Source organism: Kitasatospora sp. NPDC048239, from assembly GCF_043202015.1.
GTDB lineage: Bacteria > Actinomycetota > Actinomycetes > Streptomycetales > Streptomycetaceae > Kitasatospora.
Genome location: NZ_JBICZP010000004.1, coordinates 384,473 through 438,744 on the forward strand (window position 1 = coordinate 384,473; position 54,272 = coordinate 438,744).

General features: G+C 73.1%; 56 protein-coding genes (2 of these 56 running past the window's edge). 18 read left to right on the top strand and 38 right to left on the bottom strand.

Going from position 1 to position 54,272, the window contains the following annotated elements; translation table 11 throughout:
• The 7 genes in view from ACGFZP_RS13315 to ACGFZP_RS13345 are tightly spaced (at most 52 nt apart) and all read right to left on the bottom strand, a layout consistent with a single transcriptional unit that may run on beyond the window.
• A protein-coding gene (locus ACGFZP_RS13315) for a glycosyltransferase family 2 protein (RefSeq protein WP_392931698.1) crosses the window boundary here: on the bottom strand, window positions 1-255 show its 5' portion. 285 nt of this gene lie to the left of the window's left edge; the window shows 255 of its 540 coding nt (coding positions 1-255); its start codon is at window positions 253-255; its stop codon lies beyond the left edge, outside the window.
• 52 nt (window positions 256-307) lie between these two features.
• Complete coding sequence (locus ACGFZP_RS13320; RefSeq protein WP_392931700.1) at window positions 308-1,180, bottom strand: NAD-dependent epimerase/dehydratase family protein; 873 nt, start codon at window positions 1,178-1,180, stop codon at window positions 308-310.
• Entirely contained in the window at window positions 1,180-2,268 is a 1,089-nt protein-coding gene (locus ACGFZP_RS13325; RefSeq protein ID WP_392931702.1) for a hypothetical protein, read from the bottom strand. Before ACGFZP_RS13325 ends, ACGFZP_RS13320 begins: the two co-directional genes overlap by 1 nt.
• A complete protein-coding gene (locus ACGFZP_RS13330; protein ID WP_392931704.1) occupies window positions 2,265-2,900 on the bottom strand; it encodes a methyltransferase domain-containing protein in 636 nt (211 codons plus the stop codon). The genes ACGFZP_RS13325 and ACGFZP_RS13330 overlap by 4 nt, the downstream gene beginning before the upstream one ends.
• 12 nt (window positions 2,901-2,912) lie before the next feature.
• A complete protein-coding gene (locus ACGFZP_RS13335) occupies window positions 2,913-3,116 on the bottom strand; it encodes a hypothetical protein (RefSeq protein WP_392931706.1) in 204 nt (67 codons plus the stop codon).
• The gene (locus ACGFZP_RS13340; RefSeq protein ID WP_392931707.1) at window positions 3,113-3,862 is read right to left on the bottom strand and encodes a hypothetical protein; all 750 of its coding nucleotides are present in this window, start codon (window positions 3,860-3,862) and stop codon (window positions 3,113-3,115) included. The genes ACGFZP_RS13335 and ACGFZP_RS13340 overlap by 4 nt, the downstream gene beginning before the upstream one ends.
• The gene (locus tag ACGFZP_RS13345; RefSeq protein WP_392931709.1) at window positions 3,859-4,614 is read right to left on the bottom strand and encodes a glycosyltransferase; all 756 of its coding nucleotides are present in this window, start codon (window positions 4,612-4,614) and stop codon (window positions 3,859-3,861) included. The genes ACGFZP_RS13340 and ACGFZP_RS13345 overlap by 4 nt, the downstream gene beginning before the upstream one ends.
• A 638-nt stretch (window positions 4,615-5,252) precedes the next feature.
• Here ACGFZP_RS13345 and ACGFZP_RS13350 point away from each other — a divergent pair.
• The 3 genes from ACGFZP_RS13350 (at window position 5,253) to ACGFZP_RS13360 (ending at window position 7,140) form a co-directional block, all read left to right on the top strand.
• Complete coding sequence (locus tag ACGFZP_RS13350; protein WP_392931711.1) at window positions 5,253-6,113, top strand: N-acetylmuramoyl-L-alanine amidase; 861 nt, start codon at window positions 5,253-5,255, stop codon at window positions 6,111-6,113.
• A 1-nt stretch (window position 6,114) separates the two neighbouring features.
• The gene (locus ACGFZP_RS13355) at window positions 6,115-6,363 is read left to right on the top strand and encodes a holin (RefSeq protein ID WP_392931713.1); all 249 of its coding nucleotides are present in this window, start codon (window positions 6,115-6,117) and stop codon (window positions 6,361-6,363) included.
• A 414-nt stretch (window positions 6,364-6,777) separates the two neighbouring features.
• Window positions 6,778-7,140, top strand: coding sequence for a hypothetical protein (locus ACGFZP_RS13360; protein ID WP_392931714.1), 363 nt, complete (start codon window positions 6,778-6,780; stop codon window positions 7,138-7,140).
• A 52-nt stretch (window positions 7,141-7,192) separates the two neighbouring features.
• On the opposite strand, the gene ACGFZP_RS13365 is transcribed toward ACGFZP_RS13360, so the two are convergent.
• The 7 genes from ACGFZP_RS13365 to ACGFZP_RS13395 all read right to left on the bottom strand — a co-directional run bounded on the left by ACGFZP_RS13365 (window position 7,193) and on the right by ACGFZP_RS13395 (window position 11,661).
• Window positions 7,193-8,212, bottom strand: coding sequence for a hypothetical protein (locus tag ACGFZP_RS13365; RefSeq protein ID WP_392931716.1), 1,020 nt, complete (start codon window positions 8,210-8,212; stop codon window positions 7,193-7,195).
• Window positions 8,209-8,763, bottom strand: coding sequence for a hypothetical protein (locus ACGFZP_RS13370; RefSeq protein ID WP_392931718.1), 555 nt, complete (start codon window positions 8,761-8,763; stop codon window positions 8,209-8,211). The genes ACGFZP_RS13365 and ACGFZP_RS13370 overlap by 4 nt, the downstream gene beginning before the upstream one ends.
• Before the next feature lie 19 nt (window positions 8,764-8,782).
• The gene (locus ACGFZP_RS13375) at window positions 8,783-9,301 is read right to left on the bottom strand and encodes a hypothetical protein (RefSeq protein ID WP_392931720.1); all 519 of its coding nucleotides are present in this window, start codon (window positions 9,299-9,301) and stop codon (window positions 8,783-8,785) included.
• A 451-nt stretch (window positions 9,302-9,752) separates the two neighbouring features.
• On the bottom strand, window positions 9,753-10,052 hold the full coding sequence (locus tag ACGFZP_RS13380) for a hypothetical protein (RefSeq protein ID WP_392931722.1): 300 nt from the start codon (window positions 10,050-10,052) through the stop codon (window positions 9,753-9,755).
• A 91-nt stretch (window positions 10,053-10,143) separates the two neighbouring features.
• Window positions 10,144-10,401, bottom strand: a complete 258-nt coding sequence (locus ACGFZP_RS13385) for a hypothetical protein (protein WP_392931723.1) — start codon at window positions 10,399-10,401, stop codon at window positions 10,144-10,146.
• Window positions 10,402-10,436: 35 nt separating this feature from the next.
• A complete protein-coding gene (locus ACGFZP_RS13390) occupies window positions 10,437-10,904 on the bottom strand; it encodes an NUDIX hydrolase (RefSeq protein ID WP_392931724.1) in 468 nt (155 codons plus the stop codon).
• Window positions 10,891-11,661: an XRE family transcriptional regulator gene (locus ACGFZP_RS13395; protein ID WP_392931726.1), complete on the bottom strand. Its 771-nt coding sequence runs from the start codon at window positions 11,659-11,661 to the stop codon at window positions 10,891-10,893. The genes ACGFZP_RS13390 and ACGFZP_RS13395 overlap by 14 nt, the downstream gene beginning before the upstream one ends.
• A gap of 110 nt (window positions 11,662-11,771) precedes the next feature.
• Between ACGFZP_RS13395 and ACGFZP_RS13400 the strand changes: the two genes are divergently transcribed.
• On the top strand, window positions 11,772-12,491 hold the full coding sequence (locus tag ACGFZP_RS13400; protein WP_392931727.1) for a hypothetical protein: 720 nt from the start codon (window positions 11,772-11,774) through the stop codon (window positions 12,489-12,491).
• Window positions 12,492-12,728: 237 nt separating this feature from the next.
• Here the strand turns inward: ACGFZP_RS13400 and ACGFZP_RS13405 are convergent, their stop codons facing one another.
• Window positions 12,729-12,974, bottom strand: a complete 246-nt coding sequence (locus tag ACGFZP_RS13405; RefSeq protein ID WP_392931729.1) for a helix-turn-helix transcriptional regulator — start codon at window positions 12,972-12,974, stop codon at window positions 12,729-12,731.
• Between the two features lie 256 nt (window positions 12,975-13,230).
• On the opposite strand from ACGFZP_RS13405, the gene ACGFZP_RS13410 reads away from it, so the two are divergent.
• Both ACGFZP_RS13410 and ACGFZP_RS13415 read left to right on the top strand, forming a co-directional pair.
• Window positions 13,231-13,428, top strand: a complete 198-nt coding sequence (locus tag ACGFZP_RS13410; RefSeq protein WP_392931731.1) for a hypothetical protein — start codon at window positions 13,231-13,233, stop codon at window positions 13,426-13,428.
• Window positions 13,429-13,821: 393 nt separating this feature from the next.
• Window positions 13,822-14,622, top strand: a complete 801-nt coding sequence (locus ACGFZP_RS13415; RefSeq protein WP_392932240.1) for an inositol monophosphatase family protein — start codon at window positions 13,822-13,824, stop codon at window positions 14,620-14,622.
• Window positions 14,623-14,661: 39 nt separating this feature from the next.
• Here the strand turns inward: ACGFZP_RS13415 and ACGFZP_RS13420 are convergent, their stop codons facing one another.
• The 6 genes from ACGFZP_RS13420 to ACGFZP_RS13445 form a co-directional block, all read right to left on the bottom strand.
• The gene (locus ACGFZP_RS13420; RefSeq protein ID WP_392931732.1) at window positions 14,662-15,849 is read right to left on the bottom strand and encodes a cytochrome P450; all 1,188 of its coding nucleotides are present in this window, start codon (window positions 15,847-15,849) and stop codon (window positions 14,662-14,664) included.
• Between the two features lie 44 nt (window positions 15,850-15,893).
• On the bottom strand, window positions 15,894-16,664 hold the full coding sequence (locus tag ACGFZP_RS13425; RefSeq protein ID WP_392931734.1) for a tRNA-dependent cyclodipeptide synthase: 771 nt from the start codon (window positions 16,662-16,664) through the stop codon (window positions 15,894-15,896).
• Window positions 16,665-17,141: 477 nt separating this feature from the next.
• Window positions 17,142-18,620, bottom strand: coding sequence for a pyridoxal phosphate-dependent decarboxylase family protein (locus ACGFZP_RS13430; protein WP_392931736.1), 1,479 nt, complete (start codon window positions 18,618-18,620; stop codon window positions 17,142-17,144).
• Between the two features lie 32 nt (window positions 18,621-18,652).
• On the bottom strand, window positions 18,653-20,155 hold the full coding sequence (locus ACGFZP_RS13435) for a diaminobutyrate--2-oxoglutarate transaminase family protein (RefSeq protein ID WP_392931738.1): 1,503 nt from the start codon (window positions 20,153-20,155) through the stop codon (window positions 18,653-18,655).
• A 214-nt stretch (window positions 20,156-20,369) separates the two neighbouring features.
• Complete coding sequence (locus ACGFZP_RS13440) at window positions 20,370-21,062, bottom strand: response regulator (protein WP_392931740.1); 693 nt, start codon at window positions 21,060-21,062, stop codon at window positions 20,370-20,372.
• Window positions 21,059-22,684 carry an ATP-binding protein gene (locus ACGFZP_RS13445; protein ID WP_392931742.1) on the bottom strand — a complete coding sequence of 542 codons (1,626 nt, stop codon included), beginning with the start codon at window positions 22,682-22,684 and terminating at the stop codon, window positions 21,059-21,061. The genes ACGFZP_RS13440 and ACGFZP_RS13445 overlap by 4 nt, the downstream gene beginning before the upstream one ends.
• 196 nt (window positions 22,685-22,880) lie before the next feature.
• Between ACGFZP_RS13445 and ACGFZP_RS13450 the strand changes: the two genes are divergently transcribed.
• Complete coding sequence (locus tag ACGFZP_RS13450) at window positions 22,881-24,296, top strand: cation:dicarboxylate symporter family transporter (RefSeq protein WP_392931743.1); 1,416 nt, start codon at window positions 22,881-22,883, stop codon at window positions 24,294-24,296.
• A gap of 144 nt (window positions 24,297-24,440) precedes the next feature.
• Here ACGFZP_RS13450 and ACGFZP_RS13455 read toward each other — a convergent pair whose 3' ends face one another.
• Window positions 24,441-25,397: a hypothetical protein gene (locus ACGFZP_RS13455; protein WP_392931745.1), complete on the bottom strand. Its 957-nt coding sequence runs from the start codon at window positions 25,395-25,397 to the stop codon at window positions 24,441-24,443.
• Window positions 25,398-25,442: 45 nt separating this feature from the next.
• A complete protein-coding gene (locus ACGFZP_RS13460; RefSeq protein ID WP_392931747.1) occupies window positions 25,443-26,087 on the bottom strand; it encodes an RNA polymerase sigma factor in 645 nt (214 codons plus the stop codon).
• A 169-nt stretch (window positions 26,088-26,256) separates the two neighbouring features.
• Between ACGFZP_RS13460 and ACGFZP_RS13465 the strand changes: the two genes are divergently transcribed.
• Window positions 26,257-26,628, top strand: coding sequence for a hypothetical protein (locus ACGFZP_RS13465; RefSeq protein ID WP_392931749.1), 372 nt, complete (start codon window positions 26,257-26,259; stop codon window positions 26,626-26,628).
• A gap of 172 nt (window positions 26,629-26,800) precedes the next feature.
• Here ACGFZP_RS13465 and ACGFZP_RS13470 read toward each other — a convergent pair whose 3' ends face one another.
• The 6 genes from ACGFZP_RS13470 to ACGFZP_RS13495 form a co-directional block, all read right to left on the bottom strand.
• Window positions 26,801-27,445, bottom strand: a complete 645-nt coding sequence (locus ACGFZP_RS13470; RefSeq protein WP_392931751.1) for an ATP/GTP-binding protein — start codon at window positions 27,443-27,445, stop codon at window positions 26,801-26,803.
• Window positions 27,426-27,899, bottom strand: a complete 474-nt coding sequence (locus ACGFZP_RS13475) for a DUF742 domain-containing protein (RefSeq protein WP_392932242.1) — start codon at window positions 27,897-27,899, stop codon at window positions 27,426-27,428. The genes ACGFZP_RS13470 and ACGFZP_RS13475 overlap by 20 nt, the downstream gene beginning before the upstream one ends.
• A 5-nt stretch (window positions 27,900-27,904) precedes the next feature.
• Window positions 27,905-28,315: a roadblock/LC7 domain-containing protein gene (locus ACGFZP_RS13480; RefSeq protein ID WP_392931753.1), complete on the bottom strand. Its 411-nt coding sequence runs from the start codon at window positions 28,313-28,315 to the stop codon at window positions 27,905-27,907.
• A complete protein-coding gene (locus ACGFZP_RS13485; RefSeq protein WP_392931754.1) occupies window positions 28,312-30,813 on the bottom strand; it encodes a nitrate- and nitrite sensing domain-containing protein in 2,502 nt (833 codons plus the stop codon). Before ACGFZP_RS13485 ends, ACGFZP_RS13480 begins: the two co-directional genes overlap by 4 nt.
• Before the next feature lie 279 nt (window positions 30,814-31,092).
• Window positions 31,093-31,926: an MHYT domain-containing protein gene (locus ACGFZP_RS13490; protein WP_392931756.1), complete on the bottom strand. Its 834-nt coding sequence runs from the start codon at window positions 31,924-31,926 to the stop codon at window positions 31,093-31,095.
• 326 nt (window positions 31,927-32,252) lie between these two features.
• A complete protein-coding gene (locus tag ACGFZP_RS13495) occupies window positions 32,253-33,320 on the bottom strand; it encodes an RNA ligase (ATP) (RefSeq protein WP_392931758.1) in 1,068 nt (355 codons plus the stop codon).
• Window positions 33,321-33,681: 361 nt separating this feature from the next.
• On the opposite strand from ACGFZP_RS13495, the gene modA reads away from it, so the two are divergent.
• From modA to ACGFZP_RS13510, 3 genes are all read left to right on the top strand, one after another.
• Window positions 33,682-34,527 carry a molybdate ABC transporter substrate-binding protein gene (gene modA, locus ACGFZP_RS13500; protein WP_392931760.1) on the top strand — a complete coding sequence of 282 codons (846 nt, stop codon included), beginning with the start codon at window positions 33,682-33,684 and terminating at the stop codon, window positions 34,525-34,527.
• Window positions 34,524-35,375: an ABC transporter permease gene (locus ACGFZP_RS13505; RefSeq protein ID WP_392931762.1), complete on the top strand. Its 852-nt coding sequence runs from the start codon at window positions 34,524-34,526 to the stop codon at window positions 35,373-35,375. Before modA ends, ACGFZP_RS13505 begins: the two co-directional genes overlap by 4 nt.
• Before the next feature lie 96 nt (window positions 35,376-35,471).
• Complete coding sequence (locus ACGFZP_RS13510; protein ID WP_392931764.1) at window positions 35,472-36,539, top strand: ABC transporter ATP-binding protein; 1,068 nt, start codon at window positions 35,472-35,474, stop codon at window positions 36,537-36,539.
• Window positions 36,540-36,580: 41 nt separating this feature from the next.
• On the opposite strand, the gene ACGFZP_RS13515 is transcribed toward ACGFZP_RS13510, so the two are convergent.
• Together ACGFZP_RS13515 and ACGFZP_RS13520 are read right to left on the bottom strand one after the other, a co-directional pair.
• Window positions 36,581-37,294 carry a response regulator gene (locus ACGFZP_RS13515; protein ID WP_392932243.1) on the bottom strand — a complete coding sequence of 238 codons (714 nt, stop codon included), beginning with the start codon at window positions 37,292-37,294 and terminating at the stop codon, window positions 36,581-36,583.
• Window positions 37,294-38,538: a sensor histidine kinase gene (locus ACGFZP_RS13520; RefSeq protein ID WP_392931766.1), complete on the bottom strand. Its 1,245-nt coding sequence runs from the start codon at window positions 38,536-38,538 to the stop codon at window positions 37,294-37,296. Before ACGFZP_RS13520 ends, ACGFZP_RS13515 begins: the two co-directional genes overlap by 1 nt.
• A 132-nt stretch (window positions 38,539-38,670) precedes the next feature.
• On the opposite strand from ACGFZP_RS13520, the gene ACGFZP_RS13525 reads away from it, so the two are divergent.
• Together ACGFZP_RS13525 and ACGFZP_RS13530 are read left to right on the top strand one after the other, a co-directional pair.
• Window positions 38,671-39,606, top strand: a complete 936-nt coding sequence (locus ACGFZP_RS13525; protein WP_392931768.1) for an ATP-binding cassette domain-containing protein — start codon at window positions 38,671-38,673, stop codon at window positions 39,604-39,606.
• Window positions 39,603-40,355 carry an ABC transporter permease gene (locus tag ACGFZP_RS13530; RefSeq protein ID WP_392931770.1) on the top strand — a complete coding sequence of 251 codons (753 nt, stop codon included), beginning with the start codon at window positions 39,603-39,605 and terminating at the stop codon, window positions 40,353-40,355. Before ACGFZP_RS13525 ends, ACGFZP_RS13530 begins: the two co-directional genes overlap by 4 nt.
• 168 nt (window positions 40,356-40,523) lie before the next feature.
• Here ACGFZP_RS13530 and ACGFZP_RS13535 read toward each other — a convergent pair whose 3' ends face one another.
• A complete protein-coding gene (locus ACGFZP_RS13535) occupies window positions 40,524-41,702 on the bottom strand; it encodes a PucR family transcriptional regulator (protein ID WP_392931772.1) in 1,179 nt (392 codons plus the stop codon).
• Window positions 41,703-41,789: 87 nt separating this feature from the next.
• On the opposite strand from ACGFZP_RS13535, the gene ACGFZP_RS13540 reads away from it, so the two are divergent.
• Window positions 41,790-42,845: a ferredoxin reductase gene (locus tag ACGFZP_RS13540; RefSeq protein WP_392931774.1), complete on the top strand. Its 1,056-nt coding sequence runs from the start codon at window positions 41,790-41,792 to the stop codon at window positions 42,843-42,845.
• Between the two features lie 7 nt (window positions 42,846-42,852).
• Window positions 42,853-43,971 (top strand): fatty acid desaturase family protein, encoded by a 1,119-nt coding sequence (locus ACGFZP_RS13545; RefSeq protein ID WP_392931776.1) that lies wholly within the window; start codon window positions 42,853-42,855, stop codon window positions 43,969-43,971.
• A 141-nt stretch (window positions 43,972-44,112) separates the two neighbouring features.
• Here the strand turns inward: ACGFZP_RS13545 and ACGFZP_RS13550 are convergent, their stop codons facing one another.
• The 3 genes from ACGFZP_RS13550 to ACGFZP_RS13560 all read right to left on the bottom strand — a co-directional run bounded on the left by ACGFZP_RS13550 (window position 44,113) and on the right by ACGFZP_RS13560 (window position 48,329).
• Window positions 44,113-44,847, bottom strand: coding sequence for a peptidyl-tRNA hydrolase (locus tag ACGFZP_RS13550; RefSeq protein ID WP_392931777.1), 735 nt, complete (start codon window positions 44,845-44,847; stop codon window positions 44,113-44,115).
• 147 nt (window positions 44,848-44,994) lie between these two features.
• Window positions 44,995-46,068, bottom strand: coding sequence for an inosamine-phosphate amidinotransferase 1 (locus tag ACGFZP_RS13555; protein WP_392931779.1), 1,074 nt, complete (start codon window positions 46,066-46,068; stop codon window positions 44,995-44,997).
• A gap of 485 nt (window positions 46,069-46,553) precedes the next feature.
• On the bottom strand, window positions 46,554-48,329 hold the full coding sequence (locus ACGFZP_RS13560; protein WP_392931781.1) for a hypothetical protein: 1,776 nt from the start codon (window positions 48,327-48,329) through the stop codon (window positions 46,554-46,556).
• A gap of 239 nt (window positions 48,330-48,568) precedes the next feature.
• Here ACGFZP_RS13560 and ACGFZP_RS13565 point away from each other — a divergent pair, with 239 nt between their 5' ends.
• From ACGFZP_RS13565 to ACGFZP_RS13575, 3 genes are all read left to right on the top strand, one after another.
• On the top strand, window positions 48,569-49,540 hold the full coding sequence (locus ACGFZP_RS13565; RefSeq protein WP_392931783.1) for an HpcH/HpaI aldolase/citrate lyase family protein: 972 nt from the start codon (window positions 48,569-48,571) through the stop codon (window positions 49,538-49,540).
• 2 nt (window positions 49,541-49,542) lie between these two features.
• Window positions 49,543-50,781, top strand: coding sequence for an aminotransferase class I/II-fold pyridoxal phosphate-dependent enzyme (locus ACGFZP_RS13570; protein ID WP_392932245.1), 1,239 nt, complete (start codon window positions 49,543-49,545; stop codon window positions 50,779-50,781).
• Between the two features lie 191 nt (window positions 50,782-50,972).
• Window positions 50,973-51,470 (top strand): MaoC family dehydratase, encoded by a 498-nt coding sequence (locus tag ACGFZP_RS13575; RefSeq protein WP_392932247.1) that lies wholly within the window; start codon window positions 50,973-50,975, stop codon window positions 51,468-51,470.
• Window positions 51,471-51,573: 103 nt separating this feature from the next.
• Here the strand turns inward: ACGFZP_RS13575 and ACGFZP_RS13580 are convergent, their stop codons facing one another.
• The 3 genes from ACGFZP_RS13580 to ACGFZP_RS13590 all read right to left on the bottom strand — a co-directional run.
• Complete coding sequence (locus ACGFZP_RS13580; protein ID WP_392931785.1) at window positions 51,574-52,536, bottom strand: zinc-binding alcohol dehydrogenase family protein; 963 nt, start codon at window positions 52,534-52,536, stop codon at window positions 51,574-51,576.
• 29 nt (window positions 52,537-52,565) lie between these two features.
• Window positions 52,566-53,891 carry a peptide ligase PGM1-related protein gene (locus ACGFZP_RS13585; protein ID WP_392931787.1) on the bottom strand — a complete coding sequence of 442 codons (1,326 nt, stop codon included), beginning with the start codon at window positions 53,889-53,891 and terminating at the stop codon, window positions 52,566-52,568.
• A gap of 174 nt (window positions 53,892-54,065) precedes the next feature.
• Window positions 54,066-54,272 carry the 3' end of a hypothetical protein gene (locus tag ACGFZP_RS13590; protein WP_392931789.1) on the bottom strand. It continues 375 nt past the right edge of the window, so only the last 207 of its 582 coding nucleotides appear in the window; its start codon lies off the right edge, out of view; its stop codon occupies window positions 54,066-54,068.

The following is a 54,272-nucleotide window of genomic DNA, read 5'->3' on the forward strand; positions in this document are numbered from 1 at the left end:
GCCGAAACCGACAGGTTCGTACCAGCTGTATACGTAGTCGGCGTCGGTGGCGTACGCCCACGTGTACAGCTCGGCGAGGTGGTTGCCCTTCATCTGGTCGTCGCTGTCGAGGAACGCCACCCACTCGGTGGTGGCCTTCATCAGGCCGCGGTTGCGGGTGGCTGCCGCTCCGCTGCGGTCCCTGTCGACCTCAACAACCAGAGCGGCGGGTGCAAGGGACTGGCCGAGGATCGAGCCGACAGCCCGCTTGGTCATTCCGTTGGCCAACCGTGCGGGGTGCGTGGGCACGACAACGGTGATGCCAGGGTCACGTGGCGAGGGCACCGTGGATTCCCTCCTCCAGGCTGATCTTGGGGGCGTAGAAGGACAGCAGCTTGGTGGGGTCGGCGACCCGGTACTGGACGCCGTCAGGGGCGTCGAGGCGGTGGCGCAGCTCGGGCTTGTAGCCGGCCTGCGAGCAGACCATCTCGGCGAGCTCGTTGAAGGACGTAGCACGTCCGGTGCCGATGTTGACCGGCCCCTGGACGTCCTGGTCGATCGCCGCGAGGGTGGCGCCGACGACGTCGTCCACGTGGACCCAGTCGCGGACCTGCCGGCCGGTGCCCCAGATCTCGAAGGGATCCTCTCGGCGGCGGGCGCGGGCGATGAAGCTGGGGAACGGGTAGTCGAGGGCCTGGTCGGCGCCGTACCCGGACATGGGGCGCAGCACGTGGACACGGCAGCCCTCCGCCTCGACGTACGGCACAAGCTGCTCGCCGGTCAACTTGGCGAGCCCGTAGGTGGCGTCCGGTCGGCGGGGCGCAGTGAGGTCGATGTCGTCCTCACGGAGCCGGTGCCCGGAGTCCTCCCCTTGGAGGTCGACGGGGTAGGCGGCGCTGCTGGAGTAGTAGATGGCGCGGCGGGTCTTGGAGGCGAGGAGCCAGCGCATGAACCAGGCGTCGAGGGCGAGGTTGGTGCCGACGCCGAGGGGACTGCCGTCGATGCTTGCTCGGCCGCCGACGATGGCGGCGCAGTGGATGGCGAGGTCGTAGGGTGTGCGGTCGCGGCGGAAGAAGTCGAGGGCATCGCCGATGTGCGCGGCGCGCAGGTCGCAGGTCGTTATGTGGTGGCCACGTTCGTCGAGGGCGCGGTGGAGGTGTCGGCCGATGAACCCGGCGCTCCCGGTGAGGAGTACGCGCATCAGGAGACCTCCACGTCGAAGTCCGCGTCCGGGTCGGGCTTAGGGAAGGCGGAGTCGCCACGCCAGCGATAGTGCGCCCGGTCCCGGGACATGTCCGCGGCGATCTGTGCGCACGCCTCCTCCGCCCACCGTCCTCCATCGACGGCCGCCGCGGTGACCTCGACGCTGGAGCCGAGGACCTCATCGCCCTTCCAGGAGTGGTTGCGGACGGGGATCCCGGGATGACACGTCCAGTCGACGGTCCAGGACTCGACCGGGCGCCCGCGTCGCCGACCCTTCCGCTGACGCTGGAGCTGCAGGGTGACCTCGTGCGCGTCGCCCTCGGGCATGAGTACTCGGCCAGGGCGTTTCGGGCCGATGTCCTCGTAGGAGAAGCGGACCGGTCCGAGCCATCGGTCGAGGAGGTTGATCGTGGTGTAGCCGTCCATCCACCGCGGGGTGCCCTTGGTCGACGAGTTCCGGGGCGCCCACACCTTCCAGCTGAGGTGGCCCTCGTACGCGGAGACTTCGATGACCCGGGACTCGTAGGTCAGGGAGTTGAGGAGGCGCTGCACCCGGCGCCCAAGGTCGCCCGTGCTCAGGTACAGGGCACCGAGACGGCCGAGGGTGATGCTGCCGCCGAGGGCGTTCTCGGAGCCGTCGTTGCCGACCTTGAACGCTGCACTGATGCTGTGGAGCTCGCTTCGCCCGACCACGATCTGACCGCTGACCGTAGTGGTCGGTGCGGTGGGCCACAGGCCCGGTTCCTTCGGCGCCACGTACGGGACGGCGTCGGTCAGGGTCTGTGGCCGCGTCCGAGGAGGAGCGGGGATGAACGGCCCCCGGTACCGCTGGCCGACCCGCCACTGCACGGGGTCCAGGTCTCCCTGGGGCTTCGGGCGTACGCCGCATCGGCCGCAGGCGACCCAGCGGGCCTGGCGGCCGTCCGTGCCGCTGCCGTAGCCGTCGACGACCGGCCGGTGGCCGAACAGCCGGCACAGCAGGATCAGCCGCGGTACGTCGTTCAGGTAGAAGGACCGGTTGAGGAAGGTGCCGGGCTGGTGCCCGTCCGCCTTCTCGTGGTCCACCACGTTCAGCCAGGTGCTCACTTCCGCTCCCCGAGGATGATCTGGAACTGTCCGACCGACTCGTGCCGCAGCACCTCGTAGCCGCCTTGCTCAATGAGCGCCCGGTAGCCGTCGTGGTCCCAACTCCACGCGTGGCACTCGTCGTGGGACTCGGGGGTCTCGTTCCAGGGGCTGGAGGCCACAACGAACCGGCAGTGCGCGCCGACCCACCGGACGGTGCCGTGCGGATCGGCGAGGTGCTCCAGCACCTCGGTCATGACAGCGATGTCACCGAGGATGACGCCGGGGTGGTCGGGTGCGAAGGCGTCGCGGAGCTCTGCCGTGACGCCCCGCTCGTCCCACCCTGCCTGGTTGGAGGGCTGAAAGTCGTAGCCCCAGGCGGAGAAGTTGACGCCGAGGGTGTCACGGTCGGGGATTGTCTCGCCGACGAACTGGAGGAGGCCACCGTCTCCACATCCGAGGTCTGACAGCGTGATGTCGTTCACGCCCTCGGCGGCGAGCCACACGTAGGCGGCGGCGATAAACTTCAGCGCCTTCTCCAGTCGGGGCCGGTGGGCGGGCTGCTCGAAGTGTGCAGCACGCTCACGGTGTTCATGGAACGCTGCGGTAGAGACGTACGGCACGTCGCCGGTGAACAGGCGGTACTCAGTCATGCTCAACTCCGATCAGTCGCCAATCCGGTCGTCGATGACGTAGGCCCGAACCTCCTCAGACCAGATGATGGACAGCATGTTGTCCGCGATGCCGATCTGTCGGCGGCCATTCGGAGTGAGGTCGACACCGGTGGTCCGGGTCATCTCGCTCATGGCATCCAGGGCTGCGGCGAGCTCTCTCATCTGCTCCGCGCTGATGTTCAATGGGGCGCTCATCGTTGGTGCTCCTTGATCTGCTTGACCCAGCGGGCCAGGTCCTGGTCCCGCCACCGCTCAAAGGTGGCTCGGTCGGCATCGGACCGCTCGTCGGTGTTGCACTCGGCGTAGCCCTGGTCCCACTCGGCGCGCCCGGCGATGGGGTGCTTGTGCTCGACGACGACGTCGGGCAGGTAGGTGATCGCGTCGAGTGCCCGGCCGAGGGCGAGCCAGGCATTGTCGATGTACAGGTGGACGAGCCCGGGCGGCACCATGTAGCCGGTGGCGAGGACGATGTCCGAGGTCATCGCGACCTGAGTCGGCAGGTTCGGGCCCTGGATCAGGTCGTTGCCGTACACGATGCCGGTGCCGAGCCGGTCCAGCTCAGCGATGTACTGCTGGTCCCAGCCGAGGGAGACCGGCCTGTGATCATCGCCCATGAAGGCGATCCGACCACACGAGTTGGCCATCACCGGGGCGACCTCGTTCAGGGTCCCGCCGAGACGCAGCCGCGGTCCCGTCACCAGCCACAGCCGCCGGAACCGATTCGCCAGCCGGCCGGACTCGTCAGCGGTGATGTCAGGAAGTTGCTGGTCGTACACGCTGGCCACTAGCGCTTCGTACTCGGGCAGTCGCGGGTCGTCTTCGTCTACGCACGCGACCAACACGGTCCGGCGAACGCACGTCTCCTCGAACGCGGCCCACAGGTCTCGCAGGTTGCCGGGCCGGCCTCGCGTGGGTACCAGCACGATCAGTTCGGGGTTCATCCGAGCAGCACCTTCTCCCAGTCGTCGATGTGGCCCTCGATCGTCCAGTCGGCGGCCTGCCGTCGGGCCGCGGCGCCCATCTCCGCCCGCGCGGCCAGGTCGTTGACGAGCTCGGTGAGGTAGCGGCCCCACTCGTGATCCCGGCGCACGAGGTAGCCGGTGACGCCGTGCTGCACGAACTCCTCGTAGGGGCCGTACGCGGAGGCGATGACGGGGATGCCAAGAGCTGCGGCTTCAAGCGGGCGCAGCGGGGACTTCGAGGCGTTGAACGGGTGCGGGCGCAGCGGCGCGAGCATGATGTCGTAGTCGATCGCCCGCCAGTAGTCCGGCACGCTGTTCGTCCAAGGCGTGACCCGCACGCGTTCGCGGACGCCCATTTCTCGGGAGAAGTCGCTCCCCATCAGGTGGAGTTCGGTCTGTGGGTTGCGGCGCATCGTCTGCCTCAGGTGGCCGCCGAGTTCGGCGAGGTCCATGGCGTGGGTGGCCGAGCCGCCCCAGCCGATGGTGACGGCCCCGTCGCGCCGCGGCCGTTCGTGCTGCAGCAGCCACGCCGGCAGGTAGTTCGGCACGACGACGACGTTCGGGTTGTAGCGGCGGACCTGCTTGGCGAGTGCCTCCCCGGTGACGGTGACCACGTCGGCGGCTGCGATGTTCGCCTCCAGGCGGGCCATCACGTCCGGCTGCGAGAAGAAGGTGTGAGCGATCGGGCTGGTGCCGTCGACATGCCACAGGTCGTCATCGAGCTCGAACACCAGGCGGGGCCTGGGAGTCTCTCTGGCCAGCTTCTGCCACTGAGCGGACGGGCCTTCGAGGCATAGCCGCTGACCGACAAGGGTCCGGGCCAGGTCTCGTAGGTCCCTGCGCAGGTCGATCCCCTCCGAGCACACAGTCTCGAAGCCGGCCGCTCGCAGAGCGGCGAGGGGAAGCTGGAGGCGGAGGTAGCCGCAGCCGTTCCGGTCCGCGAGCCACCCGAACACGTCAAGTCGGGGAGGGGGTGAGGTCACCGCTTCTCCTGTGCGGGCGGTAGCGGGCTGGGCGCGGGGCCCGTGCCCGCTATGACCGGGCCCCGCGGGGGCAGCCGATGGACGAGGCGACCAGCTGCTGCCGCAGACCGTACGAGCGGCCGAGCGTGCCTGTAGAAACGCTGGTCAGGGCGTTGCAGGCGGTTCACCGGGCGTGGTGATCGTGAGGGTGTGGACCCGGTGTGGGGAGCTGCACTTGTTTGGCTGGAGGGCTACCGGCAAGTGCCGTGACCTGCGCCGGGTCTGCACGGACGGGGCTGGTGTGGTGGCTGACCGACTCGGTGGACTCCGCGTCTGCAACCCGGGCGTGGCTACCAGCCGGTGCGCGCGCGGACCTTCGAGTGATCTGTATAACGAGAGCGGGAGTCATGGCCTGGTACCCCGGGGCCCAGAAGATGGAGCTCCAACCCGAGTCGGACAGCCAGCCGGCGATCGTGCCGACGCAGCTCATCCTGCACAGCATCGCGGCACCGTGGACGCCTGGACGGATCTACGAGTACTGGCGGGACAGCACCAACCTGGAGTCGCACTTCGGGCTCGGATACGACGGCAGTCTCGGCCAGTTCATCGGAACGCAGACCCGCGCCGACGCCAACATGTACGCGAATCGGCGCCCGGACGGCACCGGGGCGGTCAGCCTGGAGTCCGAGTCGAATCTCCAGCACACCGACCCGTGGACGCCTCAGCAGGTCGAGTCGATCATCCGGCTCGGGGTGTGGCTGCATCAGCAGCACGGCATCCCCCTGCGGGTCTGCCGGACCGCGGGCGATCCGGGGTACGGCTACCACCGGCTGTTCCCGGACTGGTCGGACGGCGGGACGGCCTGCCCGGGGGACGCCCGAGTGCAGCAGTTCCGCGACGTGGTCTTCCCCGGGATCGCCGCCCGGGCCAGCGGCCAGCAGCCGCCTACCATCCCGGCGCCGCCGGCGCCCGCCCCCAAGGAGCAAGACGTGACCCCCGAGGAACTCCTGCAGGCCAAGATCGGCGGCCAGTACGCCATCGATGGCTTCGTTCCGTCAGTAGCCGACGCCCTGAATGGGGCCGCATACGCCACCCAGCACGCTCAGGCTGCCGTGGCCGAGGTCCGTGCGGTGTCCGCCAAGGTCGACCAACTTGCGGCCGCCGTGGCCGCTGGCGGCGCGCTGACCGCCGCCCAGGCCCAGGCCGCGGCGGAGGCCGGTGCCCGGGCCGCGCTCGCCCAGCTCGCCAACCTGCTGAAGGGAAACTGACATGGCCCGGATCGAAACCAAGGTCAAGGCAGCCACAGCCGGCGCCTACCTGGCGTCCACGGCTCTGCTCGCCGACCTCACCGCCCTCCAGGACCAGCCCGGCCTCGTCTCCTGGCTGCCCGCCTGGGTGGCGCCGCTCGTGCTGCCCCTCATCCCCGCGGCCATCACCGCGGTGGCCGGCTACCAGGCCCGGCACACGCCGCGCACCGATGTGGCTGCCCAAACTGCAGCCGACACCAAGGGCCTCTGAAGTGCGTACCGCGGCGGCCCACCGTGCAATCCGCCGTGTGGGCCGCCGCGGCGCTGTGCTCGCACTCAAGGGGTCGATGGCGCTGGGCTACGGGTACGCGCAGATCGCCGACCCGCCGCGAACGGACAGCGGCTACCGGCTACTCCTCGGCCTACTGCCCTCTCACTGGCTGGGTTGGCTGTGGGTCCTCGCCGGCTGCACCGCTCTCGCCTCTGCCCCGTTACAGCAGGGCAGGGACTGGCCGGGCTTCGCCGCGGTGTGTGTGGTCGCGACGGGCTGGGCGGGCGCGAGTCTCGCGTCCTGGTGGCTGTATGACAACGCGCGGGGGTGGGTTGGGGGCGTTGTCTTTGCGGCGTTCGGCGCGGTGGCGGCGGTCACTGCGGGCTGGCCGGAGGCCGTGGATCGGAGGTGTCCGTGAGTCTGGACTGGACTTCGGTCTCGGCGCTGGGCGTGTCCGGTGTGACGCTGGCTGGCACCGTGTACACGGCACGAGCTGGCCGCAGGACCCGCGGGCAGGAGCGGCGGGATGATTTCGCCGCGGTGACGGACCGCATGGAGCGGGAGCTGGAGCGTCTCGGTAAGAGGGTTGATGAGCAGGAGTTGGAGACTGCTCAGCAGCGGGCCCGTATCTCTGGGCAGGACTACACGATCCGGTACCTGGCTGGCTGGGTGCGGTCGCTGGTGGGGTTCGTGCAGACCAGTGGTTTGGAGCCGCCTCCGGCGCCGCAGCCTGTCCCGGAGGATGTCCGTCCGTACCTGCACGACCTCGGTGTCTGACCGCTGATCGACTTCGCCCCCGCCCGGACTCTTGGGCGGGGGCGCTTCGTCGTCAGCGGCGCAGGATGTTTACGAGCTTGTCAGGGTCGAGGATGGGGGCGCCGTCGGGGCCCTTGAGGTGGTCGTCGATCCAGATCGGGCGGTTGGACTTGCGGGAGGGGTAGTACTGGTTGCGCCAGTGCCCGCGGACGATCCACCTGTGCTGGTGCCGCGTCCCTGCGCTGGGTTCGTCAGCGCGGTCCTGCTGGGGGACGCCGTGGTGGCGCAGGCGGACGTAGCGGACCGCGGTCAGCAGGTTGGGATCGAGGCGGGCGATGCGCTTGGCGGACGCCTTGCTGGCGTGGTGGTCCTCCGTGCTGGTGAGGGTCTGACCCATGAGGAGCCAGGTCACGACGAGTGCACGTTCGGCCTGTTGGAGCTGACCGAGGGCGTTGTGCCGGGATTCGAGTTCGACCAGGCTCATGCCGGCGGTGTCCTCGGGCGCGCCGCGGAGCCAGCCGGGGATGCGGCCGAACGGCAGGTAGGAGGCGTGCATGCTGACGATCGGCTGGGGGCAGCGGCGGCGCAGGACGGCGATCTCCTGCTTCGTCATCTCGGTCAGTCCGGTACGCGGGTCGCTGGCCGCCACGAAGCGCAGCCAGTTCTCGCGGGTTGCCCAGGTGCGGATCTGGACGCCGTTGCCGTAGTGGGCCCAGGTGGCGGCGGTGAGCGGGGCTCCGGTGTACTCGCCGCCCGGGTAGGCGTCGGCAACGGGTTCCTCCCAGACGACCAGGCCGTTGCGGGCGGGGAGGTCTTCGGGGTGGAGGCGGTAGGACGGGAGGGCTGCGCCGGCGTTCACGGCGAGGCGGGCCATGTCGGTGCTGGCGTAGTAGAGGTTGGCGACGCGCAGGGAGTGGGCCCAGTCGGTGGCGGCGCCGCGTTCCTGGGCGGCGACCTCCGGGTCGAGGTGTGCGGACCAGACGGCGGGGCCGCCGTCGGGGCCGGGGTCGGTGAGCCAGGTGGCGAGTTCGGCGCGGATCTCGGGCAGGTCGCGGGCGGTGAGGCCGGTGGGCAGCGGGGCGGGGACGGTCACTCGCCGCTGTCCTTCAGGTCGGTGCGGGTGCCCTGGCCGGGGCGGGCGGCCATCGCGTTGAGGATCAGCTCAGCACTGTAGAGGTTCTGTCCGCTGCGGCCCGGCTGCCTGCCGGTGGCGGTGATGCCCCACACGTGGAGGGTCTTGCTCGCGGACTTGATGCTGCTGGCGCCGATGCGGTCAGCGACCTGCTCGGTCGTCCACTCGGCGTCGGGGTCCCAGCGTTCGACGATCGGGGTGAGGTCGACGCTGTCGATGATGGTGCCGAGGTCGAGGTCGTCGTACTCGTCGGCGGGATAGCCGTCGAAGTCGGTGTCGTCGTCGTAGGCGGGGCCGATGAACTCGTCGCCGGTGAGGTAGACGCCGTCCGGCAGGGCGGCCTGGACGGCGGCGCGGTAGTCGGACGCCATGCGCTCGAACGCGCCGCACTCGTCGACGCGCTCGCACCAGTCGGTGCCGCCGCCGTTGATGAAGTCGAGGATGTCGCCTTCGGGGCTGGAGTTGTGCTTGGTGTGGTTGTACCAGGTGCCGTAGCTGGTGGTCGTGGCCATGGTGGGGGTTCCTTCGGTGTCAGAGGGGGGCGATGGCGGTGCGGATGCCTGCGGCGACGTGGTCCCAGATCTCCTCGCGGGTGGCGATTCGGGATTCGCTCCAGCCGTAGCGGCAGTGGAGGCGGCCGTCGGCGGTGTCGAACCAGACCTTGGAGATGCTGCCGAGGATGAGGCGGGCCTGGGAGTTGGAGATGCCTTCGCCGCGGTAGGAGGCGCCGGAGATGTTGCCGCTGTTGTAGTAGGAGACGTCGAGGCCTGCGAGTTCGGCCCAGTTGTTGAGGTAGACGCGGTCGTGGCCGTTGCGCTGCCAGCGGCTGCCGCCGATGGCGACCACGGTCTCGGCAGTGACGGCGGCGGGCCGGGCCTTGCGGTGCAGGAGGGTGGGGAGCTTGATGCGGTAGGCGAGGGAGGCGGTGTCGATGATCCAGCGACCGGCCTGCTTGACGGCGGCGACGGCGCCGGTGCGGCACCAGGTGCGGATGGTGGCGACCGTGACTCCGGCCTGGGTGGCGGCGTTGGTGGTGGTGATGGCGGTCATCGGACCCTCCCTCTCTCGACATCCACAACTTTGCCGTACAGTCCGGCAAAGTTCAAGTCGATTCGGGAAACCTACGCAAGACCGCAGCCAGCATGGACTCGGAGCCCCATGTCACCCACTCCGCCCAGCCCGAACTCCGCCCGCCCAGCCGTCCCCCGAACCCCCGACGGAATCGCCATCGCACTCACCCCGGACCGCCGGGCCGCGTTCCGGGCAGCACTGAGCCAGGCCTTGACAGAAACGGCCCGCGAGAGAGTGCTCGACGTCTGGCAGTGCCGGGCGGCTCTGGACCAACGACCCGACCGTGCACAGAGGGTGAGCGCTGCACGCACTGGCCTGCTGCCGACCATCACATGGCACGAGATCCAGCGCAGACGAGACGCCTAGGAGACCGCACACGACGAAGCGCCCCGCTCTCCTCGGAGGGCGGGGCGCTTCGTCGTGTGCGGGGTCAGTGCTGGGGTGGCCGGCCCCAGGAGGCGGGCGGCGGCGGGCCGGGCTGCTGCCGCTGCTGCTGGGGCGGGTGGGGCTGCTGGCCGTAGGGCGGGGGCGGGTACTGTCCGGGCGGCGGGCCGTACGGCTGCTGGCCGGGCTGCATCGGCGGGATCCCGTCGTAGCGGGTGACGGTCTTGCGGCCTCGCTTGGCGGCCATGAGGACGGGAGTCCAGAGGCCGAGCGTGCAGACCATCATGATCGTATGGAAGGTCAGGGCGATCGGGCCCATCTTGCGGCGCGTGGTGACGGTAGGCACTGGTCCTCCGGGGGCGACACGGGTAGGCCATGACCGTATCGGCGGCGCCCTGATGGCTGCCCGGGGTGTAGCCGACCTGTGACCAACCCGGTCAGGCCGCGGCCGGCTCCGCGAGCGCGTCCTTGGCGGCGTCCAGGCTGGCCTGCCAGGTCTGCGCGTGGCAGGCGCCCTGCCGGGCTTCCTCCCAGATCGGGTGCGCGCGCAGGGCCAGGGACGCCGCCACGTACACCTCGCGCGCCGCGTCTACGTCGCCGCTGGCCTCCCGCGCCTCGGTCATCGCCCGTTCCGCCTGGAGCACGGCGGCGTGGAGGGGCAGCAGGTCATCAGGCAGCGGCAGGGGTTTGGGCATGCCGCCATCGTAGGCCAGGCCGCCGACGGGGCAGGTCAGCGCACCACCGGGATCGAGCCCGAGCGCCAGTCGGAGATCCGCTTGCGGATGCTGGGCACCATCGGCAGCGCGTCGGTCTCGGCCGGGCTGAACCAGGCGACCTCGTGTGACTCGCTGGAGACCCGGAGTGTGCCGCCGACCGGGCGGCCGAGCAGGCAGATGGAGAACTCCTGCCTCACCTCGCCGTCGTCGTAGGCGAAAACGTGCCCGGGGTTGGTGTAGGTGCCGACGATGCCGGTGATCTCGATGTGGATGCCGGTCTCCTCCAGCGTCTCGCGGATGCCGCACTGGGCGAGGGATTCGCCGAGCTCCATCACCCCGCCGGGCAGGGCCCACTGGCCGTTGTCGGTGCGGCGTTGGAGGAGGACCTGACCGTCCGCGTCAACCACGACGACGCTGGCGGCCGGCACCAGGCTGTTCGCCTTCGGCGCGTTCGGGTCGTCCTCGTAGTCACGCCTGGGCATCGGCTGCCACCTCTGCTGTCGGGATCGTCCACACGTCACGCCCCTTGGCCCAGAGGTCCTCAATGTGCCCGGCGAAGCGGTCGAAGAGGCCGTCGTCCTGGGCCCGCCTGAGGTGCATCATCGGGGCGTCGTGGCCGATCCTACCGGGCAGCAGCGGCGTGACGATCATGTCCCGATCGAAGCGGAACACCGACAGGCTGACGTGCCCGGTCTCGTACCGCGTCTCGATGCTGGTGTCTCTCAGCTTGGCCAGCTCGGACAGGGTCACCTCGATCCGAGTCGACAGCGTGAGCGGGACATCCTCCTCCAACTCCCGCTGGCGGGTGATCGGGTGGCCGGGCTCGCCCAGGATGAAGCGGACGCGGCAGCCCTGCTCGGCCTTGCGGCGGAGCACTGCCCCGAACCCTGCCTGCTCCAGCCACAGGAAGTAGTTGGTGTAGCCGGCGAAGGTCAGCTGGCCCTCGGCCCGGCCGATGAGCTGCTTCCACAGGGACGTTGGGGCAGCTGACCGGTATGGGTACATCTGCACGAGCTCCCGGTCCGGACCGTTTTTCACCAGCTGCTGGACGGATGGCCAGAGCACAGTCTCCTCCTCGCCAAGGACCCGGCTGGCCGCCGCACGGTGCCGGGCGTGGGGCTCGCGCGCGGGGTTGGTGAGCCAGCGGGTGACCGTCTTCGGGTCGACCTGGCAGAGGCGCGCGAGCTGGGGCCCAGTCATATTTGCACGCGCCATGGCAGCACGCAGGGGCTCATTCACGGGGCTCACCTCTCTGATCAGCGGGGACGAGTCAAGGGTAGCCAGTAGAACGTCCCAAACGTCCCTGAAACGGCGTGTGACGTCCCGTCATGTTGGTCGACGATTCCACCATGACCACCGCGACCGTCACGGTCGAGTACCGACCCCCGGACGGCGAGCCCCGGGAGGTGCCGGTCACCAACGAGCAGCTGCACGGCCGCGCCTGCATCCACGATGCGACCCACCCGGGGCCGCTACACCCGCACCTGCGCAGGCTCCTCACCGCTCGGTTGGCCGGTCGTCGCCTGCACCACGCACCGCCCCACCGAGGAGGACACCGAGTGACCGAGGACAGTCTCACGATCGAGGTCGTCGGCCAGCTCGATCCGGTCACCCTGCCACAGGAGGATGCCCTGCGGCGGCTATGGCGACAGGTGGTCGAGCTGGACGTGTCCGAGGCCCAGCACGAGGCCATGCGGCGGCAGCTCTGCGGGGAGGCCCCCGAGGCCCTGGCCACCCTCGATGTCGAGGGCAGCACGGGCTGGACGCTCGACCTGCGCCACGGCGCACAGGCCGTGCTGCGGCTGTCCCGGCCGGACGCGCGGTCCCCGCAGCAGCGCATCCGGGATCGGTACGTGCCCGTGCAGCTGCCTGCGACCGGTCGGTGCCCGGGCCTGTGGGCGGTGCGGGACACGACGACCGGTGACCTGGCCCGCGAGGAGGACGAGAACGGACGGCCTACGCCGCTGCGGTTCGCCATCGCCGACGGCGCCCGCGCCTGGGTGGCCCGGCAGGTCACCCTCGCCAGCTACCGGGCGACCCGCAGCCAGGCCGCAGGGGGTGCGCTGTGAGCGCCGCGGGCGGGACGCCCATCCCAGCGCCGGAGTACAGGACGTGGGGACACTGTCTACGCTGCAGGTCGTACGTCCAAGGCCGACACATTCGGACGGTCGATGAGCGGCGCGCCCTCGTCGAGCACGACGGTTGCCCGGGCGGCCCGCCTGCCGAGGCCCGGGCGCGGACCTATAGCGGGTGGTGACTCCCCGGCCGTACGGCGGTGCGGCCGGCCCGGGCCGCACCGGCTCGCATCAGGAGCGTTCCGTCGGAAACAGCGACGACGGCGAGACTCTGAGCGCCACGGCGATCCTGAGAATCGCGTCCGTACTGGTGCCATGCGAGCCCGTCTCGGCCCGGTACACGGTATGCCGGCTGAGGTCGGCCATCTCCGCAAGGTCCTCCTGGGATAACCCCTGCGCGAGTCGGGCAGCCATGATCCGGCGTCCCACCTGAAGCCGGAGATGGAGAAGCCAGGCGGGAGCATCGGAGGGCGGCACCCTCGCTAACCTGCCGTGATCATGGATTGGTGTCAGCAGCAGATCTGCAGCAACATGGCCGGGTAAATGTCACGCTATGCCCGAATCGCCCGCCTGCCTGCTTCCTTCCAATTCGAACGTTCCATAACCGCTCAGTAACGGGCGTAGCCGAACAAGCTGCGACTATGCCACGGTATGGCCCAGCCCGCACCGGCAGGACCCCCAGGATTCGAACACTCGCCAGCCGGCGCACCGGCACATCCCCACAGGAACCACCGTGATCCAGCCCGAAAGCCTCACCCCCGCCGACATTGAGCGCATCAGGCTCGCCACCGCGGCCCTCGCCGCAGCCGACGAGATGGACCTCGCCACCGCAGGCCCAGCCTCACTCGTGGGGATGATCGTGCAGCTGCGCGGCTCCCTGGCCGACACGCTCCAGTTCCTGCCGGACCCGAACGCCATCCAGGGCAACTGACCTGCGAGTTCACCCCTCAGCTCGGATACACCTTTAACAACACTTGTCGCACCACGAGTTCCTGATGCATCCTCGCCCGGGCTTCCACCACCTCGGCGCCGAGGAGCCGCCCGGGGAGGCCTCCCCGGGCCACTGACCTGCGCCGCTGCCCCGGGCGGAGGCACCGCCCGGGGCACGGCCCCGGCCGCGGGCCGGCCGGCGCCCCCGCTCGGCCGGCGGCCCGGGGCCGGGGGCCCTCCCGCCGGGGTGAACGGCACCGTGGCTGCGGGCCGAACCCCCACCCTGCGCCAGGTGAACGGCACCGCCTCCGCGCCTCCGGCGAGGGGCTGCCGCAGGTCACCACCGCACAGACGTGCGAGAGTGGTAGCCAGCGAAGGGAGCGGGCACGTGCTGATGGACAAGGTGGCGGAGATCCTCGCCGAGGCGTCGGCCGAGGTGGTCGAGCCGCGGTTCCGGGCGCTGGCCGCGGGCGAGGTGATGGAGAAGGCCCCCGGCGAGGTGGTGACCGTCGCCGACCGCGAGGCCGAGGTGATCATCGAACGGCGGCTGCGCGAGCTGCTGCCCGTCCCGGTGGTCGGCGAGGAGGCCGTGGCCGCCGACCCGGCGCTCGCCCGGGCGCTGCACTCCGAGCCCGCCGTCTGGCTGGTCGACCCGGTCGACGGCACCTCGAACTTCATCGCCGGCCGCCCCGAGTTCGCCGTGATGGCCTCGCTCGTCCGCGCCGGGCAGACCGTCGCCGCCTGGATCTGGCAGCCGGTCACCGCCACCTGCTACACCGCCGAGTTGGGCGCCGGCGCCTGGCGCGGCGGCCACCGGCTGACCCGCCCGCCGGCCCCCGCCGTACCGGCCAAGTGGCGCGGTTCGGTGAAGAGCCGCTTCCTCGCCCCGGCCGACCACGAGCGGATGCAGCGCAACGCCCACGCGGCGTTCGGCGAGGTCACCCCGGGCCGGCACGCCGCCGGGATCGAGTACCCGGACATCGCCGACGGCGAGCTGGACTTCATCCTCTACTGGCGCACCCTGCCCTGGGACCACGCGCCCGGCTCCCTGCTGGTCACCGAGGCGGGCGGCGTCTCGGCGCGGCTCGACGGCAGCACCTACCGCCCGGAGGCGCCGGGCGGCGTGGACGGCCTGCTGGTCGCCGCCGACCGGGACACCTGGGAGCACGTCCGCACCGTCCTGTTCGCCGACTAGCTCCCTGGCCCGCCGCGCCCCCGGTACCGGCCGCGCGGGCTACCAGACCACCGGCAGCCGCTCCGGCAGCCGCTTGATGAACCCGGGCCGCCAGGCCAGCTGCTCGGCCGGCAGGGCCAGCCGCAGGCCCGGCAGCCGCTCGACCAGGGCGGTGACGGCGATCTCGGCATGGGTGCGGCCGAGCGCCGAGGCCGGGCAGAAGTGGCGTCCGGCGCCGAAGGCGAGGTGTGGGTTGCCGCTCCGGTCGAAGTCGATCCGCTCCGGGTCCGGGAAGACGGCCGGGTCGTAGTTGGCGCCCTCCACCAGCACCAGCACCAGCTCGCCCTTCTGCACCAGCACCTCGCCGACCTGCACGTCCGCCAGCGCGATCCGGGGCAGGGCGTCCCCGATCGACAGGTTGACCCGCAGCAGTTCGTCGACCGCGCGGCCGATCAGCGCGGGCTCCCGGCGCAGCCGCTCGGCCAGTTCGGGCTGCCGGGCCAGGTAGATGACGGCGTGCAGCAGGAAGGACGAGGTGGAGACGGCGCCCGCGCCGAACAGCGACAGGGCGACGGTGGCCAGCAGTTCGTCACTGACCCGGTCGGAGACGTCCGGCGAGCGGCGCAGCTCGACGAACCGGCCGAGCAGGCCGTCCTTGGGCTCCGGGTCGGCGTTGAGCCGCTCCACCATGTAGCCGAGGTCCTTGTACCAGTTGGGCGTGGATCCCTCGAACGGCTGCGGGCTGGTGAGGAAGGCGACGTCGATGCCGGCCATCAGCCGCCGCCAGTCGTCGACGGGTATGCCGAGCAGCCGGCAGTGCAGGGCCGCGGAGTAGGGCTCGGTGAACCCGTCCCGGAGTTCACCCGGGGCGCCCTGCTCGACCAGGGTGTCGATCAGCCGGTGGGCCTCGGCCTGCAGCCAGCCGTCCAACTCCTTGTCGGCTCGCGGGGTGAGGGTCTTCATCACGGCGTTGCGCAGACCGGCGCTGTTGATGTTGCCCATGTTGTCGACCACCTCCGGCGGGATGGTCAGCGCGTACTGGCGGGGCACGCCGGGGTTGGCGGTGTCCTTGAGGCTGAACCGCTCGTCCTCCAGGACCTGCTTGGCGAGTGCGTGGCTGCTGACCAGCCAGGCGGGGTCGCCGGTCATGGTGCGGACCGGGGCGACGGGCCGTTCCGCGCACAGCCGCCGCGCCTCCTCGGGCAGGACGTCGCCCCGGCGGGACAGCGGGAAGGTGAGTTCGGTCATGAGGGTGCTCCTGAAGCGTGGGTGAGTGAGCCGGTGGCGGTTGTTCAGGCGGCGTGCGCCGACGGCGCCGGGCGCAGGGGGGCGGCCGGGCGGACCACGGCGTAGGCCTGTCCGGGCTCCGCCCGCAGGCCCTGCTCGCGGCCGAACAGGACGGGCGTGAGCGGGAGTTCGAAGTGGTAGCAGCTGACCGAGCTGGGTACGCCGAGCAGCGCCGGGGTGTCCAGGAAGAACGGCAGCTCGGCGGCTATGTACTGCAGCCCGGCGGCCAGTTGGCGTTCGTCCGGGGCGAGTCCCTCGTCCAGCCGGGCGGCCAGGAAGCCGCGCGCCATGCCCTCGGCCGCGGCGCGGAACTCGCGGTCGGACCCCAGCGCGTCCATGACCCGGCGGTGCAGGCGGCGGTACGCGGGGTGGCCGGTGAACGCCGAGAGCGGGTGCACCCGGACGCCCTCGCGCCGGCCGGCCTCCTCGACGCCGCGCTCGATCCGGCGGGCGGTGGCCTTGACCTCCTTGGCGGCCCTGCGGTGGGCGTGTTCGGGAGTGTAGCCGAAGGTCTCGTACTGGGTCCCGACGTGCAGGTCGGCGTAGACGATGTCGATACGGGTGAAGAACTCCCGCCCCCACCCGATGAGTTCGGCGATCCGGCGGTGGCTGAAATAGCTGTTCCCCGGGCTGACGCCGATGAGCAGGTGGTCCCCGAGCTGCCAGATGTCCCGGCAGCGGGCGGAGAACGGCAGCGCCTCGAAAACCGCGGGGGAGGTATCCGCCGGGGCGGTTCCGGGGCCCGGCGGGTTGGTACTCAGGGTGGTTTCGCGCATGCGTTTGCCTCCGCGTCACAGGACTGGGGTTCGGGTGGCTTTACCGGGATTCACTGAAATGCAATGCGGGTACGCAGAGTTCACCGGTTTGTGAGGGTGGGTTCACCGCATTCGGGGTGGCGCGCGCCTGGTCGGACGGCCTTCCACCGGGGAGCCGTGTGCGCTTGGTGCAGCGGCGACCACATGAAGTTACCGCCGCGCTTCGGGATCTCCGCAAGCCCTGCCCTGGGGTTGGCGGAATTCGATCACCAGGCGGCCGGAATCAGCCTGTACGAGTGCCCAACGGTATGTCCACGGAGGCTTTCCGGGGGCGGGTGAATATCCCCCGGATACCCTGACACACCAGTGTGCCTTCCTCCAACATCCCTGCCGGAAAAAGGCGTTGCTTTTGCCTTTCGGGTCACGGGTCACGGGCCGCGCAGAGAAGGCCACGGGCCGCGAGCCGCGGGATATGGACTGCGGGCTACGGACCGCCGACTACGAGGGCTTCGTCTCCCGCCCGGCCCGGACCACCTCGTGGAGCAGCGCGCCGACCTCCGCGGGCGTGGTGTGCGGGTTGAGCAGCGTCAGCTTCAGCCGGACCCGGCCGGGCCCCTCGCCGGGCAGTTCGGTGCGGCCGACCACGGCCCGGCCGGAGCGCAGCAGCAGCCGACGCAGCCCGCCGTTGACCTCGTCCAGTACGGCCGGGTCGTGGCTCGACCCCGGGGGCCGGTAGCGGAACACCACGGTGGTCAGCACCGGTTCGCAGTACAGCTCCAGCTCGGGCTCGCCCCGGACGGCCTTGGCCGCGCCGAGGGCGAGTTCGTGGCAGGCGTCGACCAGCAGTCCCAGGCCGTCGCGGCCGAGGGTGCGCAGGGTGACGGCGATCTTGAAGGCGTCGGCGCGCCGGGTGGTGCGCAGCGAGCGTCCCAACAGGCTGGGGTAGCCGGCGTGTTCGTCGTCGGCCGGGTTGAGGTACTCGGCGCGGCGGGCCAGGGAGACGTAACTCTCGGCCTGGCGGACCAGGAAGACCCCGGCGGCGGCGGGCTGCCAGCCGAGCTTGTGCCAGTCCAGCGAGACGGAGTCGGCGCGTTCGATGCCGTCCAGCAGCGGGGCCAGCCGCTCGGAGAGCAGCGCCCCGCCGCCGTACGCGGCGTCGACGTGCAGCCAGGCGCCGTAGCGGGCGGCGAGGTCGGCGGCGGCGTGCAGCGGGTCGATGGCGCCGGTGTCGGTGGTTCCGGCGGTGGCGACCAGGGCGATCGGGGTCTGTCCGGCCCAGGTCACCTCGGCCAGGACGCGCTCCAGGGCGGCCGGTTCCATCCTCAGGTGGCGGTCGACCGGGACGGGGACGACGGCGCGTTCGCCGAGGCCGAGCAGGGCGGCGGCGCGCTGGACGGAGAAGTGCGCGGCGTGCGAGGCGATGATCCGCGGGGCGCCGCCGGCCGGGAGGCCGTCCAGTTCGACGATGCCGTCGAGCTTCTGGTCGCGCGCCAGCATCAGGCCCATCAGGTTGGACTCGGTGCCGCCTGAGGTGAGCACGCCGGTCGCCTGGGCCGGGTCGTAGCCGACCAGGGCGGCGAGTTCGGCGAGCAGCCCGGTCTCCAGGGCGGTGGCGGCGGGGGCCTGGTCCCAGGAGTCCTGTGAGGGGTTGAGCGCGCTGACCGCGAGGTCGGCGGCGGCCGCGACGGCGAGCGGGGGGCAGTGCAGGTGGGCGGCGCAGGCCGGGTCGGCGGGGTCGGCGGCGCCGTAGGCGAGCAGTTCGGTGAGGCGGGCGAGGGCGCCCCGGCCGTGGGCGCCGCGCAGGCCCTCCGCGACCAGCCCGGCGATCTCGGCGGGGGTGCCGGCCGGGAGCGGGCCGCCGCGCAGGCCGGTACCGGCGTCGAGCGCGTCCAGCACGGTGGCCAGCAGCGGGCCGAGTGCGCCGGGGCCGTCGACTCCGCCGGCGAGGGCGTCGAGCGGGATGGGCTCGTCGGGCATGCCCAGGTCCTCACCCGAGGGGTCGGGGACGGTCACAGCGCCGCCTCCGCCCGGGCCGCACCGGACCGCGCCGCCCGGGCGGGTGCGGTGGGCTTGGAACGCGCCGCCATGGCGGGTGCGGCGACGGCGGGTGCGGCGCCGGCCGGCGCCCCCGTGAGCGCCTCCGCGCCGACCGAGGCGATCGCGTCGGCCAGCCGGTCGAACACGGCCGCGGCCTGTTCGTCGGTGATGGTGAGCGGCGGCAGCAGGCGCAGGACGGCGTCGTGGCGACCGCCGAGTTCGACGATCAGGCCGCGGGCGAGGCAGGCCTCGCGGACCTTCACGGCGAGCGCGGGCGCGGCCGGCCGGGCCCCGCAGGCGTCCGGTTCGGCCCCCGGGTCGACCAGTTCGACGCCGATCATCAGCCCGCGTCCGCGGACGTCGCCGACCACCGGCAGCTCGCCGCGCAGCGCCCGCAGCCGCTCGGCCATCCGGGCCCCGACCAGGGCGGCCCGCTCGGCCAGGCCGTGGGCGGCGACGTACCGCAGGGTGGCCGCGCCGGCCGCCATGGCGAGGGTGTTGCCGCGGAAGGTGCCGGTGTGCGCGCCGGGTCGCCAGCCGTCGTAGTCCTCCCGGTAGACGACGACCGCCAGCGGCAGGCTGCCTCCGATCGCCTTGGAGAGCACCATGGCGTCCGGGACGATCCCGCTGTGCTCGACCGCCCACATGGCGCCGGTGCGGCCGACGCCGGTCTGCACCTCGTCCACGATCAGCGGGATGCCGCGTTCGGCGGTGATCCGGCGCATCTCGCGCAGCCAGCCGTCGGGGGCGGGGACGACGCCGCCCTCGCCCTGGACGGCCTCCAGGATCATCGCGGCCGGTTTGACCACCCCGCCCGAGGGGTCGTCCAGCAGCCGCTCGACGTAGGTGGCGGACAGGTCGGCCCCGGCGTCGCCGCCGATGCCGAACGGGCAGCGGTAGCCGTACGGGTAGGGCAGCCGGACGACCTCGCCGCCGCCGGGCAGCGGCTCCTTGACGGCGACGCTGCCGGTCAGCGCGAGGGCGCCGGCCGTCATGCCGTGGTAGGCGCCGGTGAAGGCGAGCGCGCCGCTGCGGCCGGTGGCGGTCTGCATCAGTTTGAGGGCGGCCTCGACGGCGTCCGTGCCGGCGGGGCCGCAGAAGTGCACCCGGGCGCGCTCGCCGAACCCCCTGGGCAGGCTCTCGAACAGGGCGGTGGTGAAGTCGTCCTTCTCGGCGGTGGCGAGGTCGAGCAGGTGCAGCGGCGCCCCGCTGTCCAGGGTGCGGCGGATCGCCTCCAGCACCACCGGGTGGTTGTGGCCGAGCGCGAGGGTGCCGGCGCCGGAGAGGCAGTCCAGGTAGCGGCGGCCGTCCGCGCCCTCGACGGTCATGCCGTTGGCGCGGACCGGGACGATCGGGAAGGAGCGGGCGTAGGTGCGGGCGGCGGACTCGCGGACGCGCTGGCGGCGCAGGATGGCATCCCCCGGGGCCTGGGCGGGGACGGCGGGCCCGGTGGCGGACTCAGCGGCGAGCGTCAAGGCGAACTCCCAGTAAAGTTAGGTAAGCCTAACTTTACTGGCCTGACCTGCTCACCTGGTCCCGGGACCGCGAGAACCACCCGAGCGGGTGACGGTGCGCCCTCCCGTCCAACGAGCGCCCGGCCGGGAGGTCACGGGCAGGCCCGCGGCGACGGGCGGCGCCCCGCGCGCGGCCGCGCTCGCCGCCTGTTGCTCGCCGCTCGCCGCTTACCGCTTACCGCTCCCGCCAGCGGTAGCAGAGCTCCGGGCGGCCCACCTGGCCGTACTGCGGCTCGCGCACGGCACGCCCGGTGTCCACCAGGTGCTCCAGGTACCGGCGGGCGGTGATCCGGGAGACCCCGGCCGCGGCGCCCGCGGCCGCCGCGGAGAGGCCGGCGGCGGACTCCCGCAGCACGGTGGCGACGGTGTCCAGGGTCGGGGCGCTGAGCCCCTTCGGAAGCACGCTGCGCTCGGGCGTGCGGAGCAGGGCGAGGGCCTGGTCGACCTCGTCCTGGCCGGTGGCCTCCCCGGTGCGGCCCAGGGTGTCGCGGTAGCGGGCGTAGCGCTCCAGCCGGTCGTGCAGGGCCGCTCCGCTGAACGGCTTCAGCAGGTACTGCACGACGCCCGCCGAGACGGCCTGGCGGACCATGGCGAGGTCGCGGGCGGAGGTGACGGCGATGACGTCGGTGCCGTGGCCGGCCGCGCGCAGGGTGCGGCAGAGCTGCAGACCGTGGCCGTCGGGCAGGTAGAGGTCCAGCAGGGTGAGGTCGACGGGGGTGCCGGCCGCACGGGCGCGCTCCAGGAAGCGCAGGGCGTCGGCGCAGCTGTGCACGGTGCCGACGGCCCGGAAGCCCGGTTCGCGCTCGACGTAGAGGGTGTGGGCGGCGGCGGCCACCGGGTCGTCCTCGACCACCAGGACGGAGATCACCGCGCGACCGCCTCCCGCTGCAGCGGAAGCCGGACGGTGAGCACCGCGCCGCGCTCGCGCCCGACCTCCACCGTGCCGCCGTTGCGCCGGGCGGCCTGGGCGACCAGGGCGAGCCCGAGACCGTGCCCGCGGCCGTCCTGTTTGGTGCTCCAGCCGCGCCGGAACACGTCATCCACCGCGCCCGGTTCGATCCCGGCACCGGTGTCGGCGACCCGCAGCAGGAGGTCCCCGTCGTCGATCCGGGCGGTGACGGTGACCTCGGGCTGGCCGGGCCAGTCGGCGGCGCCGGCGATGGCCGCGTCCACCGCGTTGTCGACCAGGTTGCCGAGCACGGTGATCAGGTCGCGGGCGGGCAGTCCGGGCGGCAGTACGCCGTCGTCGATCCGGCTGTCCTCGGTGAGCGTCAACTCCACGCCCCGCTCCGCCGCCTGGGCGGCCTTGCCGAGCATCAGCGCGGCGAGCACCGGCTCGCCGACCGCGGCGACCACCCGGTCGGTGAGCTGCTGGGCGAGCGCGAGTTCGGCGGTGGCGAACTCCACCGCCTGTTCGTGGCGGCCGAGTTCGATCAGCGAAACCACGGCGTGCAGCCGGTTGGCGGCCTCGTGCGCCTGTGCGCCCAGCGCCTCGGTGAAGGACTTCACCGAGTCCAGCTCGCCGCTCAGAGCCTGGAGTTCGGTGTGGTCCCGGAGGGTGACGGCGCGACCGAGACCGGTACCGATGGTCGAGGTGTTGAGCACCACCACCCGCTCGGCGGTGAGGTGGACCTCGTCCCGGACCGGCACCTCGCCGAGCACGGCCGCCACCAGGGCCTCCGGCAGTCCCAGTCCGTCCACCGGCCGGCCCTCCAACTCGCCCCTCAGGCCGAGCAGTTCCCGGGCGGCGTCGTTGCAGAGCACCACCCGGTGGGTGCGGTCGAGCAGCACCAGCCCCTCCCGCACCGAGTGCAGCGTGGCCTGGTGGTACTCGTAGAGGTGGCTGAGCTCGGCCGGCCCCATGCCGTGGGTGTGCCGCCGCAGCCGGGAGTTGGCGAGGTAGGTGCCGAGCCCGCCGACCGCCAGTGCGGCGGCCGCGACACCGGCCAGCGCGAGCAGCGGCCCGCGCAGCTGGTCGGTGATGGACCGCACCGTGATGCCCGCACTGACCAGGGCGACCACCTGCCGCCGGTCGTCCAGCACCGGGGTGACCACCCGCACGGACGGGCCGAGCGTGCCGGTGTACGTCTCGCTGCGGGTCTGTCCGGCGAGCGCCCAGTCGATGTGCCCGAGAAAGGTCTTGCCGATCTGCTCCGGCAGCGGATGGGTCCAGCGCACCCCGGCCGTGTCCATCACGGTGATGAAGGAGACCCCGGTGTCCACCCGGACCTGCTCGGCGTAGGGCTGGAGCACCGCCGACGGGTCGGGCCCGGCGACGGCGGCCCGGACGGACGGCGAGTCGGCGACGGCACGGGCCACGGCGGTGACCTGGCCGCGGGCCGCGTCCTCGGTCCGGTCGGCGGTGAACAGGTAGGCCAGCACGGCGCCGCCCGCCACCACGGCGGCGACGATCACCACCTGGACGACGAAGAGCTGTCCGGCCAGGCTGCGCACCAGCCGGCGCGGCGGGGGGACGGTGCGCACGGACATGCCTGACAGTGTGCACCACACCCGGGCCGGACCCGCGGGAGCCGGCGGGGCAATCCCCATCCGGCTCCCGCGAGGCGCCCGGTGGGGCCGGTCGTGAACTCTATGAACGCAAACGTGACCTCCGTCACGGCGCGGCCCATAGTCGGAGCGGCCCACCACCCGGGGCCGCCAGGAGTGCAGGGCGAAGGAGCCGCAGATGTCGATCACCGGAGCAGGACCGCAGGCGGGGGCCAGACGCAGGGACCGCACCCACTACCTCTACCTGGCGGTGATCGCGGCGGTCGTCGCCGGCATCGTGGTCGGGCTGGCCGCACCCGGCTTCGCCGTGGAGCTGAAGCCGATCGGGACGGGCTTCGTCAACCTCATCAAGATGATGATCAGCCCGGTGATCTTCTGCACCATCGTGCTGGGCATCGGCTCGGTGACCAAGGCCGCGAAGGTCGGCAAGGTCGGCGGGCTCGCGCTCGGCTACTTCCTCACCATGTCGACGGTGGCGCTCGGCATCGGCCTGGCCGTCGGCAACCTGCTGGAGCCCGGCTCCGGCCTGCACCTCACCCAGGCCCTGGCCAAGGCCGGGCACGCCCAGGCCACCGCCGGGGCCGCGCAGTCCACCACCGACTTCCTGCTCGGGATGATCCCGACCACCCTGCTCTCGGCCCTCACCGAGGGCAAGGTGCTGCAGACCCTGCTGGTCGCGCTGCTGACCGGCTTCGCGCTCCAGGCGATGGGACCGGCGGGCGCCCCCGTGCTGCGCGGGATCGGGCACATCCAGCGGCTGGTGTTCCGGGTGATGTCGATGATCATGTGGCTGGCGCCGGTCGGCGCCTTCGGCGCGATGGCGGCGGTGGTCGGGGCGACCGGCGTCTCCGCCCTGAAGAGCCTCGCCGTGATCATGATCGGCTTCTACGTCACCTGCGCGCTGTTCGTGGTCGTGGTGCTCGGCCTGCTGCTGCGGCTGGTCGCCGGGGTCAACGTGTTCTCGCTGCTGCGCTACCTCGGGCGCGAGTTCCTGCTGATCCTCTCCACCTCCTCCTCGGAGAGCGCGCTGCCTCGGCTGATCGCCAAGATGGAGCACCTGGGCGTCAGCCGCCCGGTGGTCGGCATCACCGTGCCGACCGGCTACAGCTTCAACCTGGACGGCACCGCGATCTACCTGACCATGGCCTCGATCTTCATCTCCGAGGCGATGGACAAGCCGATGTCGCTCGGCGAGCAGCTGTCGCTGCTGGTCTTCATGGTGATCGCCAGCAAGGGCGCGGCCGGGGTCACCGGCGCCGGGCTGGCCACCCTGGCGGGCGGGCTCCAGTCGCACAAGCCGGCCCTGGTGGACGGGGTCGGCCTGATCGTCGGCATCGACCGCTTCATGTCGGAGGCCCGGGCGCTCACCAACTTCGCGGGCAACGCCGTCGCGACCGTGCTGATCGGCCACTGGACGGGCGAGCTGGACCGCGAGCGGGCCCGGCGGGTGCTGGCCGGTGAGGTGCCCTTCGACGAGCGGACGCTGGTCGACGACCACGCCCCGGCGCCCGAGACCGCCCCCTCGGCGGGCTCCCCCCTGGACGGCGTCCCCGCCCAGAGCGGCGCGCCGAGTGCGGAGTCCGCCGCCGCCTGAGCCGCACCGCAACTCCCTGACTCCCCCGGTCCGGCGCCTCGCCCAACCCCCCGAGCGGCGCCGGGCCGGGGGTCCCGCGTGTTCGGACCCGGGCCCGGCGCCGGTTGGGCAGCCCGGGGCAGGCCCGCCGGGGGCCCGGGCCGCTCAGGCCTCTTCGGACCCGCTGATCGCCCAGCTCAGGCCGGTCGCCGGATCCTCCAGGGCGAGGTGCAGATGGCGCAGCTCGTCCGCCGGGTCGCACCAGGTGAAGCAGCGCATCCGGGCCACCAGGGCGTTCACCTCGGCCCGGTCGGGCCGGTCGGCGCCGGACATCGCGGCGAGCGCCCGCCAGAGCGCCAGCCGCCCGAGCGCCGAACCGTGCGCCCGGTCCCCCGCCCCGGCCTGCACCAGCGCCGGGTAGGCGGCGGCAAGGGGCAGGTACCCGCCGGTGACCCGCAGGTCGGGTGCGAGCCGAGCGGCCGCCTGCGGCGCCGGGCCGCGGACGCAGGCCACCTCGACCCAGCCCGCCAGGGCGGCCAGCGCCCGGGTGGCCCGCTGGCCGGTCAGCCGCGCCACCGGCTCCGGCAGCAGCACCGGGCCCAGGCCCTCCCGACTGGCGGGCAGCCCCAGCAGCGCACTGCGCGAGCCGCCGCCCGGCAGGTACTCCCGCACCCGGGGGCCGTCGCCCCAGCCCGCCGACTCCCAGGGCTCCAGCAGCAGCGGCACGCCCTCCGGGTCGGGCTCGGCCCCGTAGGCGAGGTCCTCGCCCATCAGCACCCGGGTGTGCGCGACCAGCCGGCGGACCAGCGGAGGCCCGAGCAGCGGGGCCAGCCGCAGCCAGGAGTGCCGGGTCGCGAGGACCTCCCAGAGCGGTCCGGTGTCATGGTCGGCGACCCCGGCGGCGGCGCCCGGACCGCCGTCCGGGTCGAACAGCCGGACGGCCAGCTCGGGCGGCGCGCCGTACGCGATCAGATGGCCGAGCGGCGCCGTCTCGGCCGCCGCCGATCGCTCACCGCCGCGCGCCGCGGCGGCGGCCCGGGCCTGCCGGTAGGCGCCCAGCAGCTCGGGCCAGCGGCCGTCCTCGGCCAGGGTGCGCAGCCTGCGGTCCTCGTACGTGATCACGATTTTCAGCGTACGGGCCGGGGCGCCGCATCAGCTGACATGGCGTCAGTTCGGTGCGTCGGGGCGATGCCGACCCGGCCCGTCGGCCCGCTCCGGCCCGTCGGCCTGCTCCGGCCCGCCGGCCCGCTCGTCGGCGCCGTGCCGCTCGCGCCGCCGTTCGCATTCGCGGTCGCGTTCGGATGCGCGTTCGCCTTCGAGGATGACCCGCAGCCGGCCGAGCGCGCGGCGGCGCGTGACCGCCAGGGTGCTGCGGTGCACCCCCAGCAGTGCGGCCGCCTCGTCGAGGCTGTACCCGTCGAGGTCGACCAGCAGCACCACCCGGGCCTGCTTGGCGGTCAGGCGGCGCAGCAGCCGGACCACCTCCCAGCAGGACTGCACCTCACCGATCCGGTCCGCGCCGACGGGCTCCTCGGCCGCGTCCGGGAGCAGGGCCCGCCGCCGCTCGCGGCGCCACTGGTCGCGCACCAGGTTGACCATCGTCGTGAACGCGTAGGCGTAGGGCTGCGGATGACGCAGAAACCGCTCCGGGCTCCGCGCGATTCTCAGGTACGCATCGTGCACGACGTCCTCGGCGCGGCCCGGGCAGCCGGTGAGCGAGACCGCGGCGCGTTGGAGCCTGGGCAGAATCTCGGTGAACGCCCGATTGAAGTCCCCCGCGCACTCATTCGAACACGGACCGGTGAATCCCATGCCGCCCACCTCGGAACTCGGCACCCGACAATCGCAGTTGTGACCCACGTCACACTCTAGGGCGTCGTTTCACCGAGCGCAGTCGTTCGTGTGCATTACGTCATCGGATGAAGCGGCCGGGGCGAAATCCCCGGCCCACCGTCCGGGCACGGAGCAAGGAGGCATCACCATGTCAGGCTGTATCGCCAGGAACGTCGCCAAGTTCGGGATGGTGGCCGCGGCCGCCCTCGGCGCACTCGGCGCGACCACCCTGCCGGCCGCCGGCGCACCGGCCGCCGACCAGACCATCACCGCCGGCTCGGGCATCGCCTCGCCCGCGGCCGTCACCGCCTCGTACAACTGTGTCATCACCGCCGACTACGGCTGGCGCTGGGAGGGCAACTGCCGGGTCTACTCGGGCGAGTTGCGCACCATCACCTACTGCGCCAACGGCACGTCCACCACCGGCCTGTGGATCGGCGCCCGCTCCCAGCCGTGGGCCGTCTGGGGCAACTGCCCGGGCTCCAGCTGGACCCGCATCGTGTTCCAGACCCGCGGCTGACACCCGCACCGGCACCGCACCGCACCGCACCGGCCCCGCACTACACCGCACAACACCCACCGCACAACACCGAAGGGGTGCCGCCGATCGGCGGCACCCCTTCGTCCATGCGCCCGCGCCCACCGGGGCGTTGAGGGTGTCCGGTGCGCCGGGGTGTCCGGTGCGCCCGTGTTCAGCCCGCCGGGGCCGCGTCGGCCAGCAGACGGGCGGCGTGGACCCGGCCGGCGTGCTCGACCAGGTTGATCAGCACCTGCTTGCCCGAGGCCCGGCGGCGGGCGTCGCACACCACGACCGGCGTGCCGGCCTCCAGGTCCAGTGCGCGGGCCACCTCCTCCGGCCGGAAGTCCCGGGTGCCGGCGAAGTGGTTGACGGCCACCACGAACGGGATGCCCCGGTGCTCGAAGAAGTCGACGGCGGGGAAGCAGTCGGTCAGCCGGCGGGTGTCGGCGAGCACCACGGCGCCGAGCGCGCCCTGCGCCAACTCGTCCCACAGGAACCAGAACCGGTCCTGCCCCGGCGTACCGAAGAGATAGACCGCCAGGCCCTCGCGGATGGTGATCCGCCCGAAGTCCATCGCGACCGTGGTGGTGGACTTCCGCTCCACCCCTCCGGTGTCGTCCACGCCCCGCCCGGCCTCGGTGAGCAGTTCCTCCGTGCGCAGCGGGCGGATCTCGCTGACCGAGCCGACCAGGGTGGTCTTGCCGACGCCGAAACCGCCCGCCACCAGGATCTTGAGCGCGAGGACGGCGGGGTCGGCGGCGCCGGGCGCCGCGCCGCGGGTGCGGGTGCGGGTGCGGTCAGAGTGCGCGGAGTCCATGGACGACCTCCTGGAGGATGCGCTCGTCGGGGAGCAGGGCGGGCGGGACGGGTCGGCTGACCCGGATGTACCCGGCCGCCAGCAGATCGCCGAGCAGTACCCGGACCACGCCGAGCGGCAGGTCGAGGTCGGCGGCGAGCTCGGCCACCGAGAGGGCGCCGCCGCGGCAGCGGCCGAGGATCCGGCCCTGCTCGGGGCCGACCGACAGGTCGGGGGCGTCCGGGCCGTCCGGGACGTCGGCGACCACCAGCGCGATCAGGTCGAACTCCCGCCCGGCGGGGCGGGTCCGGCCCCTGGTCATGGCGTACGGGCGGACCAGCGGGCCGGCCTCGTCGTCGTACCAGCGCGAGCGGTGGGCGGCGGCGAGCGGATTGCGCGACTGCGGCGGGGCCTGGCGGGGAGGAGGGGGCGGCGGGTCGGTGTGGCGGTACGGGTACGGGCGCTGCTCCGGCATCGGGCTCACCCGTCCGACGGTCTGCGCGGCGCGGACCGGAGGTGTTCGCCGACCCGGCGCACCAGGCGGGCCATCTCGTAGGCGATCAGGCCGAGGTCGGCGTCGGCGGTGGAGAACACCGCCAGGCAGGTGCCCTCGCCGGCGGCGGCCACGCAGAGGAAGCCGCGCTCCAGCTCGACCATGGTCTGGCGGACCTCGCCCGCGTCGAAGTGCCGTCCGGCTCCCTTGGCCAGGCTGTGGAAGCCCGAGGCGACGGCCGCCAGGTGCTCGCCGTCCTCCCGGTCCAGGCCGGCCGAGGTGCCCATCGCCAGGCCGTCGGCGGAGAGCAGCACGGCGAACCTGACCTCGACGACCCGCGAAACGAGTTCGTCGAGCAGCCAGTTGAGCTCTCCCGCACGGTGGGTGGTGCCGATCATCGGCGCTCTCCTTCGGGGCCTTGGGGTTGGTGGTTCGACTCGGGCGCGGCCGGGCGCTTGCCGCGCGCCCAGCCCTCCTGGTAGGCGGACATCGCGGCGCGGGCCGCCTCCGGGTGGCGGCCGGGCGCCGAGGCGGTGCGGCGGGTGCCGACGGCCGGGGCGGGCGGCGCCTCGCGCAACTGCGGTACCAGGCTGGCCTGGCGGATCCGGCGGGGCAGCTCGTCCGCCGCCGGGCCGTCCGTCCGGGCCCCGGAGCCCCGGAACGGGGTGGGGCGCAGCACCCCGGGGTCGCCGCCTCGCGCGCCGAACGGCAGCAGCGCCCCGCCCTGCGGCGGCGGGCCGTCCACCGCGGGCGGCTCCTCGACCGGCTGCACCGGCCCCTCCGGTGCGAACCGGGGCGGCGGCGTCCGGGGCAGCACCGTCCGGGCCGGCCGCTCGGCCTGCGGGAGGTCGGCGGGCGGCGGATCGATGTCCAACTCCGGTACCGCGTCCGCTGGTTCCCGCCAGTCGACCGGGCTGCTCCGATCCGACTGCCGCCCGCCCGGGCGGTCCTCGGCCAGCAGGGCGGTGGGCAGCAGCACCACGGCGGTCGTCCCGCCGTACGCGGAGGTCTGCAGCGACACCTTGACTCCGTGCCGCCGGGCCAGCCGGCTGACCACGAAGAGGCCGAGCCGGTCGCTGTCGAGGAGGTCGGCCTGCCCGGCGGCGGCGATCCGCCGGTTGGCGTCGGCCAGCGCCTCGCCGCCCAGGCCAAGACCGCGGTCCTCGATCTCCACCGCGTAGCCGTTGCCGACCAGTTCGCCGCGGATGTGCACCCGGGTGTGCGGCGGCGAGAATCCGGTGGCGTTCTCGACCAGCTCGGCGACCAGGTGGGTGAGGTCCGCGACGGCCTGCCCGGTGACGGCCGCGGGCGGCAGCCGGTGCACCTCGACCCGGGCGTACTCCTCGACCTCGGAGACGGCGGCGCGAACCACGTCCAGCAGCGGGACGGGCCTGCGCCAGGCCCGTCCGGGGGCCGCGCCGGAGAGGATGATCAGTCCCTCCGCGTGGCGGCGCATCCGGGTGGTGAGGTGGTCCAGCCGGAACAGGTCGGCCAGCTCGGACGGGTCCTCGGTGCGGCGTTCCATCGTGTCCAGCAGGGTGAGTTGTCGGTGGACCAGGACCTGGCTGCGGCGGGCCAGGTTGACGAAGACGCCGGAGACCCCGGAGAGAACCTCGGCGCGTTCGACGGCCGCGGTGACGGCCGCCCGCTGAACGGTGCCCAGCGCGCCGCGCACCTGGCCGATCTCGTCGCTCCCGTGTGCCGGGAGCGGGGCCTCGACCTCGATGTCGACCTCCTCGCCGGATCGCAACCGCCGCATGGTGGCGGGGAGTTTGCGCCCGGCCAGCTCAAGTGCCGAATTGCGCAGGCCGATCAGCTCGGTGACCAGTCCGCGCCCGATCCGCACCGAGATCACCAGCGAGGCGAGCACGGCCACCAGGCCGAGCAGCACGGCGAACCCCGCGGGGGTGAACATGCCGAGCGCGTACGGGTCTTCGCGACCGGCGGCGGCGCGTCCGGCCTCGTCCTCGACCGCCCGCAGGTCACGGGCGACGTTCCCGGCGGCCACCGCCCAGCGGTCCGCTGCGACGGCGGCGACGGCCGACCGGCCGTCGGGGGCGGTGCGGACCCGGTCCTCGTAGCCGGCGAGGTCCCGGTGGTCCGGGCCGGCGGTGACGGCGAGCAGCGCGGACCGGTCCTGCGGGCGCAGGTCGGCGGCCGACCCCTGCTCGAACTGGCGGCGGGCGAAGACGGTGCCGGCGAACTCCCGCAGCTGGTCCTCGCCGAGGCCGCCGGACAGCTGGGCAGCGCGCAGCAACGCGTCCTCCCGGGCGAGCAGTTCACGCGAGCGGGCGAACTCCAGCAGCACCCGGGCGTCGGAGGCGACCCGGTGGTCCTGGAGCGGGGTCAGTGCGCCGGCCACCGCCAGCGCCCGGTCGACGGCCGTGCCGTACGCGCCGTACGCCTCGGGCCAGCCGACCGAGCGGGCCAGGATCCGGGCGCGCAGCCCGGGCAGCGCGGCGACGGCGGTGCCGAGTGCGTCCAGTCGCGCGGCGGCGTCCGGGCCGAGCCCCTCGGCGTCGGCCCGGTTGTAGCCCGGCCCGCCACCCGCGCCCTGGGCGATCCGCGCCGCGCCGGGCCCCCGCTCGGCGGCGGCCCGGTCGTCGGCGGCCCGGTCGACCGGCTGCGGGCCGAGGAGCAGCGGGGCGAGTGCCCGGTCGGTGGCGGCGGCGGCCTCGCGCAGGGCGCTGTCCCGGGCTGCGCCCGGTGCGGCCAACAGCTGCCCGGCGGCGGCGCGTTCGGCCTGCAGCCCGGCGACGGTGTCGCCGATCGGGGTGAGCACGGTGGTGTGCGCCTCGCGCAGCCGCAGCAGGTCCCAGACGTCCTGCGCGGTGGTGACGGTGGCGAAGGCCCAGAGCGCCAGCACCGAGACGACCGGGACCATCAGCAGTGCCACGACGCGGGCGCGGACGGTGCGGGGACGCAGTCCGCGCGCGCTGCGGCGGGCGGTGTCACGAGCGGGCCTGGCAGGCGGCCCGGCGTGGGCACCCCGGCGGGGACCGGGCGCGGTACCGCGGCTTTCGCGCATGGGTGAGGAGCCTTTCCGGCGGAAGGTCGGTGCGGAAGGTCGGTGCGGAAGACGGGTGTGTGAGACGGGTGTGTGAGACGGGTGGTTGAGACGGGTGCGTGAGACGGGTGCGGAAGGTCGGCGCAGCCCGGGGAAGGCGCGGCGCGGTCAGGCCGCGCGGCCGTGCAGGTGGGGGTCCCGGCGCCCGGCGCCGCCCTGGTCCGCGGCCGCCGCGAGCTCCTCGATCGCCAGCTCGCCGGCCTCCTGGTAGGCGGCCCGTTCCTGGGCGGTCGGGGAGAGCGCGACGAATGCGGAGGTGAGGAAGAGGAAGGAGCCGAGCCCGACGGCGAGCGGGAAGACAAACTCCATCGGGGCCGCGCCGCCGAGCCCGGTCCTGGCAGGCTCCAGCCGGACGTGGACGGCGGCCATGCCGGTGTAGTGCATACAGCTGACGGCGAGGCCCATGACCAGCGAGGCGGCCCCGGCCGCGTACACGTTGCGGATGGTGACGGCGGCCCAGAGCGCGGCGGTGGCGGCGCCGACCGCGACCAGCACGGAGAGCGCGACCGCGGCCGGGTCGTAGCGCAGTCCGCCGTGCAGCCGGACGGCGGCCATGCCGAGGTAGTGCATCGCGGCGACGCCGAGGCCGGTGGTGAGGCCGCCGGCCAGCAGGGCCGGGCCCCGGTGCCGCCCGTATCCGACGGCGAACACCCCGAGCCCGGTCACCAGTACCGCCACCACCAGGCTGAGCACGGTCAGCGGCACGTTGTAGCGCAGTTCGGTGCCGTCGACGGTGAAGCCGAACATCGCCACGAAGTGCATGGTCCAGATGCCGGAGCCGATCGCGGCGGCCGCGGTGAGCAGCCAGTTGCGGCGGGTGGCACCGGTGGCGGAGAGTCCGCGCAGGGTGCAGCGCAGGCCCAGCGCGGCTCCGACGCACGCCATCGCGTACGACAGCCCCGGCGTCAGCCAGCCGAGACTGAAGTGGTTCATCGTGCCCATCGGACCTCCGGTCGACCGGTCGGGCCCGGGGGCGGTTCACGATGCGCCCGGGCACCCCCGACCGGGCGGACTCCGGCGGGGCGGCGCGTGGCGGGTGACCGGTCTACCTCGGTCGATCACCCGTCATATGCCTGCCGCACGTGCGCTTCCGGTCTGGGGTGCGTGGGACGCTATCGAGGGGCCGGAATCGGCCACGCGAAGATGTGAAAAGCTGCCCGCAAGGCACGAGCGCTGTGTTCGAATGGGGCCGTCGTATGCCGCCACCGGACACCGGTCCCGGGGGCCCTGGCGGGCGCGCAGCGCCCACCCGCCCGGCACCCTCCGGATCACTCGTACTCGGTGCCGCCCTTGCGGGTCAGGTAGGCGTCGCCGACCACCTTGGCGATCGCCCGGCCGCCCACCACCGGGCTGTAGCGCTCGCTCAGCGGACGGATCACCACGCCCTCCCGTACGTGCAGTTCCCGCCCGGAGACGGTCTCCCGCCCCTGCGCCAGCGCCAGCACGGTGTCCGTGTCGAACGGTCCGCGCCACAGCTCGGGCACCAACGGCAGCTCGCCGTCCAGCAGTTCGGCGGCCGGCAGCCAGCGCAGCTGCCCGTCGACCACCGCCGACACGTCGAAGACGGCGTAGCCGGGCAGTTCGCTGCGGCCGGCCTCGCCGTAGGTGAGGTCCTGCACCCCGGTGCCGAACACCTCGCCGAAGATGCCGACCCGCTCGGCGCCCAGCCGCTGCGCCAGTCGCGCGGCGACCGCCGGTATGCCGTGCGCCCGGACCGCCCGCCAGTACAGGTTGCGCGCGTCCTCGACCAGCGCCAGCCCCTGGGCTCCGATGCCCTTGGACGACACCTGCACCTCGCCGGTCGCGGCGTGATAGGTGACCAGGCAGCAGCTGCCGTGCAGCTTCTCGGTCAGCACCACGGGCTCGCCCGGCTCGAAGACGTCCGGGAAGCGCTTGAGGTTCTCGATGTCCACCCAGGGCAGCAGGTCCGGCGCGCGCTCCACGTCTCCGCTCATCGAGGTCGGGATCGGCGGCTGCCATTTGGTGACGCCCAGCAGCTCGGCGAAGTCCTCGCCGCGTTCGGCCGCCGACGCCAGGTCGGCGCCGGCCAGCGCACCCGGTCGGCAGACGATGCCCTGCGACAGCTCGCCGCGCAGCCGGACCGCCCTGACCCGGTCCGACCCGCTGCCGGCGAGCCGGCCGGTCAGGCCCAGCTCCTCGATCAGCGCGGCGGGCAGCACCGCCTGCTCGGGGATGTAGACGGCGTGGTCGCCGGTCCGGTACACGCCCTTGGCCACCACCGCCCGGTAGAGGCCGACCTGGGCGAGTTCGAGGGCGTCCGCGTTCGGGTGGGCCAGGATGGTCAACCGCTCGGCGGTGACGCGCAGTGTGGACATGGGTGTACTCCCCCCGTGGGCGCGGCCGGTCGGCCTGCGGCATGGACGAACAGCGGCCACTCTTTCGCCCCGGGACGCCCGGACGCGAGGGGTTTTCGGCCACCCCGGCCTGCGGGGGCGGCTCGCACCGGCCCCCGCCCGCCGCGGGGGGACGCCCTGTCGGCCCCTGCCGGGCCGGACCGGGTTTGAGGCTTCCCACAGCCGGGCAGACCGGGCTGGCGAGCGCCCGCTGTGCAATGCCACAGGGGATTTTTCCCTTGTATTTGCGGCACTATGATCACCATAAGGACCGCACCTGCTAGCACCACACCAGCACGCACCGCCCGCGCCCCTTCCGGCGCGCCCAGGAAGGGAAGCACCAATGACCCTCAGCACGACCGGCACCCGCAGACTCGCCGTCGCCGCCGCAGCGGCCCTCGCCCTCAGCCTCGGGGTCACCGCCTGCGGCAGCGACGGCGACGGCAAGTCCTCCGCGAGCGGCTCCTCGGCGGCGTCCGCCTCCGGCAGCCCCTCCGCCGCGAGCCCGAAGGCGTCCGGCACGATCACCGTCTTCGCCGCCGCCTCGCTCAAGGAGAGCTTCACCGACCTCGGCAAGAAGTTCGAGGCCGCGAACCCCGGCACCAGCGTCAAGTTCAACTTCGGCGGCAGCTCGGCGCTCGCCAGCAGCATCAACTCCGGCGCCCCCGCCGACGTCTTCGCCGCCGCCAGCCCGGCCACCATGAAGACCGTCACCGACGCGGGCGGCGCGAGCGGCGAGCCGAAGACCTTCGTCAGGAACACGCTCACCATCGCGGTGCCCAAGGGCAACCCCAAGCACGTCGCCTCGCTCAACGACCTCACCGCCGCCGGCGTGAAGGTCGCGCTGTGCGCCAAGGAGGTGCCGTGCGGCGCCGCCGCACAGACCGCGCTCAAGGCGGCCGGCGTCAACCTCACGCCCGTCACCCTGGAGCAGGACGTCAAGGGCGCGCTGACCAAGGTCGAACTGGGCGAGGTCGACGCCTCGCTGGTCTACCAGACCGATGTGAAGTCGGATGCTGCGAAGATCGACGGCGTGAACTTCCCCGAGGCCGACAAGGCCGTGAACGACTACCCGATCGCCGCGCTGGCCAAGGCCCCCAACAAGGACGGCGCCGCCGCCTTCGTCGCGTACGTCCAGTCGCCCGAGGCGCGGCAGGCGCTCACGGCGGCCGGCTTCCAGGCGCCGTGAGCCCTCGCACCACCCGCACCGCCGCCGGTGCAGCAGCCCCGCAGAAGAGCCTGCCGCACCGGCGGCGCGCCCGCCGCGTCCCGGTCGCACTGCTGCTCCCGGCGCTGCTGGGGCTCGCGTTCCTGACCCTGCCGCTGGTCGGACTGCTGATCCGGGCGCCCTGGAGCACCCTGTCCGAGCAGCTCACCAGCACCGAGGTGTGGGACGCGCTGCGGCTCTCACTGATCTGCGCAACGGCGGCCACGGGGGTGTCGCTGGTGCTCGGGGTGCCGCTGGCCTGGCTGCTCGCCCGCACCGAGCTGCCGGGGCGGCGCCTCGTCCGGGCGCTGGTCACCCTGCCGCTGGTGCTGCCGCCGGTGGTGGGCGGGGTGGCGCTGCTGCTGGTCCTCGGGCGGCGCGGCATCGTCGGGCAGTGGCTGGACTCGGCCTTCGGCATCACCCTGCCGTTCACCACCACCGGCGTGGTGATCGCCGAGGCCTTCGTGGCGATGCCGTTCCTGGTGATCAGCGTCGAGGGCGCGCTGCGGGCCGCCGACCCGCGGTACGAGGAGGCCGCCGCCACCCTGGGCGCCTCCCGGCTGACGGCGTTCCGCCGGGTGACCCTGCCGCTGATCGCCCCGGGCATCGGCGCCGGCGCCGTGCTGGCCTGGGCGCGGGCGCTCGGCGAGTTCGGCGCGACGATCACCTTCGCGGGCAACTTCCCCGGTCGGACGCAGACCATGCCGCTCGCCGTCTACCTCGCCATGGAGTCGGATCCGGAGGCGGCCATCGCGCTGTCGCTGGTCCTGCTGGTGGTCTCCATCGCCGTGCTGGCCGGTCTGCGCGAGCGCTGGATGTCCACCCCGTGAGCACACCGCCGCCCGCGGAGCGCGGGGTCGAACCGGTCGGCCCGGTCGACCGGTTCGACCCCGCGCCCCGCCGAACTCCCCCTGGACGCCCCCGCCATGACTGATGCGACCCCTGCGCTCGACGCCCGGCTACGCGTGGACCGGGCCGCCTTCAGCCTCGACCTGGCGCTCACCGCCGCCCCCGGCGAGGTGATCGCCCTGCTCGGTCCGAACGGCGCCGGCAAGTCGACCGCGCTGCGCGCCCTCGCCGGGCTGCTGCCGCTCACCGACGGCCATCTGCGCCTGGACGGCCGCGTCCTGGAGGATCCGGCCCAGCGCCTGCACACACCCGCCGAGGAGCGCCCGGTCGGCGTGGTGTTCCAGGACTACCTGCTCTTCCCGCACCTCAGCGCCCTCGACAACGTCGCCTTCGGGCCGCGCTGCCAGGGCCGGCCCAAGCGCGAGGCCCGCGCCGAGGCGGCCGGCTGGCTGGAGCGGATGGGCCTCACCGAGCACGCCGACACCCGCCCGCGCAGCCTCTCCGGCGGCCAGGCGCAGCGGGTGGCGCTGGCCCGCGCGCTCGCCGTCCGGCCCCGGCTGCTCCTGCTGGACGAGCCGCTGGCCGCCCTGGACGCCCGCACCCGGCTCGACATCCGCTCCCAACTGCGGCGCCACCTCGCCGATTTCGAGGCGGTCGCGGTGCTGGTGACACACGACCCGCTGGACGCCATGGTGCTGGCCGACCGGCTGGTGGTGATCGAGGGCGGCCGCGAGGTGCAGTCCGGCAGCCCGGCCGAGATCTCCCGGCACCCGCGCACCGACTACATCGCCCGGCTGGTCGGCCTCAACCTCTACCAGGGCACCGCCGACGGGCACCTGGTCACGCTGCCGGGCGACGTCACGATGACCGCCGCCGAGCAGCTGTCCGGCCCCGCCTTCGTCGCCTTCCCGCCGTCGGCCGTCACGCTGCACCGGGAGCGGCCGGAGTCCAGCGCGCGCAACGTCTGGGAGTTGAAGGTCGCGGGCCTGGACCTGCACGGCGACCAGGTCCGCGCCGATCTGGTCGGCGTCCTGCCGATGGCCGCCGACCTGACGCCGGCGGCGGCCGCCGAGCTCGACCTGGCGCCCGGCAGCTCGGTCTGGGCCGCCGTCAAGGCCGCCCAGACCCGCGCCTACCCGGCCTGAGCCCGCCGGGTAGGTCGCGGCGCACTGCCGCGGCTACGGTCCTACTCCGAGGGCTCCACGAAGCCGGACTCGTAGGCGGCGATCACGGCCTGGGTGCGGTCGCGCGCCCCGAGCTTCGCCAACACGCTGCTGACATGGGTCTTCACGGTCTGCACGCCGAGGTGGAGCTGCTCGGCGATCTCACCGTTGGTCAGGCCGCGGGCGACCAGGCGCAGGACCTCGGACTCGCGGTCGGTGAGGGCGGCGCGGGCCATTCCCTCCCGGGCGGCCCGGTTGCCCTGGCCGGCGGCGAGGCGGCGGATCGCGGTGGGGAAGAGCAGCGACTCACCCGCCGCCACCAGCCGGACCGCGTGCGCGATCTCGGCCGGCCGGGAGCGCTTCAACAGGAAGCCGTCGGCGCCGGCCCGCAGGGCCTGGTAGACGTAGTCGTCGTTCTCGAAGGTGGTGACGACCAGGATCTTCGGCGGCTGTTCCGCGTCCGCGCGGTCGTCCGTGCTCCCGAGACCGCTGCCGGACTCGCCCGCGCTCACGCCCGGGCGCTGTGCCACGAGCGCCCTGGTCGCCGCCAGGCCGTCCATCCGCGGCATCCGCACGTCCATCAGCACCACGTGCGGACGCAGCGTCCGGGCCATCGCCACCGCCTCGGCCCCGTCGGCGGCCTCGCCGACCACCCGAAGGTCCCCCTGTGCCTGCAGCACGGCCCGAAGACCCGCCCTGACCAGCTCTTCGTCGTCCGCCAGCAGAATGTCGATCATCACGCGCCCAAGCGTAGGGGCATCCGCACCGCCAGGACCCACTCGCCGGACTCGGCCCCCGCCGAGGCCTCCCCGCCGAGCAGGACGGCCCGCTCCCGGATGCCGCGCAGCCCCTTGCCGCCCCGGCCCGACCCACCGCGGGCCACCGTGCCGCGCGCCGCCGTGCCGCGCGCCGCCGTGCCGCGGGCCTGCGCCGCCAGGGCGTTGGCGCAGCGCAGCTCCAACCGGCCGTCCCGCACGGCGACCCGGACGGTGATCGGCTCACCGGGCGCGTACTTGAGGGCGTTGGTGACGCCCTCCTGCACGATCCGGTAGGACTCCCGGGAGAGCACTCCGGGCAGCTTCCCCGAGGGCACGTCGATCCATGCCTCGACCGGGCTGCCGGCCGAGCGCGCGGTGTCGAAGAGGCCGGGCAGCTGCTCGATCCCGGGGTGCTCGGTGGCCACGCCGTCCGGGGCCTCGCGGAGCAGGACGAGGGTGCGCTCCAGGTCGTCCATGGCCTGGCGGCCGGTCTCCTCGATCACTTCGAGCGCCTTGGCGACGAAAGCCTGGTCGCCGACCGCGCGGGCCGCACCCGCCTGAAGGACCGTCACCGTCAGCGCGTGGCCGATGGAGTCGTGCAGCTCCCGGGCCAACCGGTTGCGCTCCAGCAGGCGTTCGGCCCGCAGCTCGGCGGCGGCCAGGCGCTCGGCCGGGGACGGCCCCAGCAGCCGCACGGCCATGGCGAGTTGGAGGCGACCGGCCCACACCGCCAGCCAGCCGTAGCCGAACAGCAGCACCGGAACCGCCAGCGGGTACCACAACACCTCGCCCTGGGCGGGGAGTCGGAGACCGTAGAGGCACGGCTCCGACCTGGTCAGCAGCTCGCCGCAGGCGGTCACCGTCAGCACGGTGAACATCCCGACCAGCGACCCGAGGGCCACCCGGCCGACCAACCAGGCCGCCGTGCGCCGCCGGTCGGCCCAGCCGCGGGCGGGTTCGACGGCGATGTCCTGCTCCTGCTCGGGCACCAGCAGCAACCGCGCCTGCACGCCCTCGGCCCGGCGCATCGCGGGTACCAACGCGGCGAGCCCGAGCAGCGCGGCGTCCAGCGGAGCGGCCCGCACCAGGACCTCGGCCGGGCTCCACCCGTACGTCCCCGGATAGATCATCAGGATCACGCCGACGAAGACGCACCCGACCCACAGGTGCAGCCACCGCGCGTACACGGCGGCACTGAGGAACGGCGCGAGAATCCTGGGCATTGCGCCATCCTGCCAGGTCACCGCCGTGCCCGGCCTCCCTCCCGGGAGGGAGGCCGGTCCACTCCCCGGCGGGATCCGCCGAGGCCCCCCGGTCCGGTCGAATGGGGGCACACCGAGAGAGGGAGCGCGGCGATGATCGAGGTTCAGGGCCTCACCAAGGAGTACGACGGGACGAGAGTGGTCGACGGGCTCGACTTCGTGGTCCGGCCGGGCGTGGTGACGGGCTTCCTCGGGCCGAACGGCGCGGGCAAGAGCACCACCATGCGGATGATCCTCGGCCTGGACCGGCCGACCGCCGGGCGTGCCCTGGTCGACGGCCGCCCGTACGCCGAACTGGACCACCCGCTGCGGGCGGTGGGCGCACTGCTCGACGCCCACGCCGTGCACGGCGGCCGCACCGCCCGTGGACACCTGCGCTGGCTGGCCGCCTCCGACGGGCTGCCGGAGCGCCGGGTGGACGAGGTGCTCGCCCAGGTCGGCCTGACCGAGGCGGCGGGCCGCCGGATCCGCGGGTTCTCCCTCGGCATGCGCCAACGCCTCGGCGTGGCCGCCGCGCTGCTCGGCGACCCGCAGACGCTGATGCTGGACGAGCCGGTCAACGGTCTCGACCCGGAGGGCATCCGCTGGATCCGCACGCTGCTGCGCGAACTGGCCGCCGAGGGCCGGTCGGTGCTGGTCTCCTCGCACCTGATGACGGAGATGGCGCTCACCGCCGACCACCTGGTGGTGATCGGCCGGGGCCGACTGCTGTCCGACGCCGCCACCTCGGACTTCATCGACCGCCACGGCCGCACCCGGATCCGGGTCCGCGCGGTGGATCCGGCGAAACTGGCCGTCCTGCTCGGCGGCGACCTCGGCGGCGTCGGCGCCGGGACGGCGACGGTGACGGCCGAGCAGGTGGACGGCGGCGCCTGGGAGGTGAGCGGCGCCGAACCCGAGCGGATCGCCGCGCTCGCGGCCGCGAACGGCGTGGTGCTGTACGAGATCGCCGTCCAGCAGGACTCACTGGAGGAGGCCTTCATGCGGATGACCGCAGACAGCGTCGAGTACCGGGCGGTGGCGGCATGAGCACCCAGGCCGCTCCCCTCGGACAGGTCCTGCGCTCCGAGCGGATCAAGTTCACCACGCTCCGCTCGCTCTGGCTGCCCCCGCTGATCGCGGTGCTGCTCACGGTCGGCTTCGGCACGGCCGTCGGCGCGGCGGTCGGCGGCGAGGACGACAGCCTCCTCCGCGACCCGGGGGTCGGGATCCACTACGGGCTCAACTTCGGCCAGGCCGCGCTGGTCTGCTTCGGCATCCTGCTGATCGGGCAGGAGTTCAACAGCGGCATGATCGGCGTCTCGCTCGCCGCCGTGCCCCTGCGCGGACGCCTCTACGCCGGGAAGCTCGCCCTCGGGGCGCTCGTCGCCCTCGCGGCCGGCCTGGCCGGGACGGCCGGCTCCTTCGCCGGGTACGCCGCCTTCGTCCCCGGCGACTGGGACGGCCCCGCCGCCGTCCGCAGCGCCGCCGCCGGGGTGCTCTACCCGGTGCTGATGGTGGTGCTCTGCTTCGGCCTGACCGCCGTGCTGCGCAACCTCACCGCGGCGATGGGCCTGCTGGTGCCGACCGTCTTCCTGCTCTCCCCGCTGCTCAGCGGCGTCCCCGGGGTCCGGTACGCGGTGCAGTTCCTCCCCGACCAGGCCGGCCAGTACGCGCTGCGCTACGCCGACAACCCGGAGATCGCGTACGGGCACTGGACCGGACTGCTGATCATGGCCCTCTGGGCGGCCGCCGCCGCCTATGCCGGCCTGCGCACCCTGCGCCGCCGGGACGCCTGACGCGGGGCGCGCGGCGCGCCGGGGGCCGGGGGCCGGGGGCCGGGGGCCGGGGGCCGGGGGCCGGGGGCCGGGGGCCGATCATGGAATGACAGTCGACGGATGACAGATTCTGAAATCTGTCATCCGTCGACCGCCACCCGTCATCCGTCATTCGTCAGCTGCCGCCTGTCACCTTGAACCTGCCGCCCGCGCGTCACCCCCGTAGCGCGGGCTGGTCCGAAGACCCACCGCCAGGGTCAGTTCGAGGACCCGGTGTGGCGATGCGAGATCCGGGAACAGCTCCCGCAACTGCGACATCCGGTACCGGACCGTCTGAGGGTGGACGAACAACGCCGCCGCCACCTCGTCCCGCCTGCCCTGGTGCAGCAGCCACGCCCGCAAGGTCTCCTCCAGCCGCCGCGCGGTCGTGACCGGCAAGGTCCGCAACGGTGCGAGGGCTCGGGCACGCAGGTCTGCGAACGCGTCCACGTCGGCGCTCAGTACCAGCTCGGGCAGGTGGTCCTCGGTGTCGCGGATATCAGCGGAGAGGGAGCGCGCGCGTACGGCTCGTGCGTACGAGGCGGACGCACGAGTCCATGGCCGTGCCGGGCCGACCACGGCGGTGAGGTCGGTCAGCTGCCGCAGGAGGTGTGATCGTTCGGCATCGGGGACGAGCAGCACACCGGTGGCGTCCGGCAGATCGTCGAGGACGAGGGTGCTCGGGTCGAGCGCGCGGTAGGCGGGCCGGGCCTGGGCGGCGGGCAGCAGGACGGCGGTCAGCGAAACCGGGGGCTGCCACCCGGCCCGTTGAGCAGAGGCCAGCAACACGTCCGGGCTCGCGCCGGCGAGGAGGTCGCGGGCCAGGTGCTCCAGGTGGCGCTCGTGGGCCCTGCCCCGGGCGGCCAGTTCGTCGGCATGGCCCGCGGCGCTCGCGGCGGAGAGCTCGTCGATGTAGGCGAAGGTCAGCTCGGCGAACTTGGCGACCTCGGCGGCGGGCAGACCTGCGGGTACGGCACCCGCTGCCAGGCATCGCCAGGCCACGCGGGCGCCGACGCGGTAGGCGCTGAGCAGGGCGTCCATCGAACGGCCGTCGCGCACCTCGCCGCGGCCCAGCTCGTAGGCCGCGCCACCGGCGTCGCCACCCGTGGCGTTCCCGCTCGCGAGGTCCAGGTAGTGCCCCAGCGCGGTGCGGACGGCTCGGCGGATGGTGCCGCCCATGCGGCCCGAAAGGGCGTTGGCATAGGGAGGGACCTCGTCGATGATCGCCTCGACGACCTCGTCCGCGGTGGCCGTCAGCGCGGCCCGAAGCGCGGTGACCGTCGTCTCATCCAGGACCAGCTCGCTGGCCCTCCGGGTTGCATGGCTCACGTTCTTGTTCCCTGCGAACAATTCAGCCGACCAGATTTACGTCCTACGGTCAGGACTTTACGCCCTGAGGCGCAGCAAGCTGGAGTCATGACGAGTGCAGCCCTCCGCAGCAGGGCATGGAAGCTGCTGGAGATGGTCACGACGCCGCTGCTGCCGTCGGACTACCTCGACCTGGTCAGCCCGCTGCGTGCGGGCGCCGACCTGCGTGGGCGCATCGAGGCCGTGCACCCCGAGACGGGTGACGCCGCGACCATCGTGATCAGGCCGGGACGGGGCTGGCGCGGCCACACGGCCGGCCAGTACGTGCGGATCGGGGTCGACGTCGACGGGAGGCGCCTGTGGCGTGCCTACTCCGTCACCTCACCGACCAACCGCCGGGACGGCCGCATCACGATCACCGTGAAGGCGATCCCGGACGGCAAGGTCAGCAACCACCTGGTCCGCAGGGCGGCACCGGGCACGCTGATCCAGCTCGACCAGCCGACCGGTGACTTCGTGCTGCCGCAGGCCAAGCCCGCCAAGGTGCTCTACCTGACGGCCGGCAGTGGCATCACGCCCGTGATGGGCATGCTGCGCGACACCGGGTTCGACGACGCCGTCATGGTCCACTGCGCACCCCGGCCGCAGGACGTGATCTTCCGCACCGAACTGCACGACCTGGTCGCGGACGGGAAGCTGCGCCTCACCGAGGTGCACACCAGTACGGACGGCATGCTCGACATCGCCCGTCTCGGCGAACTCGTGCCCGACTGGGCCGAGCGCGAGACCTGGGCCTGCGGGCCCGCGGGCCTGCTCGACTCCGCAGAGGAGCACTGGGCCGAGCACGGTGTCCCAGAGCGCCTGCACACCGAACGCTTCCGCCCCCGCATCGTGGTCGCCGGCGACGGCGGCGAGGTCACGTTCAGCACCACCGGCAAGACCGTCGACGCGGACGGCGCCACGCCGTTGCTGGACATCGGCGAGGAGGCCGGCGTGCTCATGCCCTCCGGGTGCCGCATGGGCATCTGCTTCGGCTGCGTCACGCCGCTCAAGGCGGGCGCCGTCCGCGACCTGCGCACCGGCGAGATCACCGAGGCCGAGCCGGGCGTCCTCATCCAAACCTGCGTGTCCGCCGCGGCGGGCCCCTGCGACATCGAACGGTAGAGGCACCTTGACCGCCATCGACCCCACCGCCCACCTGACCGCGGAGCAGATCGAGGAGCTCGGCCGCGAGCTGGACGCGATCCGCGACGAGGTGATCGCCAGCCGTGGCGAGAAGGACGCCGCCTACATCCGCAGGGTCATCGCGGCGCAGCGCAAGCTCGAGCTGGCCAGCAGGGGCGTGCTGCTGTTCTCGATCTTCCCGCCCGCGTGGCTGCTCGGCACCGCCGGCCTGTCCGTGGCGAAGATCATGGACAACATGGAGATCGGCCACAACGTCCTGCACGGCCAGTGGGACTGGATGCGGGACCCGAAGATCCACTCCACCACCTGGGAGTGGGACCACGTCTCGCCGTCCGAGCAGTGGAAGCACTCGCACAACGAGCTGCACCACACGTACACCAACGTGATCGGCAAGGACAACGACCTCGGCTACGGCATCATGCGCGTCGACGAGGACCAGAAGTGGCACCCGATCCACCTCGGCCAGCCGCTGTGGAACCTCGTCAACGCCTGCTTCTTCGAGTACGGCATCGCGGCGTACGACCTGGAGCTCGGCAAGAACCTGCACAAGCGCCGCCGCAGGGACCCGGAGTTCCGCGCGCGGGCCAGGGCGGTGGGCCGCAAGATCCGCAAGCAGGTGCTCAAGGACTACGTGATCCACCCGCTGCTGTCGGGCCCGTCGTTCCTCACCACGCTCGCCGCCACGTTCACCGCGAACATGGTCCGCAACGTCTGGACCCACTCGGTGATCATGTGCGGGCACTTCCCCGAGGGCGTGCAGGTCTTCGAGCGCGGGTCGGCCGAGGGTGAGACGCGCGGCCAGTGGTACCTGCGCCAGATGATGGGCTCGGCGAACATCAGCGGCAGCAGGGCCATGCACTTCATGACCGGCAACCTGTCGCACCAGATCGAGCACCACCTGTTCCCGGACCTGCCGAGCAACCGGTACGCCGAGGTCGCGGTGAAGGTGCGGGCGCTGTTCGAAAAGTACGAGCTGGAGTACGTCAGCGGGCCGCTGCCCCAGCAGGTGTTCTCCGCGTGGCGCAAGGTCTTCCGGCTCTCGCTGCCGAACAGGAAGCCCAAGGCCACGACGCCGGACCGCAAGCAGGAGCTCGTCGCGGCCTGACTCCCGGTCGTGGTTCTCCGGGCTTCCAGGTTCTCCGGGCTCTCCGGGCTCTCCGGGCTCTCCGGGTGACGACATCCGCACGGGAGCCCTCGCCGCGCGGGTCCGGGCGGCGGTTGCCGGGTCGGGGTCAGCGTGGTGCGTTCACGGGCGCCGAAGGCGCCCGACCGGGCAGTAGCGCGTGCCGCCTTCGAGGGCGACAGTCGGCCCCGGCGCGATCTCGGTGAACCCAGCGTCCTGGACCACCGGGAGGCCGCTCGTCACCAGCTCCGCCCAGACCCCGGGCGAGGCGGTCCGGACGGCCAGCGCGAAGCCGGACTCGGCCCACTCCTTGCGCTGGGCCTCGTCCAGCCGCCACCAGGCGAGCTGGGCGGCGTGACCGGTCTGGGCCATCGTCTTGCCGGCGCTCATCTCCAGCTCCGGGTTGAGCCAGAGCACCGGCACACCGGGCGCCGGGTCGTCGAGCGGGCCGGCCTCCTCCAGGTCCGTCCCCGACACCTGGAGCTTGGCCAGCTCCTTGGGCCAGCCGTCCAGCGGGACCGGCGGGAAGACCCGCACCTCCGCCTCCCGACCCGCCACCGTGATCCCGGGGAGCTCGCCGGCCCGCCGCCATTCGCCGCCCCGGGCCCGCCGGACCACCTTGCGGATCCGGGCGTCCTCCCAGGCCTCGACCCGCTCGGCCCACTCGCCGTCCGGCCCGGCGACCCGGGGGTCCGCCAGCAGGGTGAGCACCGCCCGCGCCGAGGTCTCCAGCGCGTCGGTGCGCCCGGGCGGGGTGGCCCGCTCCAGCCGCACGAGCAGCGGCAGTACGTACTGCGGCCGGCCGTCGCGGTCGTCGGCGGACGGGGTGGGAACGGGGGCGTCGAACGGAGAGGTCACCCGTCAAGCATGCCAGCCCCCACCCGCGTGTCGATCACCGCGGGAGGGCCGGCGCCCGCCGACCGGTGCGGGAAGGACAGGCGCGGGGAGGACAGGCGCTGGGCGGCCGGCCCCGGTCGACCGGCTCCGACCGCCCCGCCGCCGTCCTCACGCCAGGTAGTCCTCCAGCCCGCCGTCCCGCCGGATGTCCAGCGTGACGCAGTGGAAGCCGCCGCCCAGCACCCGCGAGTGGCGCAGGCGCTGCGGAACGACGGTGATGCCCGCGTGCTCCAACTGCTTGATCAGGCTGTGCTGACCGGACTCCACGATCGCGGTGTCGGGGCTGACCATCAGCAGGTTCATGCTGATCCAGCTCTCGCTCAGCGCGTTCTCCGGCGAGTCGGCCGAAGGCTCGGCCGGCGGGCACCAGAGGATGTCCCAGTCGCGCAGCGGCTCGGGCACCGTCTCGGGGCTGATCCGCTCGGGGTTGAGCAGGACCAGGCCCGGCCGCAGCAGGGCGATGGTGCTGTCGATGTGGGTGTAGCCGTAGATGCCGCGCAGCGGGTGCAGCCGCAGGTCCCCGAGCAGTCCGAGGGTCGACTCCAGCCAGCGCAGGCCGAGTTCGTTGCCGCTGCGGGAGACCTGGTAGAAGACGTCCCGGCCGAGCCGCAGCACGTTGGCGGCGTCGAAGACGGGCTCCGCCTCGCCGAGCAGCGGCAGGCCGTCCGCGTCGAACTCGAAGAGCTCGTCGTCCAGTCGCGGCCGGGGCGCGGACAGCCAGTTGGCCCCGCCCTCCAGGTACTCCTGGAACAGGTCGCGCAGGCCGAACACCTCGAAGTAGCGGGCCCGCATCGGACTCGCCACCTCGATCACCGTCTCGCCGACCACCAGGGTGAGGTCACGCGGGCAGTAGCTGTGGAAGCCGCCTTCGGCCCGCCAGCGCGGCGCCGCGAACTCCGCCGAGTGGTCGATCACTTCGGGCTGGCGGACGGTGACGCCCAGGCCGCGCAGGGTGGCGACCAGCGCGTCCAGGTCCTCCTCGGTCTCCTCGATCACCTGCTGCGGGTAGGCGCCGGTGGGGATCGTGGCGAGGTCGGCGGCACTGGTCTTCGGGAAGCAGGACAGCCAGGACGACGGGTCGGACTGCTCTGGCAGCCGGGCACCCGCAGCGGTGCCGACCACGACCTCGCGCAGTGTGGTGAACTCGTCCCAGCTGTGCACCGGACGGGCCGAATTGGACATGACTCCCCCTTGACGCGGATTCGGAATATGGCGAGGACAGCGTGAACAACAAGGACGGCGTGAACACCAAGGACGGCGGTTCAGCGAGTACGGCGGCACGGCGAGTACGGCGGGGAACAGCAGGGACGGCTGCGAACGACGCAGCGACGCGCACAGCACGAACAGCAGGAACATCAGGGCCGGAGGACCGACGGGAGGAGTAGGAAGGGCGGCAGCGCGCACAGCCGCGCCCAGGCGGATACCGAACGGACCGCCCCGGCGGCGGAATTGCCTCGGGGAAACCGTCCGGTCGGCACCGGCCGACCGGGACTGGCGGGAAATCCCTGGCCAGGCAGGCCAATTCGCAAGCTGCACGGGCCGGGATCGATCGCCAAGCTACCCGGCCCGCCGACGGCCGCGCAAGCAGGTGATCGACAATCCCGGCCCGGCCGGATTACCCGGCGATTAACCGCGGGATTGTTCAACTCCCGCCGCCCCGGCACTGATCAATGCCGCCAGGCCCGCCGCATCCGGCTCCCGCCGGCCAGCGTGAGCAGCGCCCCGCCGGCCGCCGCGAGCCCGGCCACCGCCAGGCTCTGCCGCCGGGACCGGCGCCGGTCCGCGGCGGCCGTCCGCACGGCCGCCGCCAGGAAGGCCCGCTCCACCCCGGCCGGGGTCAGCTCGCCCGCCGCCACCCCTCGCCGCAGCTGCTCCAACCGGGCCCCGCGGAAGAGCAGTTCCGGGTCCCGGTCGGCGGCGTTCCAGATCCGGGCGGCCTCGGTGAGCCGCCGCTGGTCGCCGAGCACCTCCCGCCCCTCGGCCAGCCAGTCCCGCAACCGCGGCCAGGCCTGCGGCAGTACGTGGTGCGCCAGCTCGACGGTGCCCCGGTCCAGTACCACCAGCCGCGCCCGGACCATCCGTTCCAGTACCGCCGGTACCCCCGGGTCGTCGAACTCGGCCCGCCCGACCGGCTTGCGCGCACCCTCACCGCCGCCGGGAGCCGCCTCACCGCTGAGCCGCAGGAACACCGCCCTGGCCTGCTCGCGGTCCTCCGCGCCCAGCCCGCCGTACAGCGCCTCGGCCGTCCGGGCCAGCGCCCCCTCGAACCCGCCGGTGGCCTGGAATCCGGCCAGGGTCAGCGCGTTTCCGCTGCGCCGCCGCCAGGTCTCCAACAGGGCGGAGGACAACAGGGGTAACGCACCCGGCTGCTGTGCGGCGGCGGAGATCAGGACCGCGAGCAGCGCGCCCTCGACGGTGCAGCCCGAGCGCAGCGCGGGTTCGGTGATCGCCCGGCGCAGTTCGTCCGGCGCCGGGCGCCCGACCGCCAGCACCGCGTCCCGGCAGGCCGCGGCCAGCGCCGGGTGCTCGGCCAGCAGTGCGGCGCCCTGGTCGGAACGCACCACCAGCACCACCCGGCAGCGGACGGGCCCCTGGGCCGCACCGCCTGCGCCCGGGTCCGCGGCGCTCGCCACCAGCGCGTCCAGGAACCGGTCCCGCTCGGCCGCGTCCCGGCACCGGGTGCGCAGCTCCTCCGCCTGGTCCACCACCAGCACCGGGTCGACCCCGCGTCGTGCCTCCCCGGCTCGCTGCCCGAGCCGGGCCAACGCCAACGCGTAGGCCTCCATGGGCCGTTCCCCGGGGGTCAGCAGAGCGACGGGTACGGCGCCCCCGGTCGCCCGCCCGCCGCGCGCCCCGCCGCCGGTGCCCCGATCCCAGCCGACGGCCGACCCGGCGGACGGTCCGACGGCCGACCCGACGGACGGTCCCTCGCGCGGCCCGCCGGCCGCGCCGCCGTCCAGCCTGGCCAGCAGACCGGCTCTGACCAGTGAGGACTTCCCGACCCCGGACGGCCCGACGAGCACCACCAGCCGCCGTTCGGAGAGCAGCGCCACCAGCCGGTCCAGCAGCGCCTCCCGTCCGAAGAACCGCTCCGCGTCGGCCGCCTCGAAGGCCACCGCGCCGGGGTAGGGGGCGCGTCCGGCGTCCTGGGCCCGCCGCCGGGCGGCGGTGTCGGCGGCGAGTTCGGCGGCGAGCAGCTGCCAGCGGTGCTGCCACTCCCGTACGTCGCCGCCGCATGCCTGTACATAGGCGAGCGTGACGGCGAGGCTCGGCAGCCGCCGCCCGCCCGCGGCCACCGACAGACTGGCGGCGGAACAGTGTGCCCGTACCGCGAGTTGGCGGTACGGCGGGGTGCCCGCCCGTTCCCTGAGCGCCCGCAGATCGCCCGCGAATCGCAGCAGCGGCCCGTCCCCCTGGTCCAGTGGACTCTCTCGACGCGGCACAACAGCCCCCTTCTCCGTTGAAGTGGTGCTCGATGACACGAGTCCCGATGACATGACGTTGGTGTGAAGCCGTGTGTCCATCCCCCGAGATTCATCATGCACAGGCCAGTTGGCGTCAAACAATGGGACCTGCGGGTCGGTTGTTCCGAGTTGATGTTCAATGTCCAGCCACTCGGCGCCGAACAATGCCGGTGGGATAGAACCGGGACCCGCAGACTTCGCTGACTTCGGAGATTTCCATGAAGTTCACGCGGTACTGCCGTTCCCTGCTGTCCACACCCGCGATGGCGGTGGAGCGGTACGCCAAGAGCCACCAGTCCGGGGCCGATATCGCCATGGTCGACCTGGAGGACTCGGTCCCGCCCACCCACAAGGAGGAGGCCCGCCGACTCGCCGAGGAGTTCTTCGCCCTGCCGTCCACCAAGCTGGCCCGCAGCGCGGTGCGCATCAACACGCTGTCCGGGCCCGAGGGTCTGCGCGACCTGATCGCGCTCACCCGCTACCGGGTCAAGCCGGACGTCGTCCTGATCCCGATGGCGGAGTCCCCCCGGGACATCGAGATCGCGGCCGGCGCGCTCGGCGCGGACTGCCCGGAGACGGAGTTCCTCGCCGTCGTGGAGACCCCGCTCGGCATCGAGCACGCGCCCGCCATCGCCGCGGCCGGCCACCGCCTGCGCGGGCTGGTCTTCGGCTCGGCCGACTACGCCTTCGCGGTCGGCGCCCGGCTCTCCTGGGAGGCGCTCGCGCATGCCCGCGGCCGGGTGGTCAACAGCGCCCGCGCCGCCGGGGTGGAGGCGATGGACGCGCCGTTCTTCGAGGTGACCGACCTGGACGGGCTGCGCCGCGAGGCCGCGCTCGCCCGGGACTTCGGCTTCAGCGGCAAGATCGCCGTACACCCCCGGCAACTCCGGCTGATCAACGAGGCGTTCAGCCCGGACGAGCAACTGCTGGAGCGGGCCCGGCGGGTGGTCGAGGCGGGCCGCGAGAACGGCCGCTCGGTCACCGTCGTGGACGGCGTGATGGTCGGCATGCCCTTCTTCGAGGCCTCCCAGCGCCTGATCGAGCAGTTCGACCTGTCCGGCCCACCGGCCCTGCCGGGCCCGTCGGCTCCGCCCGACCGGACCGACCGCACCGACCGGACCACCGGGGCCGCCGGAACCGCCGGGCCCGCAGCGCCCAACCCGCCCGCAGCCACCAGGAAAGAGAAGTGACGATGACCGAAGAGTCCATCCAGGGCCCGCGCCGGTACCGCAACGCCGAGGCCATGCTCGCCACCGCCGACCCGGTGTGGCAGGCGGCCGGTGCGAACGGGCTGATCGGTATCAAGGTCGACTCGGAGTCCAACAACCGGCTGATCGTCCGGGAGACCGGCCACGAGTTCGCCAACATGGTCTCCTGCGCCTACCTCGGACTGAACAACCACCCGAAGATCGCGACCGGCGCGGTGGACGCGCTCACCGAGTCCAAGAGCACCTGGCTGGTCACCTCCACCACCCGGATCCGGCACAACCTGCTGGTGCGGCTGGAGGAGGAGCTCGGCGAGCTGTTCGGCGCCCACATCCTGCCGGGCGCCTCCTGCACCGCGCTCACCGCCGGGATCCTGCCGCTGATCGCCTCCGGCCACCTCGACGGCACCTGCGACGGCCCCGGCGGCGGCCCCCGGGTGATGGTCTTCGACCGCTTCTGCCACTTCTGCATGGCCTATGTGAAGCCGATCTGCGCGGACGAGTCGCTGGTGCTCAACTGTCCGCACAACGACCTGAACTACCTGGAGGACATCTGCCGCAAGTACCCGCGGGTCGCCTACGTGGCGGACGGCGCGTACTCGATGGGCGGCGCGGCCGCGCTCGACGGCCTGCTCGAACTCCAGGACCGCTACGGCCTGTTCCTCTACATCGATGACTCCCACTCGCTGTCCATCATGGGCGAGCGCGGCGAGGGCTTCGTCCGCTCCCGGCTGGAGATGAACCCGCTGACCGTGATCGTGGCCAGCCTGGGCAAGGGCTTCGGGACGGGTGGCGGCATCGCGATGCTCGGCAACCGCGAGCAGTTCGAGTTCCTGCACCGCCACGCCGGACCGGTCGGCTGGTCGCAGAACGTCGCCCTGCCGCTGGTCGGCGCCTCGCTGGGCAGCGCCGACGTCCACCGCTCCGGTGAACTCGGCGAGCTTCAGGCCAGGTTGAACCGCAATATCGACCTCTTCGACGAGCTGCTGCCGACCACCTTCGCGGGCAACGGACTGCCGGTGCGCCGGGTGGACGTGGGCGACGCCGAGCGCGCCGTCAAGCTCTCCGCCCAGCTCTTCGAGCGCGGCTTCTACAGCTCGGCGGTGTTCTTCCCGATCGTCCCCAAGGGCGAGGCCGGGCTGCGGCTGATGATGCGCGCCGACATGGACGAGCGGCTGATCACCGAGTTCGCCGGGCACGTCAAGGAACTCACCTCCGACCTCTGACACTTCGGGAGAAGCACGGCATGCACGGCAGTACGGACGGCACACCGGACGACACCACCGACCACAGCCCGAACGACCACAACCCGAACGATCAGAACCCGAACGATCACGGCCCGGACGGCCACGGCCCGGACGGCCACAGCCCGGACGGCCTCGGCACGGACGGCCTCGGGCCCGCCGGCTATCGGCGGATCGGCGAGCGGCGCTACCGCGAGGTGGTCGGCCGCTACTACGAGGAGTTCACCGTCGGCGACGTCATCGAGCACCGCCCGGGCCGGACCGTCACCGAGCTGGACAACGTGCTGATGAGCATGCTGAGCATGAACGACGCCCCGCTGCACATCGACGCCGCGTACAGCGAGCACACCCCGTGGGGCCGGCCGATCGTCTCCAGCCTGGTGACGCTCAGCATCGTCGGCGGGATGACCGCCCGCTCCACCAGCGGGCGGACCATCGCCAACCTGGGGTGGGAGAACATCCGGATGACCCACCCGGTGTTCACCGGCGACACCCTGTACGCGCAGACCGAGACGCTCGCCAAGCGGCTCTCCAAGTCCCGCGAGGGGCAGGGCATCGTCAGCTGCCGCACCACCGGGACGAAGTCGACCGGCGAGGTGGTGGTGGTCTTCGAGCGCAGCTTCCTGGTGCCCCTGCGCGGTTACGGCCTGGACGAGGCCACCGGGTACTGAGCACAGGCCGACGGGGGGCGGGGCCGGATCGTCGGCCCCACCCCCCGTCGGCACGCCCCCGGCCCTCCCGGCCGAGAGCGCTCAACCGGCCCGCCCCGGGTGCTCAGCCGGCGCTGTCGTCCTCCCGGTGGACGTCCACCAACACCTTGCCCATGGTCTCCCGCGCGGCCAGCACCCGGTGCGCGCCGCCCACCCCGGAGAGCGGGACGACCCGGTCGACCCTGGCCACCAGCCGCTTGCCACCCGCGAGTCGGAAGAGCCGATCGGCGACCTCGGTGAACAGCGCCCGGTCGTCCAGGACCTGCTGCAGCCAGAAGGCCAGCACCCCGACCGAGCGGTCCGCCAACTCGTCCACGGTGAAGGACTCCTCGGCGTCGCCGCGCGCCCCCACGCTGAGCAGCCGCCCGAACGGCGCCAGCGCGGCCAGCCCCACCCGCAGCACCTCGCCGCCGAGCGAGTCGACAAACAGGTCGATTCCGCCGAACTCCCCCAGCAGCGCGGCCAGTCGGGGATCGGCCGGATCGAGCGCCGCATCCGCGCCGAGCGAGCGGACGAACTCCCGCTTCGCCGCCGTCGAAGCCAGCCCCACCACCCGGCCCGCACCCAACTCCCGGGCCAGCTGGACCGCCAGGTGTCCGACCCCGCCCGCCGCCGCCGTCACCGCCACCCGCTCACCGGCCCGCACCCGACCGAGCAGGGCCAGCGCACCGTAGGCCGTCGCACCCTGTTCCAGCAGCGCCAGCGCCTGCTCGTCCCCGACCTCCGGCGGCACCTCCACGGTGTACGCGGCCTCGGCGCACGCCACTTGGGCGTAGCCGCCGCCGGAGCGCAGCAGGGCGACGACCCGCCGCCCGTCCCCGCGCCGCCGGCCGACCACGTCCGCGCCGAGCACGGCGGGCAGCGGGTACCGCTGGTACTCGCCCCGACGACAGTGCAGGTCCGCGTAGTTGATCCCGGCCAGGGTGACGTCGATCAGGTGTTGCCCCGGCCCGGCAACCGGCTCGGGCCGGGTCTCGACCCGGAACTCCTCGGGCCCGCCGTACCGGTGGATCACCGCCGCGCGCATCCCGGGGCGCGGTCCCCCGGCCGGCCCGGTCACTCGGCGAAGAGCGCGGTCAGCCGGCGCTCCGCCGCCCGGGCGGCGTCGGCGTCCTCCGCGATCACGCAGTACATCACCGAGCCGTCGGCCGGGCCGAAGTCGGCGCTGAACACCACGCCCGTCCGGGTCGCGCGGTCGAAGGACAACCCGGCCCGCTCGACCGCCGCGACGGCCTCCGGGAAGGACGGCACGGAGAGGCCGGCCAGCTCCAGGATCACCCGGGAGGCGCGGTGCTCGGCACCGACCAGCCGGGCGAACAGCGCGTCGTGCAGATGCGTCGAACCGGTCAGCCGGCCGTTGGTCTCGCTGAAGTACAGCTCGCCCTTGGGCGTCAGGAAGGCGTCCGCGCTGACCGTGCCCCGGTATCCGAGCACCCGCAGCGACTCGCACAACCGCGCTGCCTGGTCGACCAGTTCGGCCATCGCCCCGGCGTCCGGGGTGACCGGCGGGGTGATCTCCCCGATCACCACCGGGTCCATCACCATCTCCCCGCAGCCGGACAGCACCGCGGCGTGGTCGCCGATCGTGAACTCCGCGTAGAGCGGCGCCGCGTCCGTGAAGTACCGCTCCACCACGACCCGCTGGCCGCGGCCGCCGGTCAGCCACTCCCACCGCTCGGCGACGTAGCGGGCCACGGCCGCCCGGTCCGCCAGCAGGACCACCCGCTGCGCACCGGCCGGGGTGACCTGCTCGTCCCGGCTGAGGATCTCGTTGCCGAAGCCGCCGGCCTGGTACTCGACCTTCATCATCACGCTGTGGCCCTGCTCCAGCAGCCCGTTGACCGCCGCCTCCACCTGCTGCGGCGCGGTGGCGACCGTTCCCGGCGGGATCGGCACCCCGGCCCCGGCCGCCAGCGCCCGGAACACCGCCTTGCTGTTGACCAGCGCATTGCCGCCCTGTGCGGCGAAGGCATGGCCCGGCACGGCGTGTTCGGCGCCGAGCGCGGCGGCCAGGTCGACCACGGCCGCGTTGGGCGAGATCGCCAGCACCCGCTCCACCGGCCGCCCGGCCAGCACCCGGCGCAGCTCCTCGCGGAAGCCCGGGTCGGCCAGCCGGTCCGGGGTGAGGATGTCCTCGCCCTCCACCCCGGGCGGCGGCACCACGACGGTCAGGCTCTCGGCCCTGGTACCGGTCAGCCCGGTGACGTACCCGAGGTACGCCGGGTCGGGCTCCCAGGGCAGCACCAGCACGTCGTCGTCCTCGGCGAACCAGAGCATCCGCTGGGCCCCGCAGCCGGCGAACCGCCGCTCCAGCTGCGTCATCCCGGTGAGGTCCCCGACCATCTCCTCGGTGCGGTTGTTTCCGATGCAGAGCGTCGTCATCTGGTGAACTCTCCCGGCGTCCGGTGAAACTGCGGATCTGCGGCACTCCTGAGGCGTGTGTCCCAGATGTAGCGCACCGGGGTTGTTCGGGTTCGGCGCTCGGTCATTGAACAAAAACGTTGAACAACAGGGCTTTTTGGGACGGCCCGGGGCGGCAGCGCGGTCGGACGGGGCCTAGCCGCGCAGGCGCTGGCGCAGGTCCTCCACCGCGGCCCGGATGCCCGCGGCGTACGAGTCCGCGGGCAGCGCGTCCAGGCTGCGGACGGCGCGCTCCAGTTGCTCGCGGGCGCGGTCGGGCTCGCCGAGCTTGAGGTGGTCGGAGGCCAGGTTGAGGTACAGCGAGGGGTAGAAGGCGCGGACCTGGAGGGCGGACCGGTAGGT

What these genes read in the sequence shown, in the direction of transcription:
- ACGFZP_RS13375 (WP_392931720.1), bottom strand. Translation starts at nt 9,301, where the DNA reads ATGACCGCCATCACCACCACCAACGCCGCCACCCAGGCCGGAGTCACG.
- ACGFZP_RS13520 (WP_392931766.1), bottom strand. Translation starts at nt 38,538, where the DNA reads ATGCCCAGGATTCTCGCGCCGTTCCTCAGTGCCGCCGTGTACGCGCGG.
- ACGFZP_RS13465 (WP_392931749.1), top strand. Translation starts at nt 26,257, where the DNA reads ATGTCAGGCTGTATCGCCAGGAACGTCGCCAAGTTCGGGATGGTGGCC.
- ACGFZP_RS13450 (WP_392931743.1), top strand. Translation starts at nt 22,881, where the DNA reads ATGTCGATCACCGGAGCAGGACCGCAGGCGGGGGCCAGACGCAGGGAC.
- ACGFZP_RS13580 (WP_392931785.1), bottom strand. Translation starts at nt 52,536, where the DNA reads ATGCGCGCGGCGGTGATCCACCGGTACGGCGGGCCCGAGGAGTTCCGG.
- ACGFZP_RS13475 (WP_392932242.1), bottom strand. Translation starts at nt 27,899, where the DNA reads ATGCCGGAGCAGCGCCCGTACCCGTACCGCCACACCGACCCGCCGCCC.
- ACGFZP_RS13515 (WP_392932243.1), bottom strand. Translation starts at nt 37,294, where the DNA reads ATGATCGACATTCTGCTGGCGGACGACGAAGAGCTGGTCAGGGCGGGT.
- modA (WP_392931760.1), top strand. Translation starts at nt 33,682, where the DNA reads ATGACCCTCAGCACGACCGGCACCCGCAGACTCGCCGTCGCCGCCGCA.
- ACGFZP_RS13510 (WP_392931764.1), top strand. Translation starts at nt 35,472, where the DNA reads ATGACTGATGCGACCCCTGCGCTCGACGCCCGGCTACGCGTGGACCGG.
- ACGFZP_RS13525 (WP_392931768.1), top strand. Translation starts at nt 38,671, where the DNA reads ATGATCGAGGTTCAGGGCCTCACCAAGGAGTACGACGGGACGAGAGTG.
- ACGFZP_RS13480 (WP_392931753.1), bottom strand. Translation starts at nt 28,315, where the DNA reads ATGATCGGCACCACCCACCGTGCGGGAGAGCTCAACTGGCTGCTCGAC.
- ACGFZP_RS13385 (WP_392931723.1), bottom strand. Translation starts at nt 10,401, where the DNA reads ATGCCCAAACCCCTGCCGCTGCCTGATGACCTGCTGCCCCTCCACGCC.
- ACGFZP_RS13420 (WP_392931732.1), bottom strand. Translation starts at nt 15,849, where the DNA reads ATGACCGAACTCACCTTCCCGCTGTCCCGCCGGGGCGACGTCCTGCCC.
- ACGFZP_RS13470 (WP_392931751.1), bottom strand. Translation starts at nt 27,445, where the DNA reads ATGGACTCCGCGCACTCTGACCGCACCCGCACCCGCACCCGCGGCGCG.
- ACGFZP_RS13340 (WP_392931707.1), bottom strand. Translation starts at nt 3,862, where the DNA reads ATGAACCCCGAACTGATCGTGCTGGTACCCACGCGAGGCCGGCCCGGC.
- ACGFZP_RS13370 (WP_392931718.1), bottom strand. Translation starts at nt 8,763, where the DNA reads ATGGCCACGACCACCAGCTACGGCACCTGGTACAACCACACCAAGCAC.
- ACGFZP_RS13425 (WP_392931734.1), bottom strand. Translation starts at nt 16,664, where the DNA reads ATGCGCGAAACCACCCTGAGTACCAACCCGCCGGGCCCCGGAACCGCC.
- ACGFZP_RS13495 (WP_392931758.1), bottom strand. Translation starts at nt 33,320, where the DNA reads ATGTCCACACTGCGCGTCACCGCCGAGCGGTTGACCATCCTGGCCCAC.
- ACGFZP_RS13400 (WP_392931727.1), top strand. Translation starts at nt 11,772, where the DNA reads ATGACCACCGCGACCGTCACGGTCGAGTACCGACCCCCGGACGGCGAG.
- ACGFZP_RS13445 (WP_392931742.1), bottom strand. Translation starts at nt 22,684, where the DNA reads ATGTCCGTGCGCACCGTCCCCCCGCCGCGCCGGCTGGTGCGCAGCCTG.
- ACGFZP_RS13570 (WP_392932245.1), top strand. Translation starts at nt 49,543, where the DNA reads ATGACCGAAGAGTCCATCCAGGGCCCGCGCCGGTACCGCAACGCCGAG.
- ACGFZP_RS13355 (WP_392931713.1), top strand. Translation starts at nt 6,115, where the DNA reads ATGGCCCGGATCGAAACCAAGGTCAAGGCAGCCACAGCCGGCGCCTAC.
- ACGFZP_RS13350 (WP_392931711.1), top strand. Translation starts at nt 5,253, where the DNA reads ATGGCCTGGTACCCCGGGGCCCAGAAGATGGAGCTCCAACCCGAGTCG.
- ACGFZP_RS13430 (WP_392931736.1), bottom strand. Translation starts at nt 18,620, where the DNA reads ATGCCCGACGAGCCCATCCCGCTCGACGCCCTCGCCGGCGGAGTCGAC.
- ACGFZP_RS13565 (WP_392931783.1), top strand. Translation starts at nt 48,569, where the DNA reads ATGAAGTTCACGCGGTACTGCCGTTCCCTGCTGTCCACACCCGCGATG.
- ACGFZP_RS13335 (WP_392931706.1), bottom strand. Translation starts at nt 3,116, where the DNA reads ATGAGCGCCCCATTGAACATCAGCGCGGAGCAGATGAGAGAGCTCGCC.
- ACGFZP_RS13490 (WP_392931756.1), bottom strand. Translation starts at nt 31,926, where the DNA reads ATGGGCACGATGAACCACTTCAGTCTCGGCTGGCTGACGCCGGGGCTG.
- ACGFZP_RS13415 (WP_392932240.1), top strand. Translation starts at nt 13,822, where the DNA reads ATGGACAAGGTGGCGGAGATCCTCGCCGAGGCGTCGGCCGAGGTGGTC.
- ACGFZP_RS13390 (WP_392931724.1), bottom strand. Translation starts at nt 10,904, where the DNA reads ATGCCCAGGCGTGACTACGAGGACGACCCGAACGCGCCGAAGGCGAAC.
- ACGFZP_RS13320 (WP_392931700.1), bottom strand. Translation starts at nt 1,180, where the DNA reads ATGCGCGTACTCCTCACCGGGAGCGCCGGGTTCATCGGCCGACACCTC.
- ACGFZP_RS13585 (WP_392931787.1), bottom strand. Translation starts at nt 53,891, where the DNA reads ATGACGACGCTCTGCATCGGAAACAACCGCACCGAGGAGATGGTCGGG.
- ACGFZP_RS13530 (WP_392931770.1), top strand. Translation starts at nt 39,603, where the DNA reads ATGAGCACCCAGGCCGCTCCCCTCGGACAGGTCCTGCGCTCCGAGCGG.
- ACGFZP_RS13540 (WP_392931774.1), top strand. Translation starts at nt 41,790, where the DNA reads ATGACGAGTGCAGCCCTCCGCAGCAGGGCATGGAAGCTGCTGGAGATG.
- ACGFZP_RS13555 (WP_392931779.1), bottom strand. Translation starts at nt 46,068, where the DNA reads ATGTCCAATTCGGCCCGTCCGGTGCACAGCTGGGACGAGTTCACCACA.
- ACGFZP_RS13460 (WP_392931747.1), bottom strand. Translation starts at nt 26,087, where the DNA reads ATGGGATTCACCGGTCCGTGTTCGAATGAGTGCGCGGGGGACTTCAAT.
- ACGFZP_RS13330 (WP_392931704.1), bottom strand. Translation starts at nt 2,900, where the DNA reads ATGACTGAGTACCGCCTGTTCACCGGCGACGTGCCGTACGTCTCTACC.